Genomic DNA, 55,463 nt, shown 5'->3' with positions numbered 1-55,463 from the left:
CGTCGTCGACGCCGGCCGCCGTCCGCCAGCCGTGTCGTGCCTCCCGTCCGATCGCGGACGTGGCGAAGGACGGCTGCCCCGCGGACGGCTGTTGCAGCACCAGCCGGTCGCCGGGCAGGTCGAGGACAGCGGAGATGTTCTGCGACGCCAACCCGCCCGTCAGTCCCGCCAGGAACCCGACCAGGAGGGTGATGAGCGCCACGACGGCACCGATGAGCACGAAGCGTCCACGAGCGAACCGGAGATCGCGCCAGGCGACGAACACGGCCGTTCCTTCCCGGTCACGGACCCTCCGTGACCTCCAGGACCAGCGTCGTGTGCCGACGGCGAGCGGTCATCGCCGGCACGGACGGTCCCACGATCGAACTTCTGGTTGATCCAGCGGGCCCGGGCCGTCCGTACGCTGGCCGGTGACATGGTCCACGGCACGCTCACCCCCGTCTTCGTCGGTCTCCGCACCGGCCTGCACGTGCTGTCCGCCGCGCTCCTCGCGCTCGTCGTCGTCCGGATCGTGGTCGAGGGCGGCGCCACGGCACCCCTCGCCGGCGTCCTGGCAGGTGCCTTCGCAGTCGTGTACCTGCTCGGGGCGGTGGTGGCACGCGGCGCCCCGGGTCGCCGGGCGGTCGCGGGCCCGCTCTGGGTCGGCGGGCTCTCCGTCGTGTGGGTCGCGCTCATGGTGCTCGTCCCCGAAGCCGCCTACCTGGTCTTCCCGCTCTTCTTCCTCTACCTGCACGTGCTGCCCCGGATCGTCGGTCCCACGGCGGTCGTCGTCGCGACGCTCGTGGCCGTCGTCGCGCTCGGAGTGCACGGGGGCTTCACGCTCGGCGGGGTCGTCGGACCGCTCGTCGGCGCCGGGGTGGCGCTGCTCATCGGGCTCGGCTACCGCGCACTCGCCCGGGAGGCCGTCGAGCGCGAAGCACTGCTGGCAGAACTGATCGCCACCCGGGACCGACTCGCGGCGACCGAGCGGGAACAGGGGGTCCTCGCGGAGCGTGCGCGACTGGCGCGGGAGATCCACGACACGGTCGCGCAGGGGCTGTCGAGCATCCAGATGCTCCTGCACGCAGCCGAGCGCGCCGACGGCGACCGCCCCGGCACCGAGCACATCCGTCTGGCCCGGGAGACCGCGGCCGACGGCCTCGCCGACACGCGTCGCTTCATCCGCGAGCTCGCGCCGCCGACGCTGGACCAGGGCCTCGGTGCAGCACTCCGTCGGCTCGCGGACCAGCAGTGGACGCGGGACGGACTGGCGGTGTCGGTCGCGGTGTCGGACGACGGGCTGCCGATGGACGTGGAGACCGCGCTGCTCCGCATCGCGCAGGGCGCCGTGGCGAACGCGGTGCAGCACGCCGCGCCGTCGCAGGTCGACGTCACGGTCACGGTCGACGGTCGGGAGGCACGGCTGACGGTCGTCGACGACGGCGTCGGCTTCGACCCGGTCACCTCCGGCGACGACGTCTCCGCGTCCGACTCCTTCGGCCTCCGCGCGATGGCCGAGCGCGTCGAGCAGTTCGGCGGACGACTCGACGTCGACAGCGCACCGGGCCGCGGCACCACGGTCACGGCCGTCCTGGAGGTCCCGTGATCCGCATCGTCATCGCCGACGACCACCCCGTCGTCCGGGCCGGTCTCCGTGCGCTCCTCGACGGTGAGGAGGGCATCGAGGTCGTCGGCGAGGCAGCCACTCCGGACGCCGCGACCGCCCTCGCCGAGGAGCTGGCCCCGGAGCTGGTGCTCATGGACCTGCAGTTCGGCCAGGACACCACCGGCGCCGACGCCACCCGGTCGATCCGCGCACTCGAGGCGGCACCGTACGTGCTCGTCCTGACGAACTACGACTCGGACGGTGACATCCTCGGCGCGGTCGAGGCCGGGGCGAGCGGGTACCTGCTCAAGGACGCCCCACCGGACGAGCTCGTGGCGGCGGTCCGTGCCGCGGCCTCCGGGCAGAGCGCCCTCGCCCCGGCGATCGCCGGACGGCTGATGGCGCGGATGCGGGCTCCGCGCGTGAGCCTCTCCGCCCGCGAGATCGAGGTGCTCCGACTGGTCGCGGACGGGGCGTCGAACGGTGAGGTCGCCCGCGCACTCCACATCAGCGAGGCGACGGTCAAGTCGCACCTCGTGCACGTGTTCTCGAAGCTCGGTGTGAGCTCGCGGACAGCGGCCGTGTCCGCGGCCCGCTCTGCGGGTGTCCTCCGGTGACCCCCGGGACCCATCGGGGGGTCCGTGCGGCACGCGGACAGTGGTCGGCGTGCGCCGCACCATGCACGAAGATGGTGCGGTGCTCGTCTCCATCGTCTACATGAGCCGCTCGGCCGTGCCCTTCGACGACGACGCGCTCGCCGAGCTCCTGCGCGAGTCACGGCTCCGGAACGAGGCACTCGGGGTCTCCGGTCTGCTCGTGGCGAAGGGCGGCCGGTTCATGCAGCTGCTCGAGGGCCCGGCGTGGAGCGTCGACGACCGCTTCGGCGCCATCGCGCGCGATCCTCGGCACGACGGGGTGAAGTCGCTGATCCGCGAGGACATCGAGCGCCGGCGGTTCGACGGCTGGTCGATGGCCTACCGGTCGCTCGACGAGTCCGACGTGGCGACCGAGGACGGCTTCAGCCCGTTCCTGTCCGGCACGATGGACTTCGCGCCGGAGTTCGACGGCACGAGCGCCGCGTGGCTGCTCAAGTGGTTCCGCGACCGGGAGCTCACCGACCGCTGACGCGGACCTCCGCCCGTCGACGGTCCACGAGGTCAGCCTGCCGCGCGGAAGGTGTCGGCGACCACCCCGAGCAGACGTGCCCGGTGCGCCGGCGCGGCCGTCGCCTGCAGGAGCACCCGCCACATCACCGCGACCGCGGGGTCGAGGTCCGCGCGACCGCTCCGCACCTCGGCGACCAGCTGCACCCCGGTGAAGTAGGGCACGACCGAACCGCCGAGCTCCTCCGGGGTGAGGTCGGTCTCGAGCTCACCGCTGCCGATCGCGACGCAGAACACGTCCACGATGCCGCCGATCCACTGCTCGTAGAACGACGACGTCGCTCCGGAGAACTCGCCGCGTTCGAGCGAGAGCCGGATGCCGGCACGCACGATCGGGTCGGTGCGGAGCAGGTCCGCGATCTGCTTCGACGCCCCGATCAGGGCGGCCGTCGGCGACGCGGCGTCGTGGCTCACCTCCGCGAAGGTCCGCGCGTTCTGCTCGTCGATCACGCCGAGGGCGAGCGCGAGCTTCGTCGGGAAGTGGAAGTGCAGGGTGCCCTGCGCCACGTCGGCGCGGCGCGCGACGGCGGCGATCGACGTGGCGGCGAAGCCGACCCGGTCGAACTCCTCCGCCGCGGCCACCAAGATCTGCTCACGTTTCCCCACGTGACCAGTGTCTCGAACTGGAGGCACGGTGCGGGCCCGCACCGTGCCTCCAGTCCGAGGGGGTCCCGTCAGGTCGTCACGCGGCGTGGCGGGCCAGGGTCATGCGCTCCTCGGGCACGTCCTGCAGGTCGCGTCCGCGGAACCAGCGGAGCAGCCAGTCGGCCGGCGAGCCGGCCAGCTCGGCCGGCAGGCCGGAGCGCTCGGTGAGGAAGGTGTTGAAGCCGGGCTCGTCGCGGACCTCGAGGTCCGACGGGTTGCCGAACGCCATCGACCAGCCGTCGAAGCGGCGGGTGTCGATGTCCTCGCGGGAGAGCGACTTCACGCCCTCGTGGCGGGTGTCGCGCTCGATCGCGGCGAAGCGGTCCTCGACGCTCCAGGAGGGACCCTCGAGCACCTGCATGAAGCGGCCGCCCTTGGCGAGCAGGAGTCCGGAGACACCGAGCGCCTCGTTGCGCAGGCGGGCTTCACGGAGCATGGCGACCAGGTGGTCGTCGGTCATCTCGTCGACGGCGACGGACATGTACACGAGGGAGGTGAGTTGCGTCATCGGCGCCAGTCTGTGTGCTGCTCCGGTGGAGGGTCAATGCGGTCGTCCGCACACCGCAGTCGGGTGCGGTGTGCGGACGACCGGGGCGTTCTACCTCTTGTAGAGTGAGCGCTCGTGCGGCACGGTGCCGCACCTCAGCCCGACAGCCCGACAGCCCGACAGGACCCTGCGCTCCGATGCCCGTCACCGCCCCGCCTCCGTCCCGCGGCTGGTTCGCCCAGCTCCTCCTCCGCCTGCACTTCACCGCCGGGCTCTTCGTCGGCCCGTTCGTCCTGGTGGCGGCGCTCTCCGGCGCCGTGTACGCCGTCGCACCGACCGTCGAGCAGGGCGTGTACCGGCAGGAGCTCACGGCGCCGTCGTCCGCGCCTGCGCTCCCCCTCGCCGACCAGGTCGCGGCCGCCGAGCGCTACGTCGCCCGCCACCACCCGGACGACACCGTCGCCGAGGTCCGCCCGGCCCCCACGCCCGGCACCACCACGCGCGTGATGTTCACCGAGGAGGGCCTGCTCGAGTCCCAGACCCGTGCGGTGTTCGTCGACCCGGGCGACGCCGCGGTGCGCGGGGACCTGCCGGTGTACGGCACGTCGGGGTCGCTCCCCTTCCGCACCTGGATCAGCACCGTGCACCGCAGCCTGTTCCTCGGCGACGTCGGGCGGCTCTACAGCGAGACCGCGGCGTCGTGGCTCGGCATCGTGTCGCTCGCCGGCATCGGCCTCTGGGCGTTCCGCATCCGGCGCGCACGGCGGAAGCGCGACCTCGTGCTGCCGGACAACCGTGCGACCGGGTACCGGAGGACGTTCTCCTGGCACGCCGCGACGGGCGCGTGGGTGCTCCTCGGCGCGCTCTTCCTGTCGGCCACCGGCATCACCTGGTCGCACTTCGCGGGCGACAACGTCAGCGCGCTCCGCTCGACGCTCAGCTGGCAGGCGCCGACGGTCGACACCGCACTCGACGGCTCGTCGGCGACGTCGGGCGGGGAGCACGCCGGGCACCACGGCGGTGGCTCGATGCCGATGGGCTCCCCGACGACGACGCCCGAGCAGTTCGACGAGGTGCTCGCGGTCGCCCGCGACTCCGGTGTCCGCGCGGCCGAGGTCCGGATCCGTCCGCCGGCGGCCGCCGACACGGCGTGGACCGTCGAGGAGATCAAGCTCAGCTGGCCGGTCGCGATGGACGCGGTCGCGGTGGACCCGGGCACGATGACGGCGGTGTCGCGGGTCACCTGGGCCGACTACCCGCTCATGGCGAAGGCCGCCAAGCTCGGCATCAACACGCACATGGGCGCGCTGTTCGGCCTGGCGAACCAGGTCGTGCTGCTGCTCGCGGCGCTCGGGATCGCGGCGATGGTCGTGTTCGGCTACCTCATGTGGTGGCAGCGGCGTCCCACCGGCGCGCGTGCGGGTCGCGCGCCCGCCGCGGGTGCGCTGGCCAGGGCTCCGTGGTGGGGCACCGCCGCGGTCGTCGTCGCCGCCGTCGGCCTCGCGCTGCTGCTGCCCGTCGTCGGGGTCACCCTGCTCGGGTTCCTGCTGGTCGACGCACTGGTCACGACGTTCCGTCGCCGCGCCCGGTGACGGACGGGAGGCCCGTGGCGGTGTCGCCACGGGCCTCCCGTCCGTCAGGTGGTCCGGATCAGGCGGAGGCGGGCTCCGAGATCGCGTCGCGGAGCGCGGACGCGGCGGCGGCCACGTCGTCGGCGCTGTAGATCGCGCTGCCGGCGACCGCGATGCGGGCGCCCGAGGCCTGCACGGCCTCGATCGTGTCGGTGGTGATGCCGCCGGCGACCGAGAACGGGACGCCCGAGGCCTCGCCGTCGCGCAGCAGCGTCTCGAAGGTGAAGCCCTCCTCGGCCTGCTCGTCGAGGCCGGCGTGCATCTCGACGAACTCGGCACCGAGCGCGACGACCTCCTTCGCGCGGGCGGCCTTGTCGGGCACGCCGATCAGGTCGACGACGATGCCCTTGCCGTGCGCCTTCGCGGCCTTCACGGCACCGGCGATGGTGGAGTCACCCGCGACGCCGAGCACGGTGACGAGGTCGGCACCGGCCGTGAAGGCGATGTCGGCCTCGAGCTCGCCGGCGTCCATCGTCTTGAGGTCGGCGAAGACGACCTTGTCCGGGTGCGCCTCCTTGATCGCGGTGATCGCGGAGAGGCCGGCGCTCTTGATCAGCGGCGTGCCGAGCTCGATGACGTCGACGTACAGCGCGGCCTTGCCGGCGAGGTCGAGGGCGGCCTCGGTGGTCAGGGTGTCCATGGCGAACTGGAGCTGCATGGTGGTGTCCTTCCGGTGGTGGTTCGTGGGGGTCTCGGTGGCGCGCTCGGGCCGCATGGGCGGCGTCACGGTCGCTTCACTCGAGGTTCGCGTGCCGCGGCCACAGGTCGTCGGCGGAGTGCCCGCTGCGCTGCCAGAGCGCGTGGAACAGGGCGTCCCCGAGGAGCGCGACGCCCTGCTCGAACAGGCCGCCCGCGTACTGCGCCGAGGCCGTGCCGGAGCGGTCCGTCTTCGTGGCGGCGGGCAGGACGAGCGTGGTGTCGGCGACCTCGGACAGCGGGGAGTCGTCCGTCGTGCTGACGGCGAGCACCTGCGCCCCGACTTCGGTCGCGGTCCGGGCTGCCTGCACGATGCCGCCGGTGGTGCCCGAGCCGCTCGCGACGAGCAGCAGGTCGCCCCGCCGGATCGCGGGCGTCGTGACCTCGCCGACGACGTGCACGTCGAGCCCGAGGTGCATGAGGCGCATGGCGGTCATCCGGAGCGCGAGTCCGGACCGTCCGGCGCCGTGCACGAAGACACGCTCGGCGTCGGCGAGCAGGTCGAGGGCACGCGCGAACGGTGCCTGGTCGGCGCGGCCGACGGTCGCGATCAGCTCCTGGAGCTCGTCGCCGATCACTCCGAGGGCGTCGGCGGTCGTCGTGGTGGCCATGACTCCGATGCTCCTCGCGCGGGGTCGATCGCGCCGCTGCCCGGGCAGGCGGTCCACCCACCCGATCGGGTGGGACCGTCCGTCCGGGTGGGACGAGTACGTTCGGTCCTCGTGGAGACGGAACCGGACGCACCAGCCAGCCGGATCGCGGCGTCGGAGCACGCCCGGACGGTGGCGGAGCAGGCCGACCGTCACGCGTTGACCCTCGAGTCGGTGCTCGCCGCCCTGCGCGCGAACCGCCTGTCCGACGCCGCCGCCCGTGCCGAGGCCGTCGAGATCGCCTCGGCCGCACTCGTCGAGCTCCGGACCGTGACCGACCGGCAGCGGAGCACCCTGCTCGAACCCGTCACCGGGGCGTTCTCACGGCTGCGGGCCGACCTCCGCCCGCTGGTCCGGTTCGGTGACCTCGACGTGCAGTTCGTCGAGCCGCCGACGACCGGCAGGGCCCTGCCCGGGGACGTCGCGCACAGCGCACGAGCGATCGTCCGCACGGCCGTGCTCGCCCTGGTCGACGGCGGGGTCGCCCGACGCGTCCGGATCCAGTGGGACTGCGACGGGCGCAACCTGCTCATGCAACTCCGGGACGACGGTGCCGGCACCCTCGACACGCACGACGATGCCGTCCGCCCGATCGCCGAGCGGGTCGTCGCCCTCGACGGCACGATGCACGTCGACTCCACGCCGGGCTGGGGCTCGACCCTGGACATCTCGCTCCCCCTCGACCCGGCGCCGGGCGCGGCCGACCTGCCGGAGGACACCGACCTGACCGAGCGGGAGCGCGACGTGCTGCGGCTCGTGGTGACCGGCGTCGGGAACCGGGAGATCGCCGAGGGGCTCGGGATCAGTCCGAACACGGTCAAGTACCACGTGGCGAACCTGCTCCGGAAGCACGGTGCCCGCACCCGCGCGGAGCTCGCCGCGCTCGGCGCCCGCCCCTGAGCGGCGGGCGTGGGGCGCCTCCGTGTCGGCGGGATCGTGGTTCGACGGCGGGATCGTGGTTCGACGTACGCGCGCACAACCGGGAGCACGTCGCGCCACGTCGTTCCACGGCGCGACGTGCTCCCCGTTGTGCAGCGTGCGGCGTGCAGCGTGCAGCGTGCGGCGTGCAGCGCGAGGCGGCGCGCTAGGCTGCCCCGATGACAGCGGGGGCGACGGTCGGCACGGACGAACGGTCGGGGTGGACGCGACCGGGCTGGGTCGCGCTCTACTGGGCGACCGTGGGGCTCGGCGTCCTCGGCGGGGCCTGCTCGTGGCTGTGGCTGTTCCTGGCATCGGAGGAGGCCACCCGCGGCGCGACCCCCGACCGATCGGGAGCGAACCCCGGCATCCCCCTCGGACTCGTCGGACTCGTCGTCGGCCACGTGGTGGGGTTCCTCCTGCTGCTGATGGCCGCGCACCTCGCTCGCCACGGCGGGGCGTCGGCGGCGCGGTTCGCGGTCCTCGGGCTCGTGATCGGCTCCGGGGTCGGGCTCGCGTGCTCGCTCGCACTCACCGGCGGTGCGCTCGTCGTGCCGTGGCCGGACGCCCCGTACACCCCCTGACGATCGCGCACTGGCTCGACGTCGGGGTCGTGGTTCGACACGCCCGCGCACAACGGGGAGCACGTCGCGCCACGTCGTTCCACGGCGCGAGGTGCTCCGCGTTGTGCAGCGGGCAGCGAGCAGCGAGCAGCGAGCACCGGGCACCGGGCACCGGGCACCGGGCACCGCGCGCGTACGGCTCGGACGTCCGCGCGTCAGGCGTCCGGCGCGAGCACCTGGAACATGACGTGGTCGCGCCACTCGCCGGCGATCCGGATGTACTTCGGCGCGAACCCGTACCGCTCGAAGCCGTTCCGCTCGAGCGCCCGCTGCGAGCCGGTGTTCTCCGGGAGGGTCTCTGCCTGGACCCGGTGCAGCCCGAGCTCCCGGAACGCGTGGTCCACCGCGAGCCCGACCGCACGGGTCGCGTGCCCCTGCCGCGTTCGGTCGGCACGGACCCAGTACCCGAGCGCACACGACTGCAGGGCGCCCCGGGTCACACCGCTCAGGGTGATCCGTCCGAGCAACTCGTCGTCATCTCCCACGATCACGAAGGGCACCGAGCCGTTCTGCGCGGCGGCGAGCAGGACACCGATGGTCGCGCGCTGCCCGGCCTCGGTGAAGTAGCTGTCCGGCCGCGTCGGCTCGAACGGTCGCAGGTGATCGGCGCTCGCGCGGACGATCGCGGCGAGCTCGGCTGCATCGGACAGCTCGATCAGTCGGAGGCGGGTCCCGGTGCTCATGTGCGGAGGGTGTGGGATTCGAACCCACGAGACATTGCTGCCCACCTGTTTTCAAGACAGGCTCCATCGGCCGCTCGGACAACCCTCCGTGACGCGACCACGTGGCGAGACGTGATCGCGTCCCGGGCAGTCTAGCGAACCTGCCGTCCGTCAGCGCGGCAGCGCGTCGAGTGCCGCGGCCAGCCCGTCGTCGGTGACCCCGCCGGTCAGCTCGTTGCCCGCGTCGACGACGTCGTCCGGGGCCTGCCCCATGACGACACCGCGGCCCGAGGTCGACGCCCAGCGCAGCATGTCGATGTCGTTCCGCCCGTCACCCGCCGCCATGACGCGGGAGCGTGGGATGTCGAGCCACTCGCGGACGCGCTCCATCGCGGTGGCCTTCGTCACGCCCTCGGGAGCGATGTCGAGCCACGACGTCCAGCCGACCGAGTACGACACCTTCTGCAGCCCCATGCGCTCGACGACCTGCAGGAAGTCCTCGGTGTCGTGTCCCGGCGAGATGACGACGACGCGGGTGGCCTCGGTCCCGAGCAACTGCTCGAACGGCACGTGCTCGCCGGCGACGGTCATCGTGTCGTCGGGGAAGTTGCCGGAGAGCAGGAAGTGGCCGGTCTCGTCCTCGACGCCGAACGCCGCGTTCGCGAGCGCACCGTGGATGACCTGCAGGACCTCGGTCGGGTCGAACCGCTCGACGTGGACCCGGCGGTAGGACCCGTCGTCCTGACGGGCGAGGGTCAGCGCACCGTTGGCGCACACGACGTACTTCGACCGGAGCCCCAGGCGTTCGAGCAGCGGGATCGTCATGCCCTCGCTGCGTCCGGTGGAGAGCATGACCTCGTGCCCGGCGGCCTCGGCGTCGCGGACGGCGTCGATCACCGTGTCCGTGATGACACCGTCCTCGCGCATCGTCGTGCCGTCCACGTCGAGCGCGACGAGCCAGCGCTTCGTCCGCGGAGACGTGGCAGCACCACCGGCAGCACCACCGACAGCGCCGCCGGCAGCGACCGAGCCCGAGCCGGACGCACCGGCGCCGGAGCCGCCGCCCTGCGCCGACCCGTCGACGAACCGCTCGTGCGCGCTCATCGGGGCTCGATGACCTCGACGCCGCCCAGGTACGGCCGCAGCACCTCGGGCACGACCACCGACCCGTCGGCCTGCTGGTGGGTCTCGAGGATCGCGACGATCCAGCGGGTGGTCGCGAGCGTGCCGTTCAGCGTGGCGACCGGCGCCGTCTTCCCGGTCGACGTCCGGTACCGGGTGTCGAGGCGACGGGCCTGGAACGTCGTGCAGTTCGAGGTCGACGTGAGCTCGCGGAAGGTGCCCTGCGTCGGGACCCACGCCTCGATGTCGTACTTGCGTGCGGCGCTCGTGCCGAGGTCACCGCCGGCGACGTCGATCACGCGGTAGTGCAGGCCGAGGTCCTGCATCATCGACTCCTGCATCGCGACCAGGCGCTGGTGCTCCGCCTCGGCCTGCTCCGGGAGCACGTACGAGAACATCTCGAGCTTGTTGAACTGGTGCACGCGGAGGATGCCGCGGTTGTCCTTGCCCGCCGACCCGGCCTCGCGCCGGTAGCAGGTCGACCAGCCGGCGTAGCGGATCGGGTCGCCCGACTCCGGGAACGACAGGATCTCGTCGGCGTGGAACCCGGCGAGGGCGACCTCGCTCGTGCCGGTCAGGTAGAGGTCGTCGGCCTCGAGCCGGTAGACCTCGGCCGCGTGCTCGCCGAGGAACCCGGTGCCCGCCATCGTCTCCGGACGCACGAGCGTCGGCGTGATGAGCGGCTCGAAGCCGTGCTCCACGGCGCGGTCGAGCCCGAGGTGCATGAGGGCGATCTCGAGCCGGGCGCCCAGGCCGCGGAGGAAGTAGAAGCGCGATCCGGAGACCTTCACGCCGCGCGGGATGTCGATGATGCCGAGGTGCTCGCCGAGGTCGGCGTGGTCCTTCGGCTCGAAGGCGAACTCGGGCTTCGTGCCGACGGTGCGCAGCGTGACGAAGTCGTCCTCGCCGCCCTTCGGCACGTCCGGCAGCACGACGTTCGGGATCGTACGGACCACCCGGTCGAAGGTCTCCTCGGCTGCGGTGACCTCGGCCTGGGCCTCCTTCACGCGTGCGGCGAGCGCCTGCGCCTGCTGCACGAGCGCGGGCTTCTCGTCCTTCGGGGCCTTCGCGACGGTCTTGCCGAACGCGTTCTGCTCGGCGCGCAGCGCCTCGAACGACGTGATCGCAGCGCGGCGGGCGGTGTCGGCGGACACCGCGTCGTCGACGACGGAGACGGAGGCGCCGCGCGCCTCCTGCGAGGCCTTGATGAGGTCAGGGTTGTCGCGCAGGAGCTGCAGATCGATCACCGGATCATCCTAGAGGGAGCGTGTGACCGCCGGACGGGAGGCCCGTGGCGGCCCCGCCACAGGCCTCCCGTCCGTCAGTTGGTCACGGCACCCGACGGGACGTCACGCAGGGCGGCGACCATCCCGCGCAGCAGGCGGAAGGCCGCTGCGCGGCCCGCCTCGTCGAGGTCCCGGGTCATCCGGAGCTCGACCTGCCGGACCGCCGCACTCGCCGCCTCGCGCTGTCGCCGTCCGGCTGCGGTGAGCGTGGTGGGGAGCACCTTGCCCGTGGTCGGGGTGGCCGGCCGGGTGACGATGCCGTCGCGCTCGAGCTGCTGCAGGAGCGTGTTCATCGACTGCCGGGTGACGAAGGTGCCGCGCGCGAGGTCGGAGTTCGACATGCCGGGGCGCTGGGCGAGCAGTTCGAGGCACGAGTAGTGCGTGACCGTCATGCCGAGGGGACGGAGGGCGTCCTCCATGGCGGCACGCAGGGCACTGGCGGCCTCCTTCAGGACGTAGCCGACCGAGCTGTCGAGGTCGATCCGCGCTTGACGCATGTCAGGAGTCTGACACATACTGCTCGTGTCAGGCATCTGACACAGACGAAGGAGCACACCATGCCCGCCACCGGGATCGACTTCACCTCGCTGCAGGTCCGCGACCTCGACGCCTCGCAGGCGTTCTACGAGCGGTACCTCGGACTCGTCCGCTCCCCCGCCGGCCCGCCGCACGCCGTGGTCTTCCAGACCGAGCCGATCGCGTTCGCGCTCCGCGACCTCGTGCCCGGGACAGAGCTGTCCGCCGGGCAGCCCGCGCTCGGCGTCGCACTGTGGTTCCACGCGACCGACGTCCAGGCGATCCACGACGCGCTCGTCGCCGACGGGCACACGATCGTGACCCCGCCGTTCGACGGCCCGTTCGGTCGGACGTTCACCTTCGCGGACCCGGACGGCTACCCGGTCACGCTGCACGACCGGCGCTGAGCCGGACGGGCGGGTCGCCGACGCGGGCGGGTCGCCGACGCGGGCGGTCGCGCCGACCCGGACGGGCCGGTCGGCGACGCGCGCGGTCGTGCGCCGGTACGGCCGGTCGGGTCGCCGACCCGGGCGGTCGCGCGCCGACCCGGCCGGTCGCTCGCAGGCGTCCGTCGGTAACGTCGGCAGCATGTCGACACCATCGGAGACCGCGCCCGCGGGCCAGGACGCCCTCCCCACCGAGCAGAAGACGGCCGCGGTCGTCTACAACCCGGTGAAGGTGGACCTCGAGACCCTGCAGCGCACCGTCGCGGAGCACGAGCAGGAAGCCGGCTGGGCCGAGACCCTCTGGTTCGAGACCTCGGAGGAGGACCCGGGCGGCGGCATGGCGAAGGCCGCGCTCGACGCCGGAGCCGACGTCGTCGCAGCGGCCGGCGGTGACGGTACCGTCCGTGCCGTGGCCGAGATCGTGCACGGGTCCGACGCCGTGCTCGCCCTGCTGCCGAGCGGCACCGGCAACCTGCTCGCCCGGAACATCCCGGCGCCGATCGACGACCTCGGTGCGAGCGTCCGGACGATCTTCCGCGGCGAGGACCGCCCGATCGACTTCGGTGAGCTCGAGGTCGAGCGCGAGGGCGGTGAGCGCGAGCAGTTCGGCTTCGTCGTCATGGCCGGGCTCGGGCTCGACGCCCGGATGCTCGCCAACACGAACGACGACCTGAAGAAGAAGGTCGGCTGGCTCGCCTACGTCGACTCGCTCTTCCGGTCGCTCCGCGACGCCGACGCCTTCGAGTTCCGGTACCGGCTCGACGGCGAGGGCAACCAGTCCGTGCGCGCGCACTCGCTCATCGTCGGGAACTGCGGGATGCTGCAGGCCGGCGCGACGCTCCTGCCGGACGCCGAGATCGACGACGGTGTGTTCGACATCGTCGTGATGCGGCCCCGCGGGTTCTTCGGGTGGGTCCGGATCGGCGCCCGGGTGTTCTGGGAGAACGCGATCCTGCGCTCGTTCCGCCACTCGAAGATCGGGCAGACCCAGGTCGGCAAGCGCATCGCCACGGCGGCCCGCGACGAACGACCGCTGCGCTACATCCGCGGTCAGGAGTTCGTGGCGCGGCTCGAGCGTCCGGACGAGTTCGAGATCGACGGCGACCCGGTCGGCGAGGTCGTGGCGTTCAAGGCGCGCATCGACACCGGTGGGCTGCGGGTGCGCGTCGCCGGACCGCAGGACCAGACCCGCAACACGCGCCGGGTCGAGAACGCCCACAGCTGACGCGGGCCCCCTTCCGGCGGGAGTGCGCCTGCTGGGACGGAGAGCGGCCCGCACAACCGGAGGCACGTCGAACCACCGAAGAGCGTGGTGCGATGTGCCTCCGGTTGTTCGGCGGCACGTCGCGCCACTGCCGGACCAGCCGCTCCGCCGGGTCTCCGCCAGGCTCGGGCTCGGGCTCGGGCTCGGGCTCAGCCGGCCTCGGGCTCGGGCTCGGGCTCGACGTCGGGCTCGCCGGAGACGATCGCGCGGAGCCAGTCCCGCGCCTCGACGAACGCCTCGTCCGAGTAGCGCGCGGAGACCTCCGGGCGGAAGCCGTCGGCGCGCGGGTACGACCCGAGGAACGTCACGCGGGGGCTGAACCGGCGCAGGCCGAGCAGGGCGTCGGCCACCCGCTCGTCGTGCACGTGGCCGTCGAGGTCGATCACGAACCGGTAGCGCCCGAGCTCGTCGCCGATCGGCCGCGAGGACAGCAGCCCCATGTTGATGCCCCGCGTCGCGAACTGCTCGAGCATGTCGACCAGGGCGCCGGGGTGCTCGCTCGGCAGCTCGACGATGACGCTCGTCTTGTCCGCTCCCGTGCGCTCCGGGATCGCGAGCGTGCGTGACACGAGCACGAAGCGGGTGACCGCCGAGGCGTTGTCGCCGATGGACGACGCGAGCACCGCCAGGTCGTGGTGGTCGGTGATCCCCGGCGGGGCCACGGCGGCGTCGGCGACGGGGTGCTCGTCGAGCAGCGCGGTCGCGGCGGCGACGTTCGACGACGCCGGGATGTGACCGTGGCCGCGCAGGTTGGTCTCGAGCCAGCGGTGCGTCTGCGCGTACGCGACCGGGTGCGCGTTCACGGTCCGCACGTCCGACAGGGCGGTGCCGTGCCGGGCCACGAGCACGAAGTCGACGGGCACGAGGTACTCGCCCACGATCCGCACGCCGGGGATCCGCGCCAGGGCGTCCTGCGTGGCGCTGACGCCGCCGTCGATGCTGTTCTCGATCGCGATCACCGCTCCGACCGACCGTCCCGTCACGACGTCGTCGAGCGCCTCGCCGACGTTGTTCACGCTGCGCCAGGGCTTGCCGGCGGCGGCCTCGACGAGCTTGAGTGCCGCCTCGGTGAACGTGCCGGCGGGTCCGAGGTAGGAGTACGTGTCGGACGGCGTGGCACGGTCGGTCATGCGCCAGATCCTACTGGTGTACCAGTCACCCGCGACGCGAGCAGACCGACCAGACCGACCGAACCGACCAGGCCGACCGAACCGACCAGGCCGACCAGGGCGCCGGCCCGGACGTCAGGACCGGACGAGCATCGTGTCCGAGTCCCCGTTCCGCCCGACCGTCCGGAACCCGGCCCGCTCGTACGCGATCCGCGCCCCGGTGTTGCCGTCCTCGACGCTCAGGCTGACACCCGGCCAGCCCGCGGCCCGGCCGGCGTCGAGCAACCGCGCGAGCAGCGCCGTGCCGATCCCCCGACCCCGCCCGCGCGCCTCGACGGCCATCGTGAGTTCCGGGACGTCCTCGGCCACGAACCCGTACCCGGGGTCGTCCGCCGGCAGGAACCGCGCCCACGCCACCCCGACCGGTCCCTCGCCGTCCACCGCCACGACGCCGTGGTCGCGGGCGGGGTCGAAACCGACGAAGTAGTGCGCGAACTCGGGGCGGTCGAGGTCGGCGTCCACGAAGGACGGGGCCTTCCAGTTCATCGCCGCGAGCGTCGCGTGCCGGAGCAGCCCGGTGTCGTCCGCAGTCGCGTCCCGGAAGAGCACGCCCGCCGGTGCCGCAGGCGACGCACCCGTCAGACGCTCCTCGCACAGCACCTCGCCGTCGGACCGCGGGTAGGTCAGCGCCGCGAACCGTCCCTCGGGGTCGAGCCGCCCGAGCAGCGCCCGCGTGATGCCGTCGAGCTGCCGGACCTGCTCGTCGCTCAGCGCGTCGATGACGAAGCGTCGGGCGGTCCGGACGTGGTCGGGCGCCGCCGCGACGATGGCCGCGAACCCGTCGTCGGTCAGTCGGACGTCGGTGGCTCGGCGGTCGTCGACCGAGGGGCACCGGGTGACGAGCCCGCGCTTCTCGAGCCGCGACACCACGTGCGACAGGCGCGGCAGGGACGCGTTCGTCGCCGCGGCGAGCGCCGACATCCGGAGCGTGCGCGACTCGGTCTCCGACAGCATCGCGACGACCATGTAGTCGAAGTGGGTCAGATCGGCGTCCCGCTGGAGCTGCTGGTCGAGCGCGGCCGGGAGGAGTTCCATGACGGCGACCAGCTTCATCCACGCGCGGAGCTGGTCGCGCGTGAGCCAGGGCGTCTCGTCCGTCATGCACTCATGCTAGCCATTGGTTGTCGATGCAACCAGTGGTCGTGGGGATCGTCGTGCACGGACGACGCCGACCACGAGTGCGACCACCACGACCGCGAGCAGCAGCCCCTCGACGACGAGCAACCGCGCGGTGTAGTCGAACGGCAGCACGGTCGGGTTCTTCTGTCCGTGCTGCTTCGCGGCGATCTCCGGGAGCACCACCAGGGCGAGCACGCTCCCGAGCACCACCGCGGTCTGCACGACGACGAGCACCCCGGCGCCGAGCGTCCTGCCGGTCCGACGGAGCAGGAGTCCCGCTCCGACCACGAACGGCGACAGCACGACGTCGTGCAGCACGACCGCGCCGAGCAGCCACGTCGCCAGGCCCCAGATGCGGTTCGGTCGGACGGTCGTGACGAGCACGTACGCACCGAACGCCATCACGAGCACGCCCACGACGACGAGCACGATCCTCGCGGCCCTCATCGGATCACCTCGATCTTCCCGATCCACTTCGTCTGCAGCACGCCGGGTCGTCCCGGCGCGATGACCCGGGCGGGGAACCCGTGGTCCAGGTCGAGCGTCTTCCCGTTCACCTCGAGCGCGAGGAGCGTCGTCGGGTCGGACGCGTACTCCGGGCCCATCTCGGTGACCCGGTACCCGCCGCTCTTCTCGAGGCTCGTGATCCGCAGCGCCGACGCCGGGTCGGCCTGCACGGAGGCGAGCAGGTCCCGCATCCGGACACCCCGCCACGACGCCACCTGGCTCCACCCCTCGACGCACGAGATCGGCAGGTCCGCGGTGGCGGTGCCGAGCGCGACGAGCTCGGCACGCGAGAACGTCCGTGTGACGTCCGGACCGACCACGGTCAGCGTCCAGTCCGCCGCGGTCGCCGTCGCCAGGACCCCGGCGGCGCGAGCGGTGCGGTTGACCGGCAGGTCGTCCGGTCCGATGTACCGCTGACGGGCACCGAACACGTTGAGCGGTTCGAGCAGCCGGTTCGACTGTCCCGCGGTGAGCGCGACGACGCCGACGGTCGCCGCCGTCACTCCCGCCACGAACCCGCGGCGTGCGATCCGCTGACGGGGTCCGGGGAGCGCGTCGTCGTGCTCCGGCCGGGAGGCGCGACCCGCCTCCGCCCCGCCGGCGCCGTCCCCGAGACTCGGCTCCGCGGACGTGTTCGCGGTCCCGAGACCGCGAACCTGTCCGCCAGGGCGAGTCTCGGCAGCGCCCGCCGGCGCAGCCGGCGCAGCCGGCGCAGCCGCGCCGTCCACCCACCGCAGCAGGCGGCCGGTCAGGCCACGGGGGTACGCGCCGGCCGTCTGCTCGGCCGCGGGGCGTCCACCCACGGCGGGGCGGGCCTCCCGGCCGTCCGGCAGCAGCTCGCTGCCCACCGTCGGGTCCGCGACGAACCGACCCTCGGCGTCGTAGGCGTCCCGCGCCCGCCAGTAGCGCACGATCACGGGCAGCTTCGACGCTATGTGCACGACGAGCGAACCGATGATCAGGTACGACATGGCGTAGTGGACCTGGCGGAACGGGAACGGCCACGGGTACCACTGGTACGTGTTCAGCAGGCCGGTGCCGACCTGCACGATCGACGCCGACACGAGCACCGCGATCGACAGCCGCTCGAGCAGGTGCAGGACCCCGCGCACCGGCGGGACCTGGGCCAGCGCGGGCATGACGACGTTCAGCTTGGCGAGCAGCAGCGGGATGATCGCGATGCCCGCGGTGATGTGCAGGCCCTGCGTGAACTGGTAGAGCTGCGTCGGCCGGGTCGGGAAGCGCATCCACGGCAGGGGGTCCTGCAGCAGGTGGCTGTAGACGCCGGTCCCGAAGCAGACGACGAACGCGATGCCGAGCAGGCGACCCCAGACGACGGCCGAGCGGGCGTTGCGGTTCGGGGACGCCATGGTCGCGCGTGCATCCAGCAGGACCCGGCGCACGATCGGTAGCCTCGGGGAACCATGAGCAGACGACCGCGCGCCGCCTCCGTCCCGACGACCGCGGTCGTGTCGACCGTCCTGTCCGTCGTCGGCGTGCTGGCGCTGGCGGGTGTCATCGCCTTCGGCATCACGCATCTGGGGTTCCTCCGTGCCGGTCATCGTGCACCATTCGTTGCCTGGACGCTCATCGCTTGGGCGGTCTTCGCGGGAGCAGTGGTCGCCGTGCGGTTCGTGCCCCGCGAGTGGACGACCCGGATCGTCCTCGGTGGGGCGGTCGTGGTCGGCATCGCGGCGCTCGTCGGCCCGCCGAACACCAGTACCGACTCTGCCCGGTACGCCTGGGACGGCATCGTGCAACACGCCGGCATTTCACCGTACGCCCACACGCCGCAGTCGAACGCGCTGGCCGACCTGCGCCCGGACTGGCTGTTCCCGGACAAGATCGACGGCACCTGCAAGCCGCTCGAGCCGCGGATGCGCGGGCTCGGCGACGGAGCCGACGGGCACTGCGTCGCCATCAACCGGCCGGACGTGACCACGATCTACCCGCCGATGGCGCAGCTGTGGTTCGCCGGTGTGCGCGCCTTCGTGCCCGCGACCGCGCAGTACATGCCGTTCCAGGTCGCGGGACTCCTCGTCTCCCTCGGCGTCACGATCGGTCTGGTCGCGGTGCTCCGTCGCGTCGGCCGCCCGACCTGGTGGGCCGCGCTGTGGGCCTGGTCGCCGCTCGTCGCGTCCGAGGCGGTCACGAACTCGCACGTCGACGTCGTCGGTGCCGCCCTCGCCACGGCGGGCGTCGTGCTCGTCGCCTTCGGTCGGCCGATCTGGGGCGGGATCGCCCTCGGTGCGGCGACGGCCACCAAGCTCATCCCGGCGATCGTCTACCCGCCCCTGCTCGGCCGGTGGCGGTACTGGTGGGCGGTCCCCGTCGGCATCGCCACGTTCGCGCTGCTCTACGTGCCCTACGTGCTCACGACCGGCGTGAAGGTCCTCGGGTACCTGCCCGGCTACCTGTCCGAGGAGGGCTACGAGGACGGCTCCCGGTTCGCCCTGGTCTCGTCCGTGATCGAGGGCGATGCGGCGACGATCGTCGTCGGGCTCGTGGTGCTCCTGGCCGCCGTGGTGTCCTGGCGCCTCGCGGACCCCGCACGGCCGTGGTCCGCCGAGGTGTTCATGATCGGTGTGACCTTCCTCGCCGTGACCCCGCGGTACCCCTGGTACGCGCTGCTCCTCATCCCCTTCGTGGTCCTCTCGGGTCGGTGGGAGTGGATGGCCCTGAACCTCGCGATCGCCCTGCGCGGGGTCTGGCCCTCGGCGCCCGCGTTCCGGTGGTGGCTCCTCGCCGCGGTGCTCGTGATCGTGGTCGTCACGCTCGTCCGCACCCGGCGCGAGGACTGGGTGCGCTGGGGACGACGACTCGACCCCCGTGGGTGGCGGTCCGTGGACCCCCGCACCCGCGACCGCATCGACGCGGGGTAGCATCACGGGGATGACGGCGCGGATCCTGCCCTCGACCGGCCTGCTGCGCCGGGTGCGCAGCGAGTCGCCGGCCATCCCTCCTCGACCCGTCGACGACCCCGGGCTCGTCGACCGGTTCGCCCGGCGCGCCGTCGACCTGCGGGTCTCGCTCACCGAGCGCTGCAACCTCCGATGCACGTACTGCATGCCGGCGGAGGGGCTGCCCGTGATCCCGTCGGACGCACTCATGACGGCGGCGGAGATCGACCGTCTGGTCGGCCTCGCCGCCGGCACCCTCGGCGTGCGCAAGGTCCGCTTCACCGGTGGTGAGCCGCTCCTGCGCGCCGACCTCGTCGACATCGTCCGTCGGTGCTCGGCCCACGACGTCGAACTGTCGATCACCACGAACGCGATCGGCCTGGCGAACCGCGCACAGGCCCTGGCGGACGCCGGACTGCGCCGCGTCAACGTCTCGCTCGACACCGTCGACCCGGACGTCTTCGCCGAGGTCACCCGGCGCCCGTTCCTCGACCGCGTGCTCGAGGGCATCGCCGCCGCGGCGGACGCGGGTCTCGGGGTCAAGGTCAACGCGGTGCTGCTCCGCGGGGTGAACGACCACCTCGCCGTCGACCTGCTCGCCTGGTGCCTCGAGCGCGGGCACGAGCTGCGCTTCATCGAGCAGATGCCGCTCGACCCGGGGCACGCCTGGGACGGCGCCACCATGGTCACGGCGGAGGAGACCCGCGCCCTGCTCGGCGAGCACTACCGGCTCGAGCCCGACGAGGCGCCGCGTGACGGCGCCCCCGCCGAGCGGTACCGCGTGTCGACGCTCGACGGCGAACCGCTCGGCACCGTCGGTGTGATCGCGAGCATCACCGAGTCGTTCTGCGCCGACTGCACCCGCACGCGCCTGACCGCCGAGGGACACGTGCGCTCCTGCCTGTTCTCGGACGACGAGGTCGACCTGCTCGGCCCCCTGCGCGCCGGCGCCGACGACGACGTCCTGCTCGACACCTGGCGACGCGCGATGTGGGGGAAGCCGCGGGACCACGGCGACGACGCGGACGGGATCGTGCACCCGTCCCGCGGCATGAGTGCGATCGGAGGCTGACCGGTGACGACGATGCGGTTCTTCGCCGCGGCCCGCGCGGCCGTCGGCCAGGACGAGACCACGGTGGCCGCGACGACGCTCGATGCGGCACTGCGAGGTGTCACGGCGGCAGATCCGGACCGGTGGACGGCGTTGCAGGAGCGGTGCTCGTACCTCGTCGACGGGGTCACGACGCGCGACCGCTCGACGTCGCTCGACGGCGTCGCGACCGTCGACGTGATGCCCCCGTTCGCCGGCGGCTAGGCCACCGTCACGCGGGCGCGGCGACGCTGACCTCGTCCGGGTCGACAGCGACCCGCACGGCCACGCCCGGCTCCAGACCGAGGGCCGCGGCCGACGCGACGGTCACGTCGGCCACCAGGTCACCCGCGTGCACCCGCACCAGCCCGTCACGCGGCTCCACCGCGGTCACCGTCCGTGCCAGCCCCGGCCCGTCACGGCGCACGCGCGCCGCGGTCGGGTGCAGGGCCGCGACCGCGGGTCGGCCGGGAGGCACGGTGTGCGTCGCGGACGCCAGCTCACCGCCGCCGTCGAGCGCGATCCCGGTCGGCGTGGCCGTCCCGGGGACGAGCACCAGTCCGGAGAAGGACGCCGAGAACGGCGTGCGCGGTTGCCGGAGGACGGCCTCGGTGCGCCCCTCCTCGACGACGCGGCCGTCCTGCAGCACGACGACGCGGTCGGCGAGCGTGACGGCCTCGAGCGGGTCGTGCGTGACGAGGAGGGTCGGGCGGCCGCGCAGGGCGGCGCGCAGCGCCGCGCGGACCTCGGTGCGGGCGTCGACGTCGAGCGCCGTGGTCGGCTCGTCGAGCAGCAGCAGCGCGGGCTCCGTCGCGAGGGCACGGGCGACCGCGACACGCTGCGCCTGCCCGCCGGACAGCGTGGTCGGTGACCGGTCGGCGAGTGCGGACGCACCGACGGCGGCGAGGGCCGTGGCGGCGCGGTGCCGTGCCTCCCGGCGGCCGGCCCCGGTGGCACGCGGGCCGAAGGCGACGTTGCCGGCGACCGTGCGGTGGGCGAAGAGGTCCGGGCGTTGTGCGACCAGGCCGACCCGGCGGCGGTGCGTCGGCACGGACGTCAGGTCGCGGCCCGCGAGCACGACACTGCCGTCGCGCGTGCGGAGGAGGCCGGCGAGGGCCTCGACGACGGTCGACTTGCCGGCGCCGTTCGGCCCGACCAGCGCGACGCACTCGTCGGGGCCGATCGTCAGGCGCACGTCGACGTCCCGCTCGGGTACGAGCACGTGCGCGACGAGCCCCGCTCCACCGCCCGTCACGTCGTCACCGGGCGGGTGCGCACCGTCGTCGTCCCGATCACGACGAGGGCGACCACGACGAGGACGAGCGCGAGCGCGACGGCGGTGTCCGGGTCGATCTCGCGCTGCAGGTAGACCTCGAGCGGGAGCGTCCGGGTGACCCCCTGCAGGCTGCCGGCGAAGGTGAGGGTGGCGCCGAACTCGCCGAGCGCCCGCGCCCCGCAGAGCACCAGGCCGGAGGTGATGCCCGGGAGCACGCGCGGCGTCGTGACGGTGAGGAACGTCCGGGTCGGTCCGGCGCCGAGCGTGGCGGCGACCCGTTCGGCGCGACCGCCGCCGGTGCGGAGCGAGCCCTCGATCGACGACACCAGGAACGGCATCGACACGAAGACCTGCGCCGTCACGACCGCCGTCGTGGTGAAGGCGATCCGGAGCCCGTGCTCGTCGAGGAACGCGCCGAGCACGCCGAGCCGCCCGAAGGCCGCGAGCAGGGCGAGACCGCCGACCACGGGCGGGAGCACGAGCGGCAGGAGGACGAGCGCACGGAGGACCCCGACCCAGCGGGAGGTCGAGCGGGCGAACAGCACCGCCAGCGGGTAGCCGAGGACGAACGCGACCCCGGTGGCGGCGGCCGCGGTGCCGAGGCTCAGCCCGAGCGCGGTGGTCGACGCGGGTGCCGTGACCAGGGCGACGAACGACGACCAGTCGACGCGACCGACCATCGCGGCCACGGGCACGACGACGAACAGGCCGCCGAGGACCGCGGGGACCGGGAGCCACCACGGCACGGGGGTCCGCTGGTGGCGCTGGGGCGGCCTGCTCGTCATCGTTCTGGTCGTCCGGTGCATCGCGGTCGTCGTCAGGGTGCGCCGAAGCCGGCGTCCGTGAGCACCTTGCGTCCGGCGTCGGAGCGGACGAACGCGGCGAACGACGCGGCGGTCTCCGGGTTCGCGGACTCCTTGAGGACACCGATCGGGTACGTGTTCACGGCCTCCGACGACTCCGCGAACTTGACGCCCTCGACCTTCCCCCCGGAGCCCTCGACGTCGGTGACGTAGACGAGCCCGGCGTCGGCCTGCCCGGACTCGACCTTGCCGAGGACGTCGGTGACCGACTGCTCCTCGCTCACCGGTCGGAGCTCGACGCCCGCGGCCCGCTCGACCTCCGCCGTCGCCGCACCGCACGGCACGGGGGCGGCGCAGGTGACGACCTGCAGGTCGGACGCGGTGAGGTCGCGGAGGTCCGCGACGCGCTCGGGGTTCCCGGGCGCGACGGCGATCTCGAGGGTGTTCGTCGCGAAGTCGCGGGGCCACCCCGTCGCCAGGTCGGTCGTCGCGAGCTTCGCCATGGTCGCCTCGTCGGCGGAGGCGAACACGTCGGCGGGGGCGCCGTTGCGGATCTGCGAGACGAGGTCGCTCGAACCGGCGAACGAGAACGTGACCGTGGTCCCCGGGTGCCGCCGCTCGTACTGCTCCCCGAGCTCCGTGAAGGTGCGCTGGAGCGAGGCGGCCGCGAAGACCGTGATCGACCCGGTCGGGCCCGTGCTGCCCGTGGCGGTGCCGCTCGCCGAGGTGCCCGTCGCCCTGCTCCCCGTCGCGCCGCCGGAGGCGGGCCGGGCCGTGCACGCGGCAAGGCTCGTCCCGACGACGACCACGAGCGCGATCGCAACAGAGGTTCGCAGGAGCGTCTTCACGGGGCGATCCTAGCCGCACCTGCGGTCAGGAGGTGATCGGGTGGCCCTCCTGACCCCATGCGGTGATCCCGCCGTCGAGGACCGTGACGGACGACGCCCCCGCCGAACGGTCCGCGATGGCCCGTCGTGCCCAGGCGGTGGCACGCTTCCCGGACGCACACACGACGACCAGTTCGTCGACCGCCCCGGAGCCGCCGAGGTCGTCCGGGGTCCGCGAGCCCGGGATCACCCCGGTCGCGCGCTCCGCCTCGGTCCGGACGTCGACGAGGACGATCCGGTCGCCGGCGACGTCGTCCGCACCGTCGTCACCGAGTCGTCGTGCCAGCTCGGCGGGGGCGATCCGCGGCGGCTCCGCGACCGCCGACGGCGCGGGACGGACCGATCCCGGGCCGCGACGCAGGACGCTCTCGGTCCAGCGCCACCGACGGGCGTCCACCGTGAGCACCCGGCCGAGCAGCGGCTCGCCGAGCCCGGCGACCAGGGCGGTGACCTGCGCCGCCATCACCGCGCCCACCGCGCCGCACAGGGCGGGCAGCACGCCGTCCGCGGCGCAGGAGCCCTCGTCCGGCAGCGCCTCGGGGTGGAGGTCGTGGAAGTCGACCGGGTCGGCGGCGGCGTCGTGGAAGACGGAGACCTGTCCGTCGTAGCCGAGCGCGGTGCCCCAGACGAAGGGCACGCCCGCCGCGGCGCACGCGTCGGAGACGGCACGGGTGACCTCGACGCTGTCCGCCGCGTCGACCACCACGTCGTGGTCGACGACGTGCTCGGGGCGGAAGCGCTCGGTCAGGGCGACGACCTCGACGACGGCGTCGACGCCGCGCACCCGGTCGGCTGCGCACGCCGCCTTCGAGCGCCCCACGTCGGCGGCAGCGAACAGCGTCTGTCGCGCCAGGTTCGACGTGTCCACCGTGTCGTGGTCGACGATCGTGATCCGGCCGAGCCCGGAGCCGGCCAGGTACGTCAGGACGGGTGCGCCGAGCCCGCCCGCTCCGACGACGAGGACCCGGGCGCCGGCGAGCGCGTCGAGCGCCGCCTGCCCGGCACCGTCGAGCGCGGCCGTGCGCGAGGTGCTCCGCCGCCGGGCGGCGAGCGCTGCGGGGTCGGGCGTGGCTGGGTCGGACACGGCGGGGTCGGGCGTGGCGGGGTCGGGCGTGGTCACCGTGCGCGCTCCGGCTGCTCCGGCACCTCGACGGTGACCATCGTGGCCTTGACGGACGCGACCGCGACGGAACCGACCTCGAGCCCGAGGTCGCGGACGGCCTCGGCGGTCATCAGGGACACCACGCGGTTCGGGCCGGCCTGCAGCTCCACCTGGGCGACAACCCCCTCGACGACCAGGTCGGTGACGATGCCGACGAAGCGGTTCCGCGCCGAGCTGCGGACACCGGACGGGTCGTCGAGCCCGGCGTCACGACCGCGGACGTACGCGGCGAGGTCCCGCCCCTCGACCACCGTGCGGCCGGACGGGTCCTCGGAACGGGGCAGCGTGCCGGCGTCGACCAGGCGCCGGACGGTGTCGTCGCTGACGCCCAGGTACCGCGCGGCGTCTCGGATGCGGAGTGTCGTCATGGTGTCCGTGACCCTACGGCATGGCGAACTCTCACGGAGGGGACAGCGGTACGGGGCACGCGCCCAGCCGTGCGCGCTACCGTCGCGGGCGTGACTGCACCACAGACCGGCACCATCCACGTCCCCGCCTCCGCCGGGGTCGCGCCGGTCCGTACCCGCCTGCGGTCCGCGTCCACGGCCCTGCGTGTCGCAGCAGTCCGGACCCCCGAACTCACCGTGGGTGCGCTCGGCGTCGTCACGGGCGCGCTCTTCGCCTGGGTCCCCTCGCTCTGGTACGACGAGGCCGCGACGGTCTCCAGCGCCACGCGCAGCTGGCCGCAGCTCTGGGCCGAACTCCACAACGTGGACGCCGTGCACGGCCTGTACTACGCACTCATCCACGCCTGGTTCTGGCTCGTGGGGTACACGCCGTTCACCCTCCGCTTCCCGAGCGCACTCGCCATCGGCGTCACCGCCGGGCTCGTCGTCGCACTCGGACGCCGCCTGGGTGGTCGTCGGCTCGGCATCGTCGCCGGGCTCGTGTTCCTCGCGATCCCCCGCGTGCAGTGGGCCGGGTCCGAGGGCCGCCCCTACGCGACCGTCACGACCCTGGCCGTCGCACTGTCGCTCGTCGGCATCACGGCCGTCCGACGCACCCGGTCCGGGGCGACGCGGGCGTCGAGCATCCGCTGGTGGGTCGCCTACGGGCTGCTCGCGCTCCTGGCCGTCTGCTTCAACGTGTACCTCGCGCTCGCCGTGGTCGCTCACGCGGCAGCCCTGGCCTGGACGTGGCTGGCCGAGCGCCGGTCGCGCACGTGGACCCGGCGGCCGGACGCCGGTGACCCGCTCGTGGGCCGTGTCGTCCTCGTCCGCTGGGTCGTCGCCGCCGCAGCCGCCGCGCTCCTCGCGTCGCCGCTCGTGCTCGAGGTCACGGAGCAGTCCAAGCAGGTCGCGTGGATCTCCGGCATCACGCAGCGCACGCCGCGCCAGGTGTTCGCCACCTCGTGGTTCGGCGGGATCGACTCGTACGCCGCGGTCGCGTGGACGCTCCTCGTCATCGGTGTCGTCGTGTCCCTGGTCGCCGCACACCGCCGCGTCCCCACCGTCCGCGCGCTCCTCCGGGCACAGGCGGTCCGGATCGCCCTGCCGCTGGCGCTGCTGCCGACCGGGGCACTCCTCGCCGCGACGGCACTCGGCAAGCACCTCTACTCCCCCAAGTACGCGTCGCTGAGCATGCCGTTCGTCGCGCTCCTCATCGCGCTCGCGATCACCGCCCTGCGGCGGAAGGCCCTGATCGCCGCGCTGCTCGCGCTCTTCCTCGTCATCAGCGTCCCGAGCGCGATCGACGTCAAGACGCCCCGGTCGAAGCAGGAGTCGACCTGGGCGAACGCCGCGTCGATCATCGCCGCCGAGCGTGGGGCGAACACCGGTGCCAACGAGGGCGTGGTCTTCGGCAGCGTCTACGGGCACCCGACGTCCACCGCGGAGATCATCCGCGTCTCGTACCCCTGGGCGTTCACCGGGATGACCGACCTGGGCATCCGGAAGAACGGCGCCGAGACGGGCGTGCTCTGGAACGAGAACGGCGACCTGGCGTCGACGATCCCGGCACGCCTCGGTGACATCGACACCGTGTGGTTCGTCGGCGGCACCCCGAAGGCCCGCAACATCCAGCCGGAGACGACCGAGGTGCTCGCCGAGCACGGCTTCCACGTCGAGCAGAAGTGGCGGACCGGTCGGGTCGTCATCACGGAGTTCGTCCGCGACTGAGCCCCGACGGCACCGTAGGTCCGGTGGTCAGTCGGCACCGCGGGTCCGGTGGTCAGTGCACGACGCGGGCACCGTGCACCGGGCCGGTCGCCCGGAGCGCGACGAGCCCGGAGGCGCTGAGCTCGACCTGCACCTCGAGCGCAGCATCGCGGTCGGCGACCAGGAACGCGACCGTCGGGCCGCTCCCCGAGACGATGCCCGCGAGCGCGCCGGCCTTCTCACCCACCTCGATCGTCGCCGCGAGCCCCGGCTGCAGCCGCATCGCGGGTGCCTGCAGGTCGTTGTGCAGGCAGTCCGCGAGCAGGTCCGCGTCGCCGGCACGGAGCGCCTGGAGCACGTTCGCCTCGACGACGGGGGTCGTGGGAGCCGGGCGGATGTCGGCCCGGTAGCGCTCCCGGTGCTCGTCGAGCGCCCGGTAGACAGCAGGGGTGGAGAGACCGTCCTCGCTGAGCGCGAGGACCCAGTGGAACTCCCCCTTGGCGAGCGCCGGGCTCAGCTCGTCGCCGCGACCCGTCCCCACGGCGGTGCCGCCGGCGAAGGCGAACGGGACGTCCGCGCCGAGTCGGGCCGCGAGCCGCAGCAGCTCGTCCCGCCCGAGGGCGGTGCCCCAGAGGGTGTCGCACGCGAGCAGGGTCGCCGCGGCGTCGGCCGATCCCCCGCCCATCCCGCCGGCGACGGGGACCTGCTTGTCGATGGTGAGCCGGACGCCGCCCCGGTGCCCGGCGGCCTCGGCCACGAGACGCGCGGCGCGGATCGCCAGGTTCGAGTCGTCGGTCGGGACCGCACTGGTGTCGATCGGTCCCGTGAAGCGCACGGAGAAGTCGTCGGCCGCTTCCGCGGTGACGTCCTCGTACAGCGACACCGCCTGGTACGCGGTCGCCACGTCGTGGTAGCCGTCGTCCTGCAGCGCGCCGACGGACAGGAACACGTTGATCTTGCCGGGAGCGCGCACCCGCACGCGGGTCGGTGCGGCCAGCGAGGTCATGCGTCCAACCTATCCTCCCCGCGCCGGGCCGCGGACTACGCCGAGGTCCCCGCCGCCGCGAACCCGCGAGCCAGGTCGGCCAGGATGTCGTCCACGTGCTCCAGACCGATCGACAGGCGGATCATGCCCTCCCCGACGCCGGCGGCCGCGCGTTGCTGCGGGGTCATCTGCACGTGGGTCGTCGACGCGGGGTGCACGACGAGCGACCGGACGTCGCCCAGGTTCGACACGTGGTCGAAGAGCTCGAGCGCGGCGACGAACCGGCGACCGGCAGCGACCCCACCGGCGAGGTCGAACGCCAGCACGGCCGACGGCCCCTTCGGCACGTAGCGCTGCTGCAGGTGGTGCCACGGCGACGAGGGCAGCCCGGCGTAGTGCACGTGCTCGACCTGCGCGTGTCCGTCCAACCACGAGGCGACCGCGGCCGCGTTGGCCACGTGCCGGTCCATGCGCAGCGACAGCGTCTGGATGCCCTGCAGGACGAGGAAGGCGTTGAACGGGGCGATCGCGGGGCCGAGGTCGGCGGACAGCTTCGACCGGGTGCGCTGGATGAACGCGCGGCGGCCGAACTTCTCGGCGAAGGCCGTCCCGGCGAACCCGGACTGCTCGACCGTCGTGAGCTGCGGGTACTTCTCCGCCTGCGCCGCCCAGTCGAAGTTCCCGCCGTCGACGATGATCCCGGCGACGGCGCTGCCGTGGCCGGCGAGGTACTTCGTCGCCGAGTGCACGACGATGTCCGCGCCGTGCTCGATCGGTCGCACGAGGTACGGCGTCGCGATGGTGTTGTCGACGATGAGCGGCACCCCGGCGTCGTGCGCGACACCGGCGACCCCCGCGAAGTCGAGCACGTCGCCACGCGGGTTCGGGATGCTCTCGCCGAAGAACGCCCGCGTCTCCGGACGGACCGCGGCGCGCCACTCGTCGAGGTCCGTCGGGTCCTGCACGAAGGTGAACGTGATGCCGAGGTCGCTCAGCGTCGAGTGGAAGAGCGTGTAGGTCGCACCGTAGAGCGACGCCGACGAGACGACGTGGGCGCCCGCCCGCGCGACGCCGAGCACCGCCAGCGAGGTCGCCGCCTGACCGGACGCCAGCGCCAGTGCTCCGACCCCGCCCTCGAGGTCCGCGACGCGTCGCTCCAGGGCCGCCGCCGACGGGTTGTTGACGCGTGTGTAGGTGTGTCCAGGTGCGTCGAGCATGAAGCGCGCCGCCGCGTCCTCGCCCGAGGGGTACACGAAGGCCGCGCTCTGCGCGATCGGGGGCACGTTCGCCCCGAAGCCCGGGTCGGCCGTGAAGCCGGCCCGGATCTGCCGCGTCTCGAACGCCCAGTCGTCCTCGGCCGCCATCAGGCGACCGGCTCGGCGGGGACGGCGGCGCGGACGAGTGGGATGACCTGCTCGCCGAAGCGCTCCATCTCCTCGGCCTGCGGCGAGAACTGCAGCAGGAGCGTGTCGACCCCGGCGTCCTCGAACTCGCGGATCCCGTCGGCGACCTGCTGCGGCGTACCGACGAACCCGGGGCGCAGACCGCGGTTCGACACCGAGTAGTCCTCGAGCGACGGGACGTGCTCGAGCTGCGACTTCGAGATGAAGTCCTGGTACGACTCGTACGCCTTCCCGTGGCGGACGTCGGTGATGCGGGCGAGCTCGGCCTGCGCCTCCTCCTCGGTCTCGCGGACGATCACGTACGCGGCCATGCCGAACGCCTCGAACGGCGCGGCGCCGGCGTCCTCGCGGCGACGCTTCATCTCGTCGATCTTCGTGCGGAGCTCGTCGACGGTGCCGCCGTGTGTCAGGTACGCGTCGGCGAAGCGGGTGATCGAGCTCTTGCCCGCCTCGCTCTCGCCGCCGGCGTAGATGCGCGGCGTGACCCGCGGCTTCGGCTCGAGGTGCGTGTTCTGCACGTCGTAGTACTCGCCCGTGAACGAGAACGGCGTCTCGGCCCAGAGGCCCTTGAGGATCGCGACGAACTCCTCGGTGCGCGCGTACCGGTCGTCGTGCTCGGAGAAGATGCCACCGTACTGGCGGGCTTCCTCGGCCCACCACGCGCTCACGACGTTGAACGTGAAGCGACCACAGGAGATCTCGTCGATGGTCGCGGCCTGCTTCGCCGTCACCGCCGGCAGGTGGTAGCCCGGACGCATCGCGGCCATGATCTCGAGCCGCTCGGTCGTCGCGGCCAGCGCGGCCGCGAGCGCCCACGCCTCGAGGCTCGGCGCGGCCGTCCCCTTGATGTCGTTGAGGTTGAGCTCCGGCACGAGCGTCAGGTCGAAGCCGATCCGCTCGGCACGCTGCGCCAGCCGCTTCACGTAGTCGAAGGTGACGGGCATGTCCTCGTCCTCGACGTTGCGCAGCCAGCCGCCGAAGAGCGGGGTCCAGTATCCGAATCGCACGAGTGGTTCCTCAGGTGTGTCGTGACGGCCGGGAGGCGCGGGGCGGGCCCGCCACGAGCCTCCAGGCCGGTGGGTGGTGTCGTCTCAGGCCGTGGTCGCCGACGTGGCGTACGCCCGCTCGAGGAGCGCGCCGGTGAAGCGCGCGATCGCGCGCGGACCGGAGACCGGCGCGACCGCCTCGACGGCGGGGTTGTAGTTCGTGTTCGTGTTCACGTCGTAGACGACCGTGCGGCCGTCCGTGGTCTCCATGAACTCGACACCCGCGACCTGGATGCGCTGGTCGGCGAGGAACGTCCGGAGCTGCTGCACGAGCGGGTGGTCGGCCGTGACCTCGTCACGGATGCTGAAGGCGGCCGGTGCGCCCGGTGCCCCGGCGCCGGTCGTCTCGGCGCCGGGCACGTCGCAGACGGCGCCGGCGATGACCTGGGGCACCTCGCACGCGTCGGCCGGGCAGAGCTCGAAGCTGCCGGCGCTCGTGTCGACACGGACCGCGTAGACGAACTCGCCGCCGACGAACTCGGCTCGGGTGATGAACGGCTCGCGGGCGGTCAGGAGCTCCTGGAGCAGCGTGATGCCGTCGACGGGGGCCTCGAACTCGGGGCTGTCGACGTACGCGTCGAACTCGGCGAGGGTGTCGAAACGGCGGACGCCGAGGCCCTTGCCGCCCTGGTTGTGCTTCGTGATGAACGGGACGTCCTGCCCTCCCGTGAAGGTCCGCGCGGCGTCCTGCAGGGCGGCCGACCCGAAGACCGCGGTCGTGCGGGGCACGTCGAAGCCGGCGTCCCGGAGGAGCCCGTGCTGGGCGACCTTCGACACCTCGAGCTCGAGCACGTGGCTGCCGTTCACGACCGTCGCACCGGAGCGCTCGAGCCAGCCGAGCAGCGCGCGGGCGTACTCCTTGCTGTGCTCGTTGCCGCGGGTGTGGCTCGACGCGGACATCCGCGACCAGTAGACGCCCGGAGCCGGCTCGGCGGTCAGGTCGATGCTGCCCAGGGCACCGCCGTCGGTGAGCAGGAGTTCCTCGACCGGCACCCCTTCTGCCGCGAAGGCAGCGGCGAACGGCGGGAACCACTCGGGGTTCTCGTGGATGACGTACACGCGCGGAGTTGTCACCGGGCCACCCTAGGCACGCTCCCCCTGGGGGTGCCAGGTGTGTGACGCGGGATTGCGGCGTGCGTCCGCGCGCGGTCGCCTCGTGCCATCGCGGCGGGGTCACCTCGTGCCGGAGCGCCGGGTGTGCAAGGGTGGAACGCATGTCCTACCCCGCGTACGAGGAGACCGCCCGTCCAGGCCGTGTGATGACCGTCGTGGGGTGGGCCGTGATCGCGACCGCCGTCGGGATCGCGACGCTCGTGCTCGCGGTGCCGGCGGGGTGGCAGGACCAGCCGCCGTCGGCGTCGGACGTCGGCGTGCTGGTGGTCACCCTCGCCGTCACGGTCGCGCTCGGCATCGGGATGATGACCATGCGGATGACGGTGCGGGTCGACGAGGTGCTCGAGGTCCGTGTCCGCCCCTGGTGGTACCGGCGGCGCGTCGCCCCCGAGCAGATCACGTCGGCCGAGGTCGTGCACATGACGGGCGGCAACTCCGGCGGGCTCGGCATCCGGCTCGTCCCCGGCGGCACGGCGGTGCTGCTCGACGGCGGACCCGGCGTGCAGGTCGCGATCCGCGGGGCGCGGTCGCTGCGGTTCCGGTGCAACGACCCCGAAGCCGTCGTCGCGGCCCTGCGGGCACGGGGTGCGTCGGCGGACTGAGGATCAGCGCGCGACGCGGTCGGCGCCGAACTGCTGCGTGCCGACGACGCCGAGGAGCTCGAGCTTCTGCGCGTCCTCGCTCCCCGCGGGCGCGGTGAACAACAGGAGCGCCTGCGCCTGGTCGTCCGTGTGGAGCACCTGGCAGTCGACGGTGATCCGGCCGAGCTCGGGCTGCACGATGGTCTTGTCGTCCGACCAGCGGGTCGCGACCTCGTGGCGTTCCCAGAGCTCCCGGAACTGCGGGCTGCGGCGCTGCAGTTCGGCGACGAGCTCCGTCGCCCGACGGTCGCTCGGCCCCGCGAGCCCGACGGCCGCGCGGAGCGACGCGACCACGACCCGACCGAGCCGTTCGTGCTGTTCGGGCGCGTACTTCGCCTGCTCCGTCCCCGAGACGAACCAGCGCCACGCCTGGTAGCGCTCGTTGCCCGGCAGGTCGACGGATCCGCCGAGCAGTGCCCGAGCGAGCCGGTTCTCGACGAGCGTCTCGCCGAGGTGGCTCACGACGATCGCCGGGGTGTCCTCGAGCCGGTCGAGCACGCGCAGGATCGCGGGGTCCACGTGGTCCGCGCGGTGCATCCGGACCGGCGCCGTGTGCCCGGCGAGGTGGAACAGGTGGTCGCGTTCGTCGAGGCTGCACCGGAGGGCCCGGGCGATCGCCGCGACCATCTGCTCCGACGGCTGCGGGCCCCGCTGCTGCTCGAGCCGCGTGTAGTAGTCGACGCTCATCCCGGCGAGTGCGGCGACCTCCTCTCGACGGAGTCCGGGGGTCCGCCGACGGGGACCGCTGCCGAGGCCGACGTCCTCGGGGCGCAGCAGCTCGCGGCGGCGGCGCAGGAAGTCGGCGAGCGCGGGGCGGTCCATGCCCCCATCGTGCCGTCTCGGCCGGAGCGGAGCCAGGGACCGCCGGTCCCCCGATGCCCGCGCCCTGGAGGAGCCCCGTGCGCAGGAGCATCGTGGTCGGCATGGACACCACGAACAGCACCGTCTTCATCTCCGGCGCGACCTCGGGCCTCGGGCTCGCCCTCGCGCAGCGCCTGCAGGCCGCCGGCAGCACCGTCGTCATCGGCGGCCGCCGCCAGGACCGTCTGGACGCCCTCGCCGCCGAGCACGGCTTCGGTACCGTCGCGATCGACGTCGCCGACGCGGACTCCATCGCGAGCGCGGCAGCGGACGTGACGGCCCGCTGGCCGGAGCTCGACACCGTCGTCACGATGTCGGGCATCATGCGCAACGAGGACCTGCGCGACCCCGGACACATCGACGACGCACTCGCGACCGTCCAGACCAACCTGGTCGGGACGATCCGGCTCATCGACGCCTTCCTGCCGCACCTGCTCTCCCGGCCGGCGGCGACGCTGATCACGGTGTCGTCCGGTCTGGCCTTCGTCCCGCTGACCGCGACCCCGACCTACAGCGCCACGAAGGCCGCGGTGCACTCGTACACGCAGGCGCTCCGGCAGCAGCTCGTCGGCAGCTCGGTGGCGGTGCTGGAGCTCGCCCCGCCGGCCGTGCAGACGGACCTGATGGGTGGCGCCGACTTCGGCGGGATGCCCCTCGACGCCTTCACGGACGAGGTGATGGGTCTGCTCGACTCCGGTGCCGCGCCGGAGATCCTCGTGCAGGACGTCCAGCCGCTGCGCTGGGCCGAGCGCGACGGGACGCACCAGCAGATCCTCGAGGCGATGGCCGGCCGCGGTCACTGAGCCACGCACCACGGGCGGATCAGCCCCGGGCGAGGAGACGTGTGCACGTCGACCGTCAGGCCGGGGTCGGGGTCGGGGCCGGTGCTGGTACCGGTGCCGGCGCCGGCGCCGACGGGAGCACGCTGCTCCGTCAGTCGACCTCGCCGGCGGCGCGCCGACGCCGGATCCGCGCGTCGAGACCCCGGTTCAACGCCCAGAGCCCCAGCACGATGGCGGTGACGAGGAGCGACTCGGCCAGCGTCCTGTCGAGCGGTCCACGGAGCACCCAGAAGGCGCCCCCGGCCAGGACGGCGACCATCGCCAGGGTGCCGATGGAGCTCCTCGCAGCCCGCGGCTCGGCCTCGGTGGACGCCCCGTCCTCGTCCTCGTCCGCGAGCTGGTTGAACCAGAGTCCCCACGCCGCCAGGCCTGCCCCGAAAAGGGCGGCTGCCCACGCAGCATCGTCGCCGGCGTCACGGACGAGGGCGACGACGGCGAGGACCACGACGAGTGCACCGCCCGCGAGGAAGAAGAGCGTGATCGCCAGGGCGAGGCGTGAGGTCGGAGCGTGCACGCGGTCAGCCTAGGGCTCCGTCGCCGACACGACGACCACCGGGCCGGAGCAGTGACCCGACCGCCTGCCGTCAGGCGGCGGCGGCGAGGACCGTCCGTCCGAGGCGCACGAAGTCGTCCGGCGACAGCGCCTCACCCCGAGCGGTCGGGTCGAGACCGGCCGCGGTCAGCAGCTCCGACGCACGGGCGCTGGACCCCAGGACCCCGGACAGGCTCTGCCGGAGCATCTTCCGGCGCTGCTGGAACGCCCCGTCGACGAGCTCGAAGACCTGCGCCCGCAGCGTCTCGTCCCCCGGGCGCTCACGACGGTCGAAGCCGACGAGCACGCTGTCGACGTTCGGCACCGGCCAGAACACCTGGCGGCTGATCTGCCCGGCGGTCGACCACGACCCGTACCAGGCGGCCTTGACGCTCGGCGCCCCGTAGACCTTGCTGCCCGGCCCGGCGGCGATGCGGTGGCCGACCTCGGCCTGCACCATGACGAGCACCCGCTCGATGGTCGGGAAGGTCGCGAGCAGGTGCAGCAGCACGGGGACGGAGACGTTGTACGGCAGGTTCGCCACGACGTGCGTCGGGGCCTCGGGCAGTTCGTCGGCGGTCACCGCGAGCGCGTCCTGGTGCACGACCCGCAGGTGCGCGTCCGGCTGCATCGCCGCGACGGTCGCGGGCAGCTGAGCTGCGAGCCGACCGTCGATCTCCACCGCGGTGACGGACGCGCCGGTCTCGGTCAACCCGAGGGTCAGGGAACCCAGCCCCGGTCCGATCTCGAGCACGCGCGAGTCCGACGTGACCCGGCCGGCCGAGACGATGCGGCGCACGGTGTTGGCGTCGTGCACGAAGTTCTGGCCGAGCTTCTTCGTCGGGGTGACGTCGAGCTTGGCGGCGAGGTCCCGGATCTCCGCCGGGCCGAGCAGTGCGCCCACGACTACTGGTCCACCGTGACGGGCTCGGCGTCCCACGCACCGTAGACGAGCTCGGTCGTCGAGGCGATCTGCGCCGCGAGCATCGACGGGTCGGTACCGAGGGTCTCGGCCATCGACCGGAGCGTGAGCGGGATCAGGTACGGCGCGTTCGGCCGGCCGCGGTACGGCGTCGGCGTGAGGAACGGGGCGTCCGTCTCGATCATGACCAGGTGCCGCGGCGCGACCTGCAGGGCGTCTCGGAGCGACTGGGCGTTCTTGAACGTGACGGTGCCGGCGAAGGACATGTACCAGCCGCGCTCGGCGCAGAGCCGGGCGAGGTCGGGACCGCCGGAGAAGCAGTGGAAGACGGTCTTCTCGGGAGCGCCGACGCGGTCGAGCACCTCGACCACGGCCTCGTGCGCGTCACGATCGTGGATCGTCAGCGCGAGGTCGTGCTCCTTCGCGATGCGGATGTGCTCCTCGAACGAGCGGACCTGTGCCGCGCGGCCGTCGTCGCCGGTGCGGAAGAAGTCGAGACCGGTCTCGCCGATCGCCCGGACGCGGGGCAGCGCCGCGAGCCGCTCGATGCCGGCGAGGTGCTCGTCGAGCAGCCCCTGCTCGTCGAGCACGGGCGCCTCGTTCGGGTGCAGCGCGACGGCGGCGAGCACGCGGGGCTCCCGCGCGGCGATCTGCGCCGACCACTCCGACGTCGCGAGGTCGGTGCCGACCTGCACGACGCCGCGGACCCCGACGCTCGACGCACGGTCGAGGTGCTCGCGGTAGTCGAGCGGACCGTCGCCACCCTCGCCGACGCCGTCGGCGATCTCCATGTGCGTGTGGTTGTCGTACACCGGCACCACGAGCGCCTGCGGCAGCGGTGGGTAGCTCAGGTCGCGCTTCGAGCCGCCGGACGCCCCCTCGCCACGCGCCCGGACGTGCGAGCCGTCCGCCGCGTCGGTCACGCTGCGCCCTGCTCGGGCTGCTGCTCGATGCGCGGGAACAGGCCGGACCCGAGCGGCACGACGGTTGCAGCGCCCTGCCACTCGTAGGCGCGGTCGACACGCTGCTCGGTCACCGATCCGCCGGCACCGATCGACGCCCAGAGCTTCTCCGTCGCCTTCGGCATCACCGGGGACACGAGGACGTTCACGGTGCCGAGGCCGCGGAGGGCCGTCGCCAGGACGGTGCCGAGACGCTCGCGCGCCGACTCGTCCTTCGCCAGCGCCCAGGGCTCCTGCTCGGTGATGTACCCGTTCAGGGCGTCGACGAGCTCCCACACGGCGGCGATCGCCTCGTGCGGCGCGAAGGCCTCGACCGCGGCGTCGGCACGCTCGGTGACGGACACCGCGAGCGCGTCGATCGCCTCGTCCGACGGGGTCAGCTCGCCGCGCGACGGCACGGCGCCGTCGAAGTACTTCTGCAGCATCGCGACGAGACGCGAGGCCAGGTTGCCGAAGCCGTTCGCGAGGTCGGCCGAGTACCGGGCGGAGATGTCCTCCCAGCTGAAGTTGCCGTCCTGCCCGAAGGTGATCGCGCGGAGGAAGTAGTAGCGGAAGGCATCCGAGCCGAAGGTGTCGGTGATCTCCGACGGCGCGATGCCGGTGAGCTTCGACTTCGACATCTTCTCGCCGCCGACGAGCAGCCAGCCGTGACCGAACACGCGCTCCGGCACGGGGAGGCCCGCCGCCATGAGCATGGCGGGCCAGATCACCGCGTGGAAGCGGGCGATGTCCTTGCCCACGACGTGCACGCTCGGCCAGAGGCGCTGGAACGCCTCGTCGTCGTCCGACCCGTAGCCGAGGGCGGTGACGTAGTTGAGCAGGGCGTCGAACCACACGTAGAGCACGTGGTCGTGGTCCCAGGGGATCGTGATGCCCCAGTCGAAGCTCGAGCGCGAGATCGACAGGTCGCGCAGGCCCTGCTTCACGAAGGAGACGATCTCGTTGCGGACGCTCTCGGGCTGGATGAACTGCGGGTTCGACTCGTACAGGTCGAGCAGGCGCTGCTCGAAGTCGCTCATGCGGAAGAAGTAGTTGCGCTCGGCGAGGACCTCGACGGGGATCGAGTGGATCGCGCAGACCTGCTGGCCCTCGTACGGACCGGTGCCGGGCACGAGGTCGCTCGGCTGCTTGTACTCCTCGCACCCGACGCAGTAGAAGCCCTCGAACTCGCCGGCGTAGATGTAGCCGTCGTCGTACAGCTTCTGCAGGAACGCGGTCACGCCGCGCTCGTGCCGTTCGTCGGTCGTGCGGATGAAGTCGTCGTTCGCCACGTCGACCGTGTCGAGCAGCGGCTTCCACGCGTCGGTGACGAGCCGGTCGGCCCACTCCTTCGGGGACACGTCGTTCGCGCTGGCGGTCCGGAGGATCTTCTGGCCGTGCTCGTCGGTCCCCGTGAGCAGCCAGGCGTCGTCGCCCCGCTGCCGGTGCCACCGTGCCATGAAGTCCGCGGCGACCTCGGTGTAGGCGTGCCCGATGTGGGGCACGTCGTTCACGTAGAAGATCGGCGTGGTGATGCTGAACGAGGACCCGTCGGACATGCGGACCATCCTACGGGCGGGCCGGAGCCGCGTGACGCGCCCCGCGCGCCGCCTGTGGAGAACCGGACGGGAGGCGGGAGGCGGGCCCGCCCCGCGCCTCCAGACCGACGGTGGTCGGCCCTACCGCGCGGCGAGCGCGCCCTCGTACAGGTCGCGCTTCGACAGGCCGGTCGCGTCCGCGACCGCCGTGGCGGCCTCCTTCATGCGCGACCCGGCAGCGACCCGCTCGAGCACGAGCCGCACACCGTCCTCGATGCTCGTCACGTCGAGCGCGCCGGTCGAGCCCTCGACGACCACGCAGATCTCGCCGCGCACCCCGTCGGCGGCCCAGGCGGCGAGCGCGGTGAGCGAGTCGCGGCGGACCTCCTCGTGCAGCTTCGTGAGCTCGCGGCACACGACCGCGCGGCGGTCGTCCCCGAACCCCGCGGCCATGTCGGCGAGCGTGTCGGCGAGCCGGTGCGGTGACTCGAAGAACACCATCGTCCGCTGCTCACCGGCCAGGGACGCGAAGAGACGACGACGCTCCCCCGCCTTGCGGGTCGGGAAGCCCTCGAAGCTGAACCGGTCGGTCGGCAGGCCCGACACGGCGAGCGCCATGAGCACCGCGGACGGGCCGGGCAGGGCGGTGACGGTCACCCCGGCGGCCGCCGCGGCCTCCACGAGGGGGAAGCCGGGGTCGCTGATCGCGGGCATGCCCGCGTCGGTGAGGACCACCACGTCCTCGTCGCGGGCGAGCTCGACCACCTCGGCGGCCTTCGCGCGCTCGTTGTGCTCGTGGAGGGCGATCAGGCGCGGGCGGTTCTCGATGCCGAGCGCACGCATCAGGTGGATCGCGGTCCGGGTGTCCTCGGCGGCCACCACGCTCGCGTTCGAGAGGGTCTCGACGAGACGACGAGACGCGTCGCCGAGGTTGCCGATGGGCGTTGCTGCGAGGACGATCACCTCCCCATTCTGGTGCCAGGTCCGCCGTGGCGGCGATCCGTAGGATGCAGGCGATGACCAGCGAGCTGACCGACGACCGCACCGCCCTCGTCGACGGACCGGCCGGCTCCCGCCTCGACGACTGGTGGGGTCGGGTCCTCTCGACGTCGCGGCGGGTCGCCGTGTGGCGCTGGACGGGTCCGATCGCGGTGACGCTGCTGGCGGCCGTGCTCCGTCTGGTGGGACTCGGACACCCGCACTCGCTCGTGTTCGACGAGACGTACTACGTCAAGGACGGCTGGTCCATCGTGCACCTCGGCTACGAGGGCACCTGGCCGGCGAACTCCTCCGACGACGGCGCCCCGACGACCGACCAGCGCTTCGCGGACGGCGAGACCGACCTGTACTCGAGGGCGGCGGAGTTCATCGCGCACCCGCCGCTCGGGAAGTACCTGATCGGCCTCGGGATGCTGCTGTTCGGCGCCGACAGCTCGTTCGGGTGGCGGTTCACGGTCGCCGTGCTCGGCACCGCGACCGTGTTCCTGACCGCGGTCATCGCCCGCTCGCTGTTCCGCTCGACCGCGATCGGGACGCTCGCCGGCTTCCTGCTCGCGATCGACGGCCAGGCGATCGTGCTGTCGCGCGTGACGCTGCTCGACGGCATCCTGACCTTCTTCGTCGTGCTCGGCGCGGGTGCGCTGCTGCTCGACCGGCGGTGGACGCAGCGGCGGCTCGACGACTGGGTCCGACGCCGGGCGGACGGCGGCGGTGACACGCTCTGGGGGCCGGTGCTGGTCTGGCGGCCGTGGCTCGTCGCGATGGGCGTCGCCCTCGGTCTGGCGTCCGCGACGAAGTGGTCCGGCCTGTACTTCCTGGCGTTCTTCGCCCTGTACTCCGTGCTGAGCGACATGGTGATGCGCCGCCGGGCCGGCGTGACGTTCTGGTCCTCGAGCGCCTTCCTGCAGCAGGCGCCGGTGACGTTCCTGCTCACCGTGCCGGTCGCTGCGGTGACCTACCTGGCGTCGTGGACGGGGTGGTTCCGGACCTCCGGTGGGTGGGACCGGAACTGGATCGCCTCCGGCGGCGAGCGGTGGACGGGACTGCTCGCCTGGGTGCCGGACCCGTTCCAGAACTGGTGGCACTACCAGTCGGAGATCTACGGCTTCAACATCGGCCTGCACACCCCGCACTCGTACCAGGCGAACCCGCTGCTGTGGCTCGTCATGCAGCGCCCCACGTCGATGTACTACGTCGGGACGAACCACGGGCAGGACGGCTGCTGGGCGGACCGCTGCGGCGAGGCGATCACCGGCATCGCGAACCCGTTCGTCTGGTACGCCTCGGTGATCGCGGCGGTCGCGCTGCTCGTGCTCTTCGTGCTGCGGCGCCGGTGGGAGTACGGCTTCGTGCTCATCGGTGTCGCGGGCGGGTACCTGCCCTGGCTCCTGTACACCGACCGCACGGTGTTCCAGTTCTACACGGTGGCGTTCGAGCCGTTCCTCGTCATGGCCCTGGCTGCCGCGATCGGACTCGTCGCCGGGTCCCGGACCGACCCGCGGCCGCGGCGGACCCGGGCGTTGGTCTGGGTCGGCGTGTACCTCGGTGTCGTCGTGCTCGCGTCGGCGTACTGGTACCCGATGTGGACCGGCTTGCAGATGCCGTGGGACTTCGTCCGGTCGCACTACTGGCTGCCGAGCTGGCTGTAGCGGTGCTGCCGAGCTGGCTGGAGCGGTGCTGCCGAGCTGGCTGGAGCGGTGCTGCCGAGCTGGCTGGAGCGGTCCGGCCCTGGGGACGTGACCGCGCGGGACGCCGGTGACTGCCGACCCGCTGTCGGCACGGAGGCGCGGTGCCCGGCCGCCACGAGCCTCCCGCCCGGCGCATACCGCGTCAGGCGAACGTCAGGGCTGGCCGTGCAGGGCGCGCTCGATGGCGGTGCGGTCGAGCGGGGCGCCGACCATGGGGTCGGTGGTGCCGCCGGGCAGCACGCCCTCGAGCACGACCTCGGCGTAGCGGCGCCAGGCGTCGGGGTCGTGGGCGCGCGTGGCGTCCGCGACGGCGCCGACCATCGTGGTGAGCATCGGGAGGTCGGCGTAGCTGAACCCGGCCCGCACCACCCCGGACGCCGCCGCTCGCTCGATGATGGTCGCGACCTGGCGCTCGAGCCGGTCCCGCTCGTGCACGATCGACGGCCGCGCCTTCCCCGCGCGGACGATGGCGTCCGCCAGGGCACGGTCGCGCGCGCGGAACTCGAACACGCCCGTCAGGTAGACACGGAGGGCCTCGCGCGGATCGGTCTCCTGCGCGGCTCGGGCGGCGGCGGCGTTCATCGCCTCGAACTTGGTGGCGAGCAACGCCTCGATCAGGGCGTCCTTGTCGGCGAACCGGCGGTAGACGGTGCCGACGCCGACCCCGGCCTCGTGCGCGATGTCGTTCAACGTGACCGACAGACCCCGCTCGGCGAAGCACCGGCGCGCGGTCTGCAGGATCAGCTCGCGGTTGCGCGCGGCGTCGGCGCGCAGGGGGCGCTCGAGGTCGTGCGCGGTGTCGGTGGTGCTCACGACGCCGACGGTAGTTGACGATTCTGGGAACAAACGGATGCGGTGGCTCCGTTTCGGTCTACACTCGACACAAACGGATGCACCACATCCGGTTCCACCTCCTCGCGAAGCGCTCGACGGCGCGTGCTCCGCCACCTCCACCCTTCTCCGAAGGAGGCTGCCGTGACGGCAGAACAGACCGTGCCGACCCCGACCGGGTCGGCACCGACGACGACCGGCCGTGCTGCCGGCACCACGACCGGCTCCGGCTCCGGCTCCGGCTCCGACAGGCCGAACCACCGCTGGATCGCGCTGGCGGTCATCGCCCTCGCCCAGCTCATGGTCGTGCTGGACGCGACCATCGTGAACATCGCCCTCCCCTCGGCGCAGGCCGACCTCGGCTTCGGCACCGACCAGCGGCAGTGGATCGTCACCGCGTACTCGCTCGCGTTCGGCTCCCTGCTCCTGCTCGGCGGTCGCCTCGGTGACCTGTTCGGCCGGAAGACCACCTTCATCGTCGGCCTGGTCGGGTTCGCCCTGGCCTCGGTGCTCGGCGGTCTCGCCGACTCGTTCGGCCTGCTCGTCGCCGCCCGCGCACTGCAGGGCGTCTTCGGTGCCCTGCTCGCCCCCTCGGCGCTCGGCATGCTCACCACGACCTTCCGCGATCCGAAGGAACGCGGCCGGGCGTTCGGCATCTTCGGGTCCATCGCCGGCTCGGGTGCGGCGATCGGCCTGCTGCTCGGCGGCGTGCTCACCGAGTACGCGTCCTGGCGCTGGTGCCTCTACGTGAACGTCGTGTTCGCGGTCCTCGGGGTCATCGGTGCGCTCGTGTTCATGGCGAAGCCGCCGAAGGTCGAGCGTCCCCGCATCGACGTGGCCGGTGTCCTGACCATCACCGCGGGTCTGGTCGGCATCGTCTACGGCTTCTCGAACGCCGAGTCGAACGGCTGGGACTCCCCGCTCACCATCGTCATGCTCGCCGCGGGCGTCCTGCTCGTCGCCGCGTTCGTGATCATCGAGACCCGCGTCGCGCACCCGCTCCTGCCGCTGCGCGTCGTCCTCGACCGCGACCGCGGCGGTGCCTTCATCGCGATCGGCCTCGTGGCGATCGGCATGTTCGGCATCTTCCTGTTCCTGACGTACTACCTCGAGCAGACCCTCGGCTTCAGTTCGCTGCAGACCGGTCTGGCGTTCCTGCCGATGCCGCTGTCGATCATGGTGTCGGCGACGCAGATCGGCGGGCGGCTGCTGCCCCGCGTCGGCCCGAAGGTCCTGATCTTCGCGGGCGGACTCGTCGCGGCGACCGGGCTCCTGCTGCTGCTCCGCACCGACGTCGACAGCACCTACGCGGGCACCGTCCTGCCGGCGCTGATCGTCATCGGTCTCGGCATGGGCACGATCTTCTCGTCCGCGATGAACACCGCGACGACCGGTGTCGCACGGGCGGACGCCGGCGTGGCCTCGGCGACGGTCAACACGATGCAGCAGATCGGCGGCTCGATCGGCACCGCCCTGCTCTCGACGATCTTCGCCGACGTCGTGAAGGACAGCCTGTCGGGCCTCTCGGCAGCACCGACGAAGCTGCAGCAGGCCCAGGCGGTGATCGACGGGTACCACGTCGCCTTCGGCATCTCGGCCGGGGTGCTCGTGCTCGTCGCCCTCGCCGGCGGCCTGCTCATCAACCGGCAGTCGGTGCGACTCGCGAAGCTCGAGCGCGCGGCGTCCGCGACCACGGGCAGCATCCCGGCAGCGGCGCACTAGCCGCCCCGCTCCCGCGACCCGAGCCGCTCCGCGCCCGGTCCGCCCCCGGTCCGCCCTGCCCTGCTCTGCCCCCGCTCTGCGACATCCCACGCGTCGATCGACGCGTGGGATGTCGCGTCCTCGGGGCTGGCCGAAGGAACGACCGACCCCGGCCGTTCCGGTGCGCACGGATTCGGCACACCCCGTGGTCGGGACGGCGGCGTTGCGCACTGTGTCGGTCCTCCTGCGGCACATCAGTGGCCCCGGTTACCCTGAGCGCCATGGCCCCCGTCCTGACCTCGCCGCTCGTGTCGACGCAGTGGCTCGCCGACCACATCGGTGCCGACGATCTCGTCGTCCTCGATGCCTCGGTGCACGCCACCGGGGTCGGCACGGCGATGCACTGGCAGGCCGCCCGCGACGCGTACGAGCAGCACGGGCACGTACCGGGCGCCCGGTACGCCGACCTGGTCGACGACTTCTCGACGCCCGACGCGGACGTGCCCTTCACCCGCCCGACGGCGGAGCGTTTCGAGTCCGCCGCGAGTGGACTGGGCGTGACCAACGGCTCGACCGTGGTGGTCTACGACGACAGCGTCGGTGAGTGGGCGGCACGGCTCTGGTGGATCTTCCGCGCGTTCGGCTTCGACGACGTCGCGGTGCTCGACGGTGGGTTCACCAAGTGGCGGGACGAGGGACGGCCCGTCCGCGTCGGACCGCTCCGTGGCAGCACCCGGTCGCCGTCCGCCGAGCCGTTCCTGGCCGGCGAGGAACGCCCCGTGTGGGCCGACCACGACCGTGTCCTGCGCGCCGTCCGCGGCGAGGAGCCCGCGGCGGTCGTCCTGGCGGCTCCCCCGTCGGCGCTGGGATCCGACCACCCCGGCGTGGTCCCCGGCAGCACGGCGATCACCACGGACGACGTGGTCGACCCCGACACCAACACCCTCCGCCGCGGGCCGGCACTCGCCGAGGTGTTCGCGCCGGTTCTCGACGCCGACGAGATCGTGACGTACTGCGGCGTCGGCAGCGCGGCCTGCGTCGACGCGCTCGCCCTGACGGTGCTCGGGCACGACCAGGTGAAGGTCTACGACGGCTCGCTCGCCGAGTGGTGGCGCCTCGAGCCGGAGCTGCTCGCGTCCTGACGCCACAACGTCGGCCACGCCGACCGCGCTGGCCGGGCCGACCGGGCTGACCGGGCTGGCCGGGCTGGCCGGGCGGCCGGGCCGTCCCCGCGGCACTAGCGTTGGCGCATGAGCACCAGACGCGCGGTCGTCCTCGGCGGTACCGGCGGGATCGGGTCGGCGGTGGTCCGAGACCTCCTCGACGTCTCCGGTCGCGGTGGCGACGACTGGCAGGTCGACGTCGTGGCACGACACGGCGGTCCCGCAGCCGATGCGCTGACGGCGGCCGGCGCCTCCTTCGTGGCCGGTGACCGCCGCGACACGAGCGTGCTCCGCGAACTCCTGCGTCCCGGCGCCGACCTGCTCGTCGACACCGTGGGCGCGACCCGTGACGACGCCCTGCAGCTGCGACCGTTCCTCGACGACGTCGGCTCGACGGTGTTCGTTTCCTCGAAGGCGGTCTACGTCGACGACCGAGGGCGGCACGCGAACTCGGTCGGACGGCCGGTGTTCGGCGGCGCGGTCACGGAGCTCCAGCCGACCGTCGTCGCGGGCGACGGCGACCCGACCTCGCGCGAGGGCTACGGCGCCGCGAAGGTCGCCGCCGAACAGGTCCTGCTCGACCACGGCGCTCCCGTCACCGTGCTGCGCCCCTCGAAGGTGTACGGCGTCGGGATCGGCCGCCCCCGGGAGTGGTTCGTGGTGCGTCGCGCGCTCGACGGCCGGGAGCGGATCCTGCTCGCGGACCACGGACGGGGCGTCGACCACACGACGGCGGCGAGTGGGATCGCGTCACTCGTGCGCCTCGTCGCCGACGCTCCGGACCGCCGGATCCTCAACGTGGCCGACGAGACCGCGCCCGACGTGCTGGAGATCGTGCGGACCGTGGCCGGGCTCGTCGACCACCGCTTCGACGAGGTCCTGCTCGACGAGGACGCCCCCGCCTTCGTCGGGACGACCCCGTGGAGCTCGCCGTCGCCGTTCGTCCTCGACACGACGGCGGCACGGGCGCTCGGCTGGCAGCCCCCGCGGTACGCCGAGGCGGTGCGGCCCGAGGTGGACTGGCTGCTCGAGACCGCGCACGCCGTGCCGGCCGGCGGCGACGTCCCCTGGGCGGAGGACCCGTTCTGGGAGCGGATGTTCGACTACGGCCCGGAGGACGCCGCCCTCGTGCTGCTCTCGCTCGGCAGGGGCTGAGCCGGTGCCCCGCTCGGAGGTCCTGTTCGTCGGCGGACGTTCGGGCGTCGGCAAGTCGACCGCGGCCGAGGCGCTCCACGACCTGCTGGTGGCTGCCGACGTCCCGCACGCGGTCATCGAGGGCGACCTCCTGGACCTCGCGCACCCGGCTCCGCACGTGGCGCACCCCGCCGTCCGGCTCGCCGAGCGGAACCTGCGCGCGATGTGGGCGGCGTACCGCGAGCTCGGGCACCACCGGCTCGTCTTCACGAACACCGTGTCCGTGCTCGAGCACGAGCGGCTCGCCGCCGCGATGGGCGACGACCCGGTCGTCACCGCGGTCCTGCTCCGCGCCTCCGACGCCACCACCGCCGCGCGTCTGGCCCGGCGGGTGGGCGGCACGGTCCCGCATGCGCAGCTCGCCCACAGCACGGCGACGGCCGGGAGGCTCGACTCGGCCGTCGCGGACACGGTCGCCCGGGTGGACACCGACGGCAGGTCCCCGCTCGAGATCGCGCGACGGCTCGCGTCGCTCACGGGCTGGCTGCCCGGCTGACCGCCGGCCCGGGCACGGTGTCCCGGACTCCCCGCCTGCGCCTGTGGACGAGCACGACCTGTCCACCGGTAACCGGATCGTCAGCACCGTCCAGCGCCCGCGGGGCAGGCTGGACGCATGAACGACAACCGGCTCGCGACCGCGGTCAGCCCGTACCTCCGTCTGCACGCCGACAACCCGGTGGACTGGCGCGAGTGGGGACCCGACGCGTTCGCCGAGGCACGGGAGCGCGACGTCCCGGTGCTCGTCTCGGTCGGGTACGCCACGTGCCACTGGTGTCACGTGATGGCGCGCGAGAGCTTCTCCGACCCCGAGATCGGCGAGCTGCTCCGTCGCGACTTCGTCGCCGTCAAGGTCGACCGAGAAGAGCGGCCCGACGTGGACGCCAGCCTCATGGCTTCCGCGAGCGCCTTCACGCAGCAGCTCGGGTGGCCACTGACCGCGTTCGCGACGCCCGAGGGGCGGGTGTTCTTCGCGGGGACCTACTACCCGCCGACCCCGGTCGGCCAGGTCGGGTCGTTCCGCCAGGTCCTCACGGCGGTGCTCGATGCATGGACCCAGCGGCGGCACGAGGTGGACGCGAACGCGAGCGCGATCGCCGCGGCGATCGCGCAGGGGGCGCAGGCCGACGCCACCGCCCAGGGTGGCGAGCGGTCCGACGCAGACACGCCGCGCCTCCCGTCCGTCGACGCGATCCGCTCCGTGACCGCGCAGCTCGTCTCGGCGGAGGACACCACGTACGGCGGCTTCGGCGGTGCGCCGAAGTTCCCGAGCGCGCCGCTCCTCGAGTTCCTCTCCGACGTCGCGGCCGACGGTGACGCCGCCGCACGCGGGTTGCTCGAGCGGAGCCTCCGGGCGATCCGGACGACCGAGCTGACGGACGCCGACGGCGGCGTGTTCCGGTACGCGACCAAGCGCGACTGGAGCGTGCCGCACTACGAACGGATGCTCTACGACAACGCGGGGCTGCTCGCGATCGCCGGGGCGGAGCAGGCACGGGGCATCGCCGACTTCCTGCGCGACACGCTGCGACGGCCCGACGGCGCCTTCGTCGCGGCGCAGGACAGCGAGTCGACCATCGACGGGCGACGCGTCGAGGGCGACTGGTACCGGCTGCCACTCGACGAGCGCGGGCGGTTCGACGCACCGCCCCTCGACGACCAGGTGCTGACGGGGTGGAACGGCCTCGCGATCCGCGGGCTCGCGCGTGCTGCGGCCCGGAGCGGTGACGACGAGTGCACCGCCCTCGCGCAGGGTGCCGCCGACGCGGTCCTGGCCGCCCACGTGCGCGACGGACACGTGGTGGTCCGGTCGAGCACCGACCACGGCACGTCCGCGGCGCCTCCCACGATCGAGGACGTCGGACTGCTCGCCGAGGGGCTGCTCGAACTCGCGCTGCTCAGCGGCGAGGTCCGGTACGCCGAGACGGCACGCGCGCTCGTCGACGACGGCCTCGCCGGTCGCTTCGAGGTTGATCCGGTCCTGCGGGCAGCCGGAACGACGACGGGTGAGCAGCCGCAGACGGCACTGCGGTCCGGCACCGTCGCACTGGCTGCGACCGCGGCGACACTGGCCGCACTCACCGGTGACCGGGCACTCCGGGACGCCGCGACGCGGCTCGTCGCCGACCGTGCACGCACCGGTACCGAGCGGCCGCTCGGCCACGCCGACGCCCTCGGGGTCGCGCTCGCCCTGCAGCGTCCCTCGCGTGAGGTCGTCGTCGTGTCCGGCCGCGACGACCCGATGCGGTGGACCGGCCTCGCCGCCCGCCGGCCGGGCACCGTGGTCGCGACCGTGACCCCGGACCAGGCACGGGCGTGGGCCGCCGCCGGGTTCTCGCTGTTCGCCGGGCGGGACAGCGCAGCACCAGCCGCCTACGTCTGCCACGACCACGTCTGTGCGTTGCCGGCCCGGAGCGACGCCGCGCTCGCCGAGCAGCTCCGCTGACGACAGCCGCCGCACGGACCGCTATCCTGGAATGCTCATGTCTGCCACGCCCGTCATCACGTACCCGCCCGAACTGCCGGTGTCGCAGCGGCGGGACGACATCGCCGCCGCGATCCGTGACCACCAGGTCGTCATCGTCGCCGGCGCCACGGGCTCGGGCAAGACGACGCAGCTGCCGAAGATCTGCCTGGAGCTCGGCCGCGAGTCGATCGGGCACACCCAGCCCCGCCGGATCGCCGCCCGCACCATCGCCGAGCGCGTGTCCGAGGAGCTCGGCAGCGAGCTGGGCGACCTGGTCGGCTACCAGGTGCGGTTCACCGACAAGGTGAGCGGGAACACCCGGATCAAGCTCATGACCGACGGGATCCTCCTCAACGAGATCCACTTCGACCGTGACCTGGAGCGCTACGACACGATCATCATCGACGAGGCCCACGAGCGCTCGCTGACGATCGACTTCCTGCTCGGGTACCTGAAGCGGCTGCTCCCCCGGCGCCCCGACCTCAAGGTCATCATCACGAGTGCGACGATCGACCCAGAATCGTTCTCGCAGCACTTCGGCGGCGCTCCGATCATCGAGGTGTCCGGCCGGACGTACCCGGTCGAGGTCCGCTACCGGCCGCTCGTCGCCGACGACGCGGCGGACGGTGACACCGGTGCGGACGAGGGCGACGACACCGACCCGCGGACCGACGACAGCGGTGGCCGCGGTGGGAGCGCGGACGACCGCGACGTGCTCCAGGGCATCACCGACGCGCTCGACGAACTCGCGCGCGAGGACCCGGGCGACGTCCTCGTGTTCCTGTCGGGCGAGAACGAGATCCGCGACGCGCAGGAGGCGATCGAGGGCAAGCGGTACCCGGGCACCGAGGTCCTGCCGCTCTACGGCCGACTCTCCGCCGCCGACCAGCACCGCGTGTTCGAGCGCCGGACCACCCCGGGTGTCCGTCGCCGCATCGTCCTCGCCACGAACGTGGCGGAGACCTCCCTGACGGTGCCGGGCATCAAGTACGTGATCGACACCGGCACCGCCCGCATCTCCCGGTACTCCCCGCGGGCGAAGGTGCAGCGGCTGCCGATCGAGGCGATCAGCCAGGCGAGCGCGAACCAGCGTTCCGGACGCGCGGGTCGCACCAGCGCGGGCATCGCGGTCCGGCTCTACTCCGAGGACGACTTCACGCGCCGTCCGGAGTTCACCGACCCCGAGATCCTCCGCACGAACCTCGCGGCGGTCATCCTGCAGATGATCTCCCTCGGCTTCGGCGACATCGAACGCTTCCCGTTCCTGCAGCCGCCGGACTCCCGGGGCGTCAAGGACGGCCTCGACCTGCTGCGGGAGCTCCGCGCGGTCGACCGCGACGGCCGGATCACCAGGTCGGGCCGACAGCTCACCCGGTTGCCGATCGACCCGCGGCTCGGCCGGATGGTGCTCGAGGCCGGTCGCCAGGGCGTCGGGCGCGAGGTCATCGCGATCGTCAGCGCCCTGAGCATCCAGGACCCACGTGAACGACCGCTCGAGAAGCGTGCCCACGCCGACCAGCTGCACGCCCGGTTCGCCGATCCGACGAGCGACTTCCTCACCCTGCTCAACCTCTGGAACCACATCGAGGACAAGCAGGAGGAGCTGTCGTCGAGCGCGTTCCGCCGCCTGTGCAAGGCCGAGTTCCTGAACTACTTGCGCATCCGCGAGTGGCAGGACCTGTACCGGCAGCTGTCCCGCGCCGCGAAGCAGGTCGACGTGCGGGTGGGACAGTCGCGCTCCGAGGACGGCGACGCGGTGCACCGTTCGCTGCTCGCCGGGCTCCTCAGCCAGATCGGGCTGCGGGACAAGGAGAAGCGCGACTACCTCGGCGCGCGCAACGTCCGGTTCGTGGTGTTCCCGGGCAGCGTCCTGGCGAAGAAGCAGCCCGACGCCGTGATGGCCGCCGAGCTCGTCGAGACGAGTCGGCTGTTCGCCCGGACCGTCGGCCGGATCGACCCCGCGTGGGTCGAGCCGCTCGCCGGTGACCTGCTCAAGCGCACCTACGGCGAGCCGCACTGGGAGAAGAAGCAGGGCGCGGTCGTGGCGTACGAGCGCGTGACGCTGTTCGGTGTCCCGATCGTGCAGCGTCGCCGCGTGCAGTACGGGCGCGTCGACCCCGAGCACTCGCGCGAGCTGTTCATCCGCCACGCTCTCGTCGAGGGCGAGTGGGACGCGCAGCAGGCCTTCGACCGGGCGAACCGGAAGCTCCGCCGCGAGCTCGAGCAGCTCGAGGAGCGCACCCGCCGTCGCGACATCCTGTTCGACGACGAGCGTGTGTACGACTTCTACGACGCACGGATCCCTGCGGACGTCGCCACCACGCGCGACTTCGAGGGGTGGTGGCGGACGACCCGTCGCGAGCAGCCGGACCTGCTCACGATGCGGCGGCAGGACCTGCTCGACGAGGACGCCGCCGAGGCCGCCCAGGACGAGCAGGAGTACCCGACGCAGTGGCGTTCCGGTGACCAGCGCCTGGCGATCAAGTACCGCTTCGAGCCGGGCGCGCAGGACGACGGCGTCAGCGTGCAGGTGCCGCTCGCGCTGCTCCCCCGCATGCGCGAGGAGGGCTTCGACTGGCAGGTCCGTGGCCTGCGGAAGGAACTCGTCACCGCACTCATCAAGTCGCTGCCGAAGCAGATCCGGAAGAACGTCGTCCCCGCTGCCGACTGGGCCGAGAAGATCGTCGCCGAACTGCCCGACGACGCTCCGACCGAGCCGACGGAGTCCTTCCGCGCGACCCTCGCTGCGGCGATCCAGCGGATGACGTACGTGCCGGTGACCGAGGCCGACTTCGACCTGTCCCGGGTGCCGGCGCACCTGCTGCCCACCTGGGCGGTCGTCGACGAGCGCGGCCGTCGGGTCGAGTCCGGGAAGGACCTCGCGGCCCTCCAGACGAAGCTGAAGGATCGGACGCAGCAGAGCGTCGCCTCCGCGACGGCGAGGGCAGCGGCCCGGCCGGGAGGCGCGGCGCGCGTCGCCGGGGCCTCCTCCGGCACGCAGGTGGAACGCTCCGGCCTCACCGCCTGGCCGTCCGACGACCTGCCGCAGGTCCTCGACACGAAGCAGGCCGGTGGCGTGATCCGTGCCTACCCGTCGCTGGTCGAGGAGGGCGACGGTCCGAAGGCGACGGTCGGTGTCCGCCTCCTGGCGACCCCCGGTGACCGCGCTGTGAACATGCCCGCCGGCGTCCGTCGGCTCGTCATGCACGCCGTGCCCTCGCCGGTGTCGTACGTGCAGTCGCACCTCACGGCGCAGGAGAAGCTCGCGCTGGCCGCGAGCCCGTACGCGTCGACCGCAGCGCTGTTCGACGACGTGCTGGCCGCCGTCGTGGACGCGGGCATCCGACGCACCCACCCCGACGGTCTGGTCTTCACGAAGGCCGACTTCGAGGCGGTCCGCGATGCCGTGTCCTCCACCGTCGTCGACACGATGTTCACCGCCGTGTCCGAGGTCGCCGCCGTGCTCACCGCGCAGCGGGCGGCCGACAAGGCGATGAAGCAGGCGAACTCGATGGCGCTCCTGCCGGCGCTGACCGACATGCGCCAGCAGGTGGAGCGCCTGGTCTTCCCGGGCTTCGTCGCCGTCGCCGGGCTCGACCGGCTCCGGCGGATCCGGGTGTACCTGCGGGGTGTCGAGGCCCGCGTGCAGAAGCTCCTGCAGAACCCCGGACGTGACGCCACGTGGATGCGTGAGGTCACGGTCGCCACCGACCGCTACACCGACGCCGGTGGCGTGTTCCCGCCGTCGGTCGGGGCCCACGCCGAGCTCGTGCACGCACGGTGGATGCTCGAGGAGTTCCGCCTGAGCCTGTTCGCCCAGGAGCTCGGCACCGCCGAGACGGTCTCGCTGCAGCGGATCACGAAGACCCTGGCCGCCGCCCGCTGACGGGGCTCAGCCGACGTCGGTGGCGTCGGAGGCGTCCGGGGTGTCGGGGGCATCGGTGGCCTGGTCCTCGACGGCCAGCCCCTCGACCACGGTGACGTTCGGCAGCGTCGCCAGGGTCCGCCCGGGCAGGAACACCTTCGCCCCGCGGAGCCCGGCGCCCACGACGACCTCCGGAGCACCGAGCACGCGGGCGTCGACGTACACCGGCCAGTCCGCTGGCAGCCCGATCGGGGTGATCCCGCCGTACTCCATGCCGGTCAGCTCGACCGCCTGGTCCATCGGCGCGAAGCTCGCCTTGCGGACGTCCAGCAGCTTCTTCACGACCCGGTTCACGTCGAGCTTCGTCGACGCGAGCACCACGCACGCCGCGTGGCGGACCTCGTCGCCGCGCTTCCCCACGACGACGATGCAGTTCGCGCCGCCCTCCAGCGGGTAGCCGTACGCCTCGGAGAACGCTGCGGTGTCGGCGAGGGCCGGGTCGATCGGCGCCGCCTGGATCGTCGACAGCAGGTCGCTCGGCAGTGCGACGAGCGCCTGGGCGACGGGGATCGCGAGGAACCCGGTGGCGACGAGGGCAGGGGAACGATCGAGCGTCGGCATGCCCCGAGCCTAGGGAGCAGCCGACGGACGGGCGATCAGGCGGTCAGGCGCGCTCGTCGATCGACCGGGCTCCCGGCACGGGCGGCGCCGGGTCGTCCGAAGCCTCCGGGTCGTCCGCCCGTGCCCACTTCACCGTCCACCGGACCAGCGGCTGCACGCGGTCCCACGCCGCGGTGATGTCGTCGAGGGAGCTCTCCAGCGGCAGGTGCACGAGCGCCGCGTAGTGCTGCATCCGGAGCAGGTCGATCCGCGGGTGGTCCACGTCGTACCCGCGCGGGGCGGTCTTCAGCGGCGGTCCGGCCAGCTCGTACCCGGCATCGGTCAGTTCGTCGAGCTCACGCTGCAGCGCGGCCGCGGCCTGCGGGTGCTCGTCGATGGTGGTGCGCGCTGCCCGCAGCTGTGCGCGGGACGGTTCGTAGAGTCCACCGCCGACCTGCAACCCGTCCGCTCCGGCACTGAGGTACGTGCCGCCCGCGGTGAGACCGGTGTCCTCGCGGTAGGGCCGCTCGTCCGGCGTGAAGCGCAGGTCGCGGTGCTGCCGGAGCACCCGTCCGGCACCGTAGCGGCGCTCGGCCTCGTGCAGGAGCGCCTCCATCGGCTCCTGCACGTGCCGTTCCCAGTCGTCGCGGTGCTCCTCGAACCACGACTTCTCGTTGTGCGCGGCGAGCCCGCGGAAGAACGTCGCGAGCGCTGGTGAGAACGGCGTCGAGGGCATGCACCACTGAACCGCCGTCCGGTGCACGCGCGTCGGGAGTCCGGGGGACGAGACTGGCCGGGTGGACCGACTCCGACCGATCGACCTCGACCAGTGGCCCCGCGCCGAGCACTTCGCGCACTACCGGCGGGAGCCCTGTGCGTGGGAGATGACCGTGGAGGTCGACGTCACCGCCTTCGTCGACGCCGCCCGGGCCGCCGGCGCGAAGACGTACCCGTCGCAGATCTGGGTGCTCGCGACGGTCGTGAACCGGCACGACGAGTTCCGGATGCAGCTCACCGAGGAGGGCCGGCCCGCGGTGTGGGACGTGGTGCACCCGACCTTCACCGTCTTCCACCCCGACACGGAGACCTTCTCGGTGCTCGTCACCGAGTACGACCCCGACGCACGGGCGTTCCACGACGCCGTGGTCGCCACGACCGAGCGGTACCGCGACGACCACCGCATGTTCCCGCAGGGCACCGGTCGCACCGACCTCTTCGACGTCTCGACGCTCCCCCGCACGTCGTTCACCGGCTTCGCGCTGCACCTGACGGGCGCCGAGGACCACCTGGCGCCCGTGATCACGCTCGGACGCTACCGGCAGGTGGACGGACGCACCCGCATGCCGATGGCGCTCCGGATCAACCACGCGGCGGTGGACGGCTTCCACGCCTCGCGCTTCGTCACCGAGGTCGAGGAGCTCTTCGCCGACCCGTCCTGGCTCGGCTGACCAGCACCGCGATCCGATCGTCCCCGTCCCCCGGACGCACACCCGACGAGCACCGACCGGGAGCACCGTGGCCGGCATGCACGACGACGAACTCACCGCCCTCGCGGTCGCCCGCGCCCTCGACAACGTCCACGACGGTGGCAAGCCCTTCGCCTGCCTGATCGTCCGCGACGGCGAGGTCGTGGTCGAGGCCGTCAACCACGTCGCCCAGACCGGCGACACGACCGCGCACGCCGAGATCCGCGCGATCCGCGCCGCCGCCGAGCAGGGCATCACCGACCTCACCGGCCACGAGGTGTTCGTCACCGCGTACCCGTGCCCGATGTGCCTCGGCGCGCTGTACTACGCCCAGCCGGACCGCGTGGTCTTCGCCGCGACGCGGGAGCAGGAGGGCGAGCACTACGAGGACGGCAACCGCCTGATGACGCTCGCCACCTTCTACGACGAGTACGCGAAGCCCGTCGCGGAGCGCGCCCTGCCGAGCGAGCAGGGCCGGGTCGACGACCCGACGGCCCCGTTCCGCGAGTGGACCGCCCGCCACCCGTCCTGACCGGACGCCCGCCCGTCCACGCGCGCGACGCGACCGTACGACGGGTCGTCGCCACGCGACGCGCGTGACCCGGTGACGGACGGGAGGCCCGTGGCGACGCCGCCACGGGCCTCCCGTCCGGTACGGATCGCGACCCGGCTGCCGTGGCCGGGCCTTCAGGGGGCCGGCGTCAGCCGGTAGAGCACCTGCGGGCGGCCTCGACGGCCGTACCGGTGCGCCAGGTCGATGGCGCCCGTCGCGACGAGGTGGTCGAGGTACCGGCGGGCGGTGGCCCGCGAGGTGCCCGTCGCTGCCGCGACCTCGTCGACCGAGCGGGCGACCACGGGGTCGAGCGCCGTCACGACCCGACCGAGCGTGGTGGCGCTGACGCCCTTCGGGAGGGCGTCCTCGGGCGCTCGCGTCGCCGTGCGGTCGGGTCCGACCACGCGCACCGATCCGGTGACGAGCAGCCGGTCGACGTCGCCCTGCCCCATCGGGACGTCGCGCTGCGCGTCCTCGCGGGACCGACGTTCGGCCGCGTAGGCGCGGAGCCGGTCCTGCAGGGCCTCGCGGTCGAACGGCTTCAGCAGGTACCCGACCGGGTGCGCGGCGAGCGCCTGCCGGACGGTGACCTGGTCGCGGGACGAGCTGACGACCAGCACGTCGGTGTCGTCGACGCCGGCGACGTGCATGCGGTGCAGGACCTCGATGCCGCTGATGTCGGGCAGGCGCATGTCGAGCAGCACGAGGTCGACCCCGCGCTCCACGGATGCCAGCGCGGCGCCGCCGGACGCGACCGCCCCGACGACGGCGAACCCCTCGGTCGCGGCCACCCACCGGGTGTGGAGTGCGCGAGCGCCGGCGTCGTCGTCGACCACGAGCACGCGGAGCGCCGCCGTCACGATCCCGCCGCCATCTCGACGTCGAGCCGGGCACCGCCGAGCGCTGCCGACCGTCCGACGACCACGGATCCGCCGCGGTCGGTGGCGGTGCGTCGGACGAGTGCCAGGCCGATGCCGCGCCCGAGGCCGCTCTCGTCGGTCTTCGACGACCACCCGCGGGTCAGCACGCGGTGCGCGTCGGCCGGGTCGATGCCCGGTCCGTCGTCCTCGACCGTCACCGTCACACGCCCGTCATGCGAGCCGATGGTGCAGCTGACGGTGGCCGCCCCGGCCTCGGCGGCGTTCCGGCACAGGTTGGCGACGACCAGCAGCACCGCGTCGTCGAGCACGACGTCGTCGGCGATCCGGAGGTCGAGCGTGGTCCCGGCCACGGCGAGTTCCGAGCGCACCGCCGCGACCGACGCCGTCGCCACCGCACCGCGGCGCGGCGACCCGGCACCGCCGCCGCTGGTCAACCCGGGTGCCACGGCGTCGATGTAGGCCATCGCGTCCTCGTCGTCCCCCTGTTCGACCAGTCCGCGCACCACGTGCAGACGGGTGCCGAACTCGTGT

At 73.0% G+C, this 55,463-nt stretch carries 56 protein-coding genes and 1 tRNA gene (2 of these 57 only partly in view); 23 read left to right on the top strand and 34 right to left on the bottom strand.

What is annotated here, in order from left to right:
- Positions 1-265, bottom strand: partial view of an ABC transporter permease gene (locus Q9R28_RS15735; protein ID WP_209685606.1) — the start only. Its footprint begins 830 nt before the window's first position; the window shows 265 of its 1,095 coding nt (coding positions 1-265); its start codon is at positions 263-265; its stop codon lies beyond the left edge, outside the window.
- A gap of 150 nt (positions 266-415) precedes the next feature.
- Here Q9R28_RS15735 and Q9R28_RS15730 point away from each other — a divergent pair, with 150 nt between their 5' ends.
- The 3 genes from Q9R28_RS15730 to Q9R28_RS15720 are packed head-to-tail and all read left to right on the top strand — an operon-like array spanning position 416 to position 2,710.
- Positions 416-1,585, top strand: a complete 1,170-nt coding sequence (locus Q9R28_RS15730) for a sensor histidine kinase (protein WP_311206559.1) — start codon at positions 416-418, stop codon at positions 1,583-1,585.
- On the top strand, positions 1,582-2,202 hold the full coding sequence (locus Q9R28_RS15725; RefSeq protein ID WP_066655832.1) for a response regulator transcription factor: 621 nt from the start codon (positions 1,582-1,584) through the stop codon (positions 2,200-2,202). The genes Q9R28_RS15730 and Q9R28_RS15725 overlap by 4 nt, the downstream gene beginning before the upstream one ends.
- A 49-nt stretch (positions 2,203-2,251) precedes the next feature.
- Positions 2,252-2,710, top strand: a complete 459-nt coding sequence (locus Q9R28_RS15720; protein ID WP_144411358.1) for a BLUF domain-containing protein — start codon at positions 2,252-2,254, stop codon at positions 2,708-2,710.
- A 32-nt stretch (positions 2,711-2,742) separates the two neighbouring features.
- Here the strand turns inward: Q9R28_RS15720 and Q9R28_RS15715 are convergent, their stop codons facing one another.
- Positions 2,743-3,354, bottom strand: a complete 612-nt coding sequence (locus Q9R28_RS15715) for a ScbR family autoregulator-binding transcription factor (protein ID WP_158407764.1) — start codon at positions 3,352-3,354, stop codon at positions 2,743-2,745.
- Between the two features lie 76 nt (positions 3,355-3,430).
- Positions 3,431-3,901, bottom strand: coding sequence for a BLUF domain-containing protein (locus tag Q9R28_RS15710; protein WP_066655844.1), 471 nt, complete (start codon positions 3,899-3,901; stop codon positions 3,431-3,433).
- A gap of 176 nt (positions 3,902-4,077) precedes the next feature.
- On the opposite strand from Q9R28_RS15710, the gene Q9R28_RS15705 reads away from it, so the two are divergent.
- The gene (locus Q9R28_RS15705; protein WP_311206558.1) at positions 4,078-5,472 is read left to right on the top strand and encodes a PepSY domain-containing protein; all 1,395 of its coding nucleotides are present in this window, start codon (positions 4,078-4,080) and stop codon (positions 5,470-5,472) included.
- A 58-nt stretch (positions 5,473-5,530) separates the two neighbouring features.
- On the opposite strand, the gene hxlA is transcribed toward Q9R28_RS15705, so the two are convergent.
- Complete coding sequence (hxlA, locus tag Q9R28_RS15700; RefSeq protein ID WP_311206590.1) at positions 5,531-6,169, bottom strand: 3-hexulose-6-phosphate synthase; 639 nt, start codon at positions 6,167-6,169, stop codon at positions 5,531-5,533.
- A 76-nt stretch (positions 6,170-6,245) separates the two neighbouring features.
- Positions 6,246-6,818, bottom strand: coding sequence for a 6-phospho-3-hexuloisomerase (gene hxlB, locus Q9R28_RS15695; RefSeq protein WP_311206557.1), 573 nt, complete (start codon positions 6,816-6,818; stop codon positions 6,246-6,248).
- Positions 6,819-6,929: 111 nt separating this feature from the next.
- On the opposite strand from hxlB, the gene Q9R28_RS15690 reads away from it, so the two are divergent.
- On the top strand, positions 6,930-7,757 hold the full coding sequence (locus Q9R28_RS15690; RefSeq protein ID WP_066655856.1) for a LuxR C-terminal-related transcriptional regulator: 828 nt from the start codon (positions 6,930-6,932) through the stop codon (positions 7,755-7,757).
- Between the two features lie 197 nt (positions 7,758-7,954).
- Positions 7,955-8,359 (top strand): hypothetical protein, encoded by a 405-nt coding sequence (locus Q9R28_RS15685; protein ID WP_311206556.1) that lies wholly within the window; start codon positions 7,955-7,957, stop codon positions 8,357-8,359.
- A gap of 194 nt (positions 8,360-8,553) precedes the next feature.
- Here the strand turns inward: Q9R28_RS15685 and Q9R28_RS15680 are convergent, their stop codons facing one another.
- The 5 genes from Q9R28_RS15680 to Q9R28_RS15660 form a co-directional block, all read right to left on the bottom strand.
- Complete coding sequence (locus Q9R28_RS15680; RefSeq protein WP_209685591.1) at positions 8,554-9,081, bottom strand: GNAT family N-acetyltransferase; 528 nt, start codon at positions 9,079-9,081, stop codon at positions 8,554-8,556.
- Positions 9,082-9,084: 3 nt separating this feature from the next.
- A tRNA-Ser gene (locus Q9R28_RS15675) sits at positions 9,085-9,169 on the bottom strand.
- Between the two features lie 62 nt (positions 9,170-9,231).
- Entirely contained in the window at positions 9,232-10,164 is a 933-nt protein-coding gene (locus Q9R28_RS15670; protein WP_311206555.1) for an HAD-IIB family hydrolase, read from the bottom strand.
- Complete coding sequence (gene serS, locus Q9R28_RS15665) at positions 10,161-11,429, bottom strand: serine--tRNA ligase (protein WP_209685589.1); 1,269 nt, start codon at positions 11,427-11,429, stop codon at positions 10,161-10,163. Before serS ends, Q9R28_RS15670 begins: the two co-directional genes overlap by 4 nt.
- A gap of 74 nt (positions 11,430-11,503) precedes the next feature.
- Complete coding sequence (locus Q9R28_RS15660; RefSeq protein WP_311206554.1) at positions 11,504-11,965, bottom strand: MarR family transcriptional regulator; 462 nt, start codon at positions 11,963-11,965, stop codon at positions 11,504-11,506.
- Positions 11,966-12,025: 60 nt separating this feature from the next.
- Here Q9R28_RS15660 and Q9R28_RS15655 point away from each other — a divergent pair, with 60 nt between their 5' ends.
- Entirely contained in the window at positions 12,026-12,391 is a 366-nt protein-coding gene (locus tag Q9R28_RS15655; protein ID WP_311206553.1) for a VOC family protein, read from the top strand.
- 181 nt (positions 12,392-12,572) lie between these two features.
- Positions 12,573-13,655 (top strand): diacylglycerol kinase family protein, encoded by a 1,083-nt coding sequence (locus Q9R28_RS15650; RefSeq protein WP_311206552.1) that lies wholly within the window; start codon positions 12,573-12,575, stop codon positions 13,653-13,655.
- A gap of 188 nt (positions 13,656-13,843) precedes the next feature.
- Here Q9R28_RS15650 and pheA read toward each other — a convergent pair whose 3' ends face one another.
- The 4 genes from pheA to Q9R28_RS15630 all read right to left on the bottom strand — a co-directional run bounded on the left by pheA (position 13,844) and on the right by Q9R28_RS15630 (position 17,892).
- Positions 13,844-14,824 carry a prephenate dehydratase gene (gene pheA / locus Q9R28_RS15645; RefSeq protein ID WP_311206551.1) on the bottom strand — a complete coding sequence of 327 codons (981 nt, stop codon included), beginning with the start codon at positions 14,822-14,824 and terminating at the stop codon, positions 13,844-13,846.
- Between the two features lie 114 nt (positions 14,825-14,938).
- Entirely contained in the window at positions 14,939-15,964 is a 1,026-nt protein-coding gene (locus Q9R28_RS15640; protein ID WP_307810456.1) for a bifunctional helix-turn-helix transcriptional regulator/GNAT family N-acetyltransferase, read from the bottom strand.
- Positions 15,965-15,973: 9 nt separating this feature from the next.
- Positions 15,974-16,429: a hypothetical protein gene (locus tag Q9R28_RS15635; protein WP_251154483.1), complete on the bottom strand. Its 456-nt coding sequence runs from the start codon at positions 16,427-16,429 to the stop codon at positions 15,974-15,976.
- The gene (locus Q9R28_RS15630; RefSeq protein ID WP_311206550.1) at positions 16,426-17,892 is read right to left on the bottom strand and encodes a molybdopterin-dependent oxidoreductase; all 1,467 of its coding nucleotides are present in this window, start codon (positions 17,890-17,892) and stop codon (positions 16,426-16,428) included. Before Q9R28_RS15630 ends, Q9R28_RS15635 begins: the two co-directional genes overlap by 4 nt.
- Before the next feature lie 21 nt (positions 17,893-17,913).
- On the opposite strand from Q9R28_RS15630, the gene Q9R28_RS15625 reads away from it, so the two are divergent.
- From Q9R28_RS15625 to Q9R28_RS15615, 3 genes are read left to right on the top strand one after another with little or no spacing between them, the layout of a single operon-like run.
- Positions 17,914-19,371: a glycosyltransferase family 87 protein gene (locus tag Q9R28_RS15625; RefSeq protein ID WP_209685583.1), complete on the top strand. Its 1,458-nt coding sequence runs from the start codon at positions 17,914-17,916 to the stop codon at positions 19,369-19,371.
- A 10-nt stretch (positions 19,372-19,381) separates the two neighbouring features.
- Positions 19,382-20,461 carry a GTP 3',8-cyclase MoaA gene (gene moaA / locus Q9R28_RS15620; RefSeq protein ID WP_311206549.1) on the top strand — a complete coding sequence of 360 codons (1,080 nt, stop codon included), beginning with the start codon at positions 19,382-19,384 and terminating at the stop codon, positions 20,459-20,461.
- Positions 20,462-20,473: 12 nt separating this feature from the next.
- The gene (locus Q9R28_RS15615; protein WP_245172441.1) at positions 20,474-20,704 is read left to right on the top strand and encodes a MoaD/ThiS family protein; all 231 of its coding nucleotides are present in this window, start codon (positions 20,474-20,476) and stop codon (positions 20,702-20,704) included.
- A gap of 7 nt (positions 20,705-20,711) precedes the next feature.
- Here Q9R28_RS15615 and Q9R28_RS15610 read toward each other — a convergent pair whose 3' ends face one another.
- The 5 genes from Q9R28_RS15610 to Q9R28_RS15590 are packed head-to-tail and all read right to left on the bottom strand — an operon-like array spanning position 20,712 to position 24,975.
- Positions 20,712-21,734 (bottom strand): ABC transporter ATP-binding protein, encoded by a 1,023-nt coding sequence (locus Q9R28_RS15610; RefSeq protein WP_311206548.1) that lies wholly within the window; start codon positions 21,732-21,734, stop codon positions 20,712-20,714.
- Positions 21,731-22,540, bottom strand: coding sequence for an ABC transporter permease (locus Q9R28_RS15605; RefSeq protein WP_251160391.1), 810 nt, complete (start codon positions 22,538-22,540; stop codon positions 21,731-21,733). The genes Q9R28_RS15610 and Q9R28_RS15605 overlap by 4 nt, the downstream gene beginning before the upstream one ends.
- A 32-nt stretch (positions 22,541-22,572) precedes the next feature.
- Entirely contained in the window at positions 22,573-23,406 is an 834-nt protein-coding gene (gene modA, locus Q9R28_RS15600) for a molybdate ABC transporter substrate-binding protein (protein ID WP_311206547.1), read from the bottom strand.
- Positions 23,407-23,431: 25 nt separating this feature from the next.
- Positions 23,432-24,565 (bottom strand): HesA/MoeB/ThiF family protein, encoded by a 1,134-nt coding sequence (locus Q9R28_RS15595; RefSeq protein ID WP_311206546.1) that lies wholly within the window; start codon positions 24,563-24,565, stop codon positions 23,432-23,434.
- Entirely contained in the window at positions 24,562-24,975 is a 414-nt protein-coding gene (locus Q9R28_RS15590) for a molybdopterin-binding protein (protein WP_066655894.1), read from the bottom strand. The genes Q9R28_RS15595 and Q9R28_RS15590 overlap by 4 nt, the downstream gene beginning before the upstream one ends.
- A gap of 90 nt (positions 24,976-25,065) precedes the next feature.
- On the opposite strand from Q9R28_RS15590, the gene Q9R28_RS15585 reads away from it, so the two are divergent.
- Entirely contained in the window at positions 25,066-26,724 is a 1,659-nt protein-coding gene (locus Q9R28_RS15585) for a glycosyltransferase family 39 protein (RefSeq protein WP_311206545.1), read from the top strand.
- 52 nt (positions 26,725-26,776) lie between these two features.
- Here Q9R28_RS15585 and Q9R28_RS15580 read toward each other — a convergent pair whose 3' ends face one another.
- The 4 genes from Q9R28_RS15580 to Q9R28_RS15565 form a co-directional block, all read right to left on the bottom strand.
- The gene (locus tag Q9R28_RS15580) at positions 26,777-27,709 is read right to left on the bottom strand and encodes a 4-(cytidine 5'-diphospho)-2-C-methyl-D-erythritol kinase (protein ID WP_066655898.1); all 933 of its coding nucleotides are present in this window, start codon (positions 27,707-27,709) and stop codon (positions 26,777-26,779) included.
- Positions 27,710-27,744: 35 nt separating this feature from the next.
- Positions 27,745-29,052: an O-acetylhomoserine aminocarboxypropyltransferase/cysteine synthase family protein gene (locus Q9R28_RS15575; RefSeq protein WP_251160394.1), complete on the bottom strand. Its 1,308-nt coding sequence runs from the start codon at positions 29,050-29,052 to the stop codon at positions 27,745-27,747.
- Positions 29,052-30,098 carry an LLM class flavin-dependent oxidoreductase gene (locus tag Q9R28_RS15570; RefSeq protein WP_311206544.1) on the bottom strand — a complete coding sequence of 349 codons (1,047 nt, stop codon included), beginning with the start codon at positions 30,096-30,098 and terminating at the stop codon, positions 29,052-29,054. The genes Q9R28_RS15575 and Q9R28_RS15570 overlap by 1 nt, the downstream gene beginning before the upstream one ends.
- Before the next feature lie 84 nt (positions 30,099-30,182).
- Positions 30,183-31,211, bottom strand: coding sequence for an alpha-L-glutamate ligase (locus Q9R28_RS15565; RefSeq protein ID WP_311206543.1), 1,029 nt, complete (start codon positions 31,209-31,211; stop codon positions 30,183-30,185).
- 140 nt (positions 31,212-31,351) lie between these two features.
- On the opposite strand from Q9R28_RS15565, the gene Q9R28_RS15560 reads away from it, so the two are divergent.
- Positions 31,352-31,852, top strand: a complete 501-nt coding sequence (locus tag Q9R28_RS15560; RefSeq protein ID WP_311206542.1) for a hypothetical protein — start codon at positions 31,352-31,354, stop codon at positions 31,850-31,852.
- Between the two features lie 3 nt (positions 31,853-31,855).
- Here the strand turns inward: Q9R28_RS15560 and Q9R28_RS15555 are convergent, their stop codons facing one another.
- Positions 31,856-32,713, bottom strand: a complete 858-nt coding sequence (locus Q9R28_RS15555; RefSeq protein ID WP_209685564.1) for a helix-turn-helix transcriptional regulator — start codon at positions 32,711-32,713, stop codon at positions 31,856-31,858.
- 101 nt (positions 32,714-32,814) lie between these two features.
- Here Q9R28_RS15555 and Q9R28_RS15550 point away from each other — a divergent pair, with 101 nt between their 5' ends.
- Positions 32,815-33,555, top strand: coding sequence for an SDR family oxidoreductase (locus Q9R28_RS15550; RefSeq protein ID WP_209685562.1), 741 nt, complete (start codon positions 32,815-32,817; stop codon positions 33,553-33,555).
- 130 nt (positions 33,556-33,685) lie between these two features.
- Here Q9R28_RS15550 and Q9R28_RS15545 read toward each other — a convergent pair whose 3' ends face one another.
- The 5 genes from Q9R28_RS15545 to rsmI form a co-directional block, all read right to left on the bottom strand.
- Entirely contained in the window at positions 33,686-34,108 is a 423-nt protein-coding gene (locus tag Q9R28_RS15545) for a hypothetical protein (RefSeq protein ID WP_311206541.1), read from the bottom strand.
- Positions 34,109-34,178: 70 nt separating this feature from the next.
- Positions 34,179-35,030, bottom strand: coding sequence for a 16S rRNA (adenine(1518)-N(6)/adenine(1519)-N(6))-dimethyltransferase RsmA (gene rsmA, locus Q9R28_RS15540; protein ID WP_311206540.1), 852 nt, complete (start codon positions 35,028-35,030; stop codon positions 34,179-34,181).
- A gap of 2 nt (positions 35,031-35,032) precedes the next feature.
- A complete protein-coding gene (locus Q9R28_RS15535; RefSeq protein WP_311206539.1) occupies positions 35,033-35,971 on the bottom strand; it encodes a TatD family hydrolase in 939 nt (312 codons plus the stop codon).
- A complete protein-coding gene (gene metG, locus Q9R28_RS15530; protein WP_251154467.1) occupies positions 35,968-37,548 on the bottom strand; it encodes a methionine--tRNA ligase in 1,581 nt (526 codons plus the stop codon). The genes Q9R28_RS15535 and metG overlap by 4 nt, the downstream gene beginning before the upstream one ends.
- A gap of 120 nt (positions 37,549-37,668) precedes the next feature.
- On the bottom strand, positions 37,669-38,490 hold the full coding sequence (rsmI, locus tag Q9R28_RS15525) for a 16S rRNA (cytidine(1402)-2'-O)-methyltransferase (RefSeq protein ID WP_311206538.1): 822 nt from the start codon (positions 38,488-38,490) through the stop codon (positions 37,669-37,671).
- A 53-nt stretch (positions 38,491-38,543) separates the two neighbouring features.
- Between rsmI and Q9R28_RS15520 the strand changes: the two genes are divergently transcribed.
- Positions 38,544-40,175: a dolichyl-phosphate-mannose--protein mannosyltransferase gene (locus Q9R28_RS15520; protein ID WP_209685555.1), complete on the top strand. Its 1,632-nt coding sequence runs from the start codon at positions 38,544-38,546 to the stop codon at positions 40,173-40,175.
- Between the two features lie 192 nt (positions 40,176-40,367).
- Here the strand turns inward: Q9R28_RS15520 and Q9R28_RS15515 are convergent, their stop codons facing one another.
- Positions 40,368-41,027 carry a TetR/AcrR family transcriptional regulator gene (locus Q9R28_RS15515; protein ID WP_066655923.1) on the bottom strand — a complete coding sequence of 220 codons (660 nt, stop codon included), beginning with the start codon at positions 41,025-41,027 and terminating at the stop codon, positions 40,368-40,370.
- 162 nt (positions 41,028-41,189) lie between these two features.
- Here Q9R28_RS15515 and Q9R28_RS15510 point away from each other — a divergent pair, with 162 nt between their 5' ends.
- The 6 genes from Q9R28_RS15510 to hrpA all read left to right on the top strand — a co-directional run bounded on the left by Q9R28_RS15510 (position 41,190) and on the right by hrpA (position 51,453).
- Complete coding sequence (locus tag Q9R28_RS15510) at positions 41,190-42,767, top strand: MFS transporter (RefSeq protein WP_311206537.1); 1,578 nt, start codon at positions 41,190-41,192, stop codon at positions 42,765-42,767.
- Positions 42,768-43,027: 260 nt separating this feature from the next.
- On the top strand, positions 43,028-43,888 hold the full coding sequence (locus Q9R28_RS15505) for a rhodanese-like domain-containing protein (RefSeq protein WP_311206536.1): 861 nt from the start codon (positions 43,028-43,030) through the stop codon (positions 43,886-43,888).
- A 108-nt stretch (positions 43,889-43,996) separates the two neighbouring features.
- Complete coding sequence (locus tag Q9R28_RS15500) at positions 43,997-45,064, top strand: NAD(P)-dependent oxidoreductase (RefSeq protein WP_311206535.1); 1,068 nt, start codon at positions 43,997-43,999, stop codon at positions 45,062-45,064.
- Between the two features lie 4 nt (positions 45,065-45,068).
- Positions 45,069-45,599, top strand: coding sequence for an AAA family ATPase (locus Q9R28_RS15495; RefSeq protein ID WP_209685546.1), 531 nt, complete (start codon positions 45,069-45,071; stop codon positions 45,597-45,599).
- 117 nt (positions 45,600-45,716) lie between these two features.
- Positions 45,717-47,546 (top strand): thioredoxin domain-containing protein, encoded by a 1,830-nt coding sequence (locus Q9R28_RS15490; RefSeq protein ID WP_209685544.1) that lies wholly within the window; start codon positions 45,717-45,719, stop codon positions 47,544-47,546.
- A gap of 37 nt (positions 47,547-47,583) precedes the next feature.
- The gene (gene hrpA / locus Q9R28_RS15485; protein WP_251160405.1) at positions 47,584-51,453 is read left to right on the top strand and encodes an ATP-dependent RNA helicase HrpA; all 3,870 of its coding nucleotides are present in this window, start codon (positions 47,584-47,586) and stop codon (positions 51,451-51,453) included.
- Between the two features lie 6 nt (positions 51,454-51,459).
- Here hrpA and Q9R28_RS15480 read toward each other — a convergent pair whose 3' ends face one another.
- Positions 51,460-52,053 (bottom strand): YbaK/EbsC family protein, encoded by a 594-nt coding sequence (locus Q9R28_RS15480; RefSeq protein ID WP_311206534.1) that lies wholly within the window; start codon positions 52,051-52,053, stop codon positions 51,460-51,462.
- 43 nt (positions 52,054-52,096) lie between these two features.
- The gene (locus Q9R28_RS15475) at positions 52,097-52,768 is read right to left on the bottom strand and encodes a DUF2461 domain-containing protein (protein ID WP_066655937.1); all 672 of its coding nucleotides are present in this window, start codon (positions 52,766-52,768) and stop codon (positions 52,097-52,099) included.
- 61 nt (positions 52,769-52,829) lie between these two features.
- Between Q9R28_RS15475 and Q9R28_RS15470 the strand changes: the two genes are divergently transcribed.
- Positions 52,830-53,480, top strand: coding sequence for a CatA-like O-acetyltransferase (locus Q9R28_RS15470; RefSeq protein ID WP_209685540.1), 651 nt, complete (start codon positions 52,830-52,832; stop codon positions 53,478-53,480).
- A gap of 76 nt (positions 53,481-53,556) precedes the next feature.
- On the top strand, positions 53,557-54,030 hold the full coding sequence (locus tag Q9R28_RS15465) for a nucleoside deaminase (protein ID WP_311206533.1): 474 nt from the start codon (positions 53,557-53,559) through the stop codon (positions 54,028-54,030).
- A 155-nt stretch (positions 54,031-54,185) separates the two neighbouring features.
- Here Q9R28_RS15465 and Q9R28_RS15460 read toward each other — a convergent pair whose 3' ends face one another.
- Both Q9R28_RS15460 and Q9R28_RS15455 read right to left on the bottom strand, forming a co-directional pair.
- Positions 54,186-54,911, bottom strand: a complete 726-nt coding sequence (locus Q9R28_RS15460; protein ID WP_311206532.1) for a response regulator — start codon at positions 54,909-54,911, stop codon at positions 54,186-54,188.
- A protein-coding gene (locus tag Q9R28_RS15455) for an ATP-binding protein (RefSeq protein WP_311206531.1) crosses the window boundary here: on the bottom strand, positions 54,908-55,463 show its final stretch. It continues 722 nt past the right edge of the window; the window shows 556 of its 1,278 coding nt (coding positions 723-1,278); its start codon lies beyond the right edge, outside the window; the stop codon is at positions 54,908-54,910. The genes Q9R28_RS15460 and Q9R28_RS15455 overlap by 4 nt, the downstream gene beginning before the upstream one ends.

Source organism: Curtobacterium sp. BRD11 (genome assembly GCF_031844345.1).
In the GTDB taxonomy this organism is placed as follows: Bacteria; Actinomycetota; Actinomycetes; order Actinomycetales; family Microbacteriaceae; genus Curtobacterium.
This window is presented reverse-complemented; position numbering and strand designations above follow the sequence as displayed.

What these genes read in the sequence shown, in the direction of transcription:
- Q9R28_RS15730 (WP_311206559.1), top strand. Translation starts at nt 416, where the DNA reads ATGGTCCACGGCACGCTCACCCCCGTCTTCGTCGGTCTCCGCACCGGC.
- Q9R28_RS15710 (WP_066655844.1), bottom strand. Translation starts at nt 3,901, where the DNA reads ATGACGCAACTCACCTCCCTCGTGTACATGTCCGTCGCCGTCGACGAG.
- Q9R28_RS15705 (WP_311206558.1), top strand. Translation starts at nt 4,078, where the DNA reads ATGCCCGTCACCGCCCCGCCTCCGTCCCGCGGCTGGTTCGCCCAGCTC.
- hxlA (WP_311206590.1), bottom strand. Translation starts at nt 6,169, where the DNA reads ATGCAGCTCCAGTTCGCCATGGACACCCTGACCACCGAGGCCGCCCTC.
- hxlB (WP_311206557.1), bottom strand. Translation starts at nt 6,818, where the DNA reads ATGGCCACCACGACGACCGCCGACGCCCTCGGAGTGATCGGCGACGAG.
- Q9R28_RS15685 (WP_311206556.1), top strand. Translation starts at nt 7,955, where the DNA reads ATGACAGCGGGGGCGACGGTCGGCACGGACGAACGGTCGGGGTGGACG.
- Q9R28_RS15680 (WP_209685591.1), bottom strand. Translation starts at nt 9,081, where the DNA reads ATGAGCACCGGGACCCGCCTCCGACTGATCGAGCTGTCCGATGCAGCC.
- Q9R28_RS15670 (WP_311206555.1), bottom strand. Translation starts at nt 10,164, where the DNA reads ATGAGCGCGCACGAGCGGTTCGTCGACGGGTCGGCGCAGGGCGGCGGC.
- Q9R28_RS15660 (WP_311206554.1), bottom strand. Translation starts at nt 11,965, where the DNA reads ATGCGTCAAGCGCGGATCGACCTCGACAGCTCGGTCGGCTACGTCCTG.
- Q9R28_RS15655 (WP_311206553.1), top strand. Translation starts at nt 12,026, where the DNA reads ATGCCCGCCACCGGGATCGACTTCACCTCGCTGCAGGTCCGCGACCTC.
- Q9R28_RS15650 (WP_311206552.1), top strand. Translation starts at nt 12,573, where the DNA reads ATGTCGACACCATCGGAGACCGCGCCCGCGGGCCAGGACGCCCTCCCC.
- pheA (WP_311206551.1), bottom strand. Translation starts at nt 14,824, where the DNA reads ATGACCGACCGTGCCACGCCGTCCGACACGTACTCCTACCTCGGACCC.
- Q9R28_RS15640 (WP_307810456.1), bottom strand. Translation starts at nt 15,964, where the DNA reads ATGACGGACGAGACGCCCTGGCTCACGCGCGACCAGCTCCGCGCGTGG.
- Q9R28_RS15635 (WP_251154483.1), bottom strand. Translation starts at nt 16,429, where the DNA reads ATGAGGGCCGCGAGGATCGTGCTCGTCGTCGTGGGCGTGCTCGTGATG.
- Q9R28_RS15625 (WP_209685583.1), top strand. Translation starts at nt 17,914, where the DNA reads ATGAGCAGACGACCGCGCGCCGCCTCCGTCCCGACGACCGCGGTCGTG.
- moaA (WP_311206549.1), top strand. Translation starts at nt 19,382, where the DNA reads ATGACGGCGCGGATCCTGCCCTCGACCGGCCTGCTGCGCCGGGTGCGC.
- Q9R28_RS15615 (WP_245172441.1), top strand. Translation starts at nt 20,474, where the DNA reads ATGCGGTTCTTCGCCGCGGCCCGCGCGGCCGTCGGCCAGGACGAGACC.
- Q9R28_RS15605 (WP_251160391.1), bottom strand. Translation starts at nt 22,540, where the DNA reads ATGACGAGCAGGCCGCCCCAGCGCCACCAGCGGACCCCCGTGCCGTGG.
- Q9R28_RS15590 (WP_066655894.1), bottom strand. Translation starts at nt 24,975, where the DNA reads ATGACGACACTCCGCATCCGAGACGCCGCGCGGTACCTGGGCGTCAGC.
- Q9R28_RS15580 (WP_066655898.1), bottom strand. Translation starts at nt 27,709, where the DNA reads ATGACCTCGCTGGCCGCACCGACCCGCGTGCGGGTGCGCGCTCCCGGC.
- Q9R28_RS15575 (WP_251160394.1), bottom strand. Translation starts at nt 29,052, where the DNA reads ATGGCGGCCGAGGACGACTGGGCGTTCGAGACGCGGCAGATCCGGGCC.
- Q9R28_RS15560 (WP_311206542.1), top strand. Translation starts at nt 31,352, where the DNA reads ATGTCCTACCCCGCGTACGAGGAGACCGCCCGTCCAGGCCGTGTGATG.
- Q9R28_RS15555 (WP_209685564.1), bottom strand. Translation starts at nt 32,713, where the DNA reads ATGGACCGCCCCGCGCTCGCCGACTTCCTGCGCCGCCGCCGCGAGCTG.
- Q9R28_RS15550 (WP_209685562.1), top strand. Translation starts at nt 32,815, where the DNA reads ATGGACACCACGAACAGCACCGTCTTCATCTCCGGCGCGACCTCGGGC.
- metG (WP_251154467.1), bottom strand. Translation starts at nt 37,548, where the DNA reads ATGTCCGACGGGTCCTCGTTCAGCATCACCACGCCGATCTTCTACGTG.
- Q9R28_RS15520 (WP_209685555.1), top strand. Translation starts at nt 38,544, where the DNA reads ATGACCAGCGAGCTGACCGACGACCGCACCGCCCTCGTCGACGGACCG.
- Q9R28_RS15505 (WP_311206536.1), top strand. Translation starts at nt 43,028, where the DNA reads ATGGCCCCCGTCCTGACCTCGCCGCTCGTGTCGACGCAGTGGCTCGCC.
- Q9R28_RS15500 (WP_311206535.1), top strand. Translation starts at nt 43,997, where the DNA reads ATGAGCACCAGACGCGCGGTCGTCCTCGGCGGTACCGGCGGGATCGGG.
- Q9R28_RS15490 (WP_209685544.1), top strand. Translation starts at nt 45,717, where the DNA reads ATGAACGACAACCGGCTCGCGACCGCGGTCAGCCCGTACCTCCGTCTG.
- hrpA (WP_251160405.1), top strand. Translation starts at nt 47,584, where the DNA reads ATGTCTGCCACGCCCGTCATCACGTACCCGCCCGAACTGCCGGTGTCG.
- Q9R28_RS15480 (WP_311206534.1), bottom strand. Translation starts at nt 52,053, where the DNA reads ATGCCGACGCTCGATCGTTCCCCTGCCCTCGTCGCCACCGGGTTCCTC.
- Q9R28_RS15475 (WP_066655937.1), bottom strand. Translation starts at nt 52,768, where the DNA reads ATGCCCTCGACGCCGTTCTCACCAGCGCTCGCGACGTTCTTCCGCGGG.
- Q9R28_RS15465 (WP_311206533.1), top strand. Translation starts at nt 53,557, where the DNA reads ATGCACGACGACGAACTCACCGCCCTCGCGGTCGCCCGCGCCCTCGAC.